This window comes from Pedobacter suwonensis (genome assembly GCF_044762335.1).
Classification (GTDB): domain Bacteria; phylum Bacteroidota; class Bacteroidia; order Sphingobacteriales; family Sphingobacteriaceae; genus Pedobacter.
Window position 1 is genome coordinate 24849 of sequence record NZ_JBIWEB010000004.1, and the last position, 57671, is coordinate 82519.

A 57671-nucleotide genomic window follows, 5' to 3' on the forward strand; every position below is an offset into this window, starting at 1 on the left:
ACCTCCGGAAGCAGTTACAGAAGCCGAACCATTGCTTGCGCCGTTGCAGGCCACGTTGGTCTGCGAGGTAGTTGCCGTAATGGCCGTTGGCTGGGTAATGGTAAAGGTTTTAATGATCTGGCAATTGTTGGCATCCGTGATGGTACAGGTATAAGTTCCGGCAGACAATCCCGTTGCCGTAGCAGCAGTTCCCCCTGAAGGAGACCATGAATAAGTATAGCCACCTGCACCTCCGGAAGCAGTTACCGAAGCCGAACCATTGCTTGCGCCGTTGCAGGCCACGTTGGTCTGCGAAGTAGTTGCCGTAATGGCCGTTGGCTGGGCAATGGTAAAGGTTTTAATGATCTGGCAATTGTTGGCATCCGTGATGGTACAGGTATAAGTTCCGGCAGACAATCCCGTTGCCGTAGCAGCAGTTCCACCTGAAGGTGACCAGGAATAAGTATATCCGCCCGCACCTCCGGAAGCAGTTACTGAAGCCGAACCATTGGTTGCGCCATTGCAGGCCACGTTGGTCTGCGAAGTAGTTGCCGTAATGGCCGTTGGCTGGGTAATGGTAAAGGTTTTGATGATCTGGCAATTGTTGGCATCAGTAATGGTACAGGTATAAGTTCCGGCAGACAATCCAGTTGCCGTAGCAGCAGTTCCCCCTGAAGGAGACCATGAATAAGTATATCCACCTGCCCCTCCGGAAACAGTTACCGAAGCCGAACCATTGGTTGCGCCATTGCAGGCCACGTTGGTCTGCGAGGTAGTTGCAGTAATGGCCGTTGGCTGGGTTATGGTAACATTTTGAGTTTTTGTTAAACCATTAGCATCCGTGATGGTACAGGTATAAGTTCCGGCAGACAATCCCGTTGCCGTAGCAGCCGTACCTCCGGAAGGTGACCAGGAATAAGTGTAGCCTGGAGTACCTCCCGAAACGGAAATAGTAGCTGATCCATTAGAACCACCATTACAAGCCACATTAGTTTGAGAGATAACAGACGATGTTAAGGCGGGCTGAGTGCTAACCGTTACATTTTTGGTCGCCGTATTGCTATTTGAGATACCATCGTTTACCCTAAAACTTATCGTTCGGGTTGCGGTATTTGGCGTAGATGCGGAATTGGCGTAAGTAATCGCTCTTAAAGCTGACTGCCATTGCGCAACCGTTGCGGTAGCCCCACCGGAGGTTAAGGTTAAGGTGCCGTTGTTGCTGTCAAAACTGCCAATAATATTTCCGTAAGTAGCACTGCTGGTATTGGTAAAAGCTAAAACATCCTGCCCGGTTTGGAAATTCCCGGTAATGGTTACAGTGGCACTGGTAAGTGTTGTATTATCAGCATCTGTAACCGTTAGCCCGGCATCTATGGCAACTACCGGACCAGAAAATGCTGTTGAACCGCCGGTTGTAGTAAGGACAGGAACAACATTCGAAGGCAGTGCTGTAAGTGTATAAGTTGCTGAGGCTGCATTACCATTACCTGCTGCATCCTGTGCCACGTTAGCTGCAATATTGATCGTAACAGCGCCACTTGCAGTTGGCGTTGCGTTGAAAGTATAAGTGGTTCCACTTCCCGAAAATCCACTGATCGTGGCATTGCCTACACTTAAATCGCCAGCTACAAAGCCCGTTACGGATTCTGAGAAGGTAATGGTGAATGGAATTGGTGAAGTGCTGGTCGAGCCACCCGATGCACCAGCCGTACTGCTGATCACCACTGTCGGTGCCACATTATCAACTGTGAAAATATTGGTATTGCTGTTTGCACTTACCGCATTACCAACAACCTGTGCATTTGCATAAACCGTATGGGAACCTTGTGCCAATGCGGTAGGCTGCGTAAGTGACCAGTTTCCGCCAGTTGCCGTAGTGGTGCCCACAGATGTTCCGTCTACGTAAACCGTAACGGTTGATCCCGCTGTTGCGGTACCAGAATATCCTGGAGTGGCGGTACTCACTAAGCTACCATTGGCAGGACTAACCACTACCGGAGCGGCGGTTACGGCCTGTGTATAGGTAATGGAAAACTGACTGGCGGCTGTATTGCCGTTGCCCGCGGCATCCTGTGCCACGTTAGCTAACACACTGATCGTAACTGCGCCGTTTGCTGTTGGCGTTGCATTAAAAGTATAGGTGGTTCCACTTCCCGAAAATCCACTGATCGTAGCATTCCCTACAGTTAAATCTCCCGCTATAAAACCCGTTATCGATTCTGAGAAGGTAACGGTGAAAGGAATTGGTGAAGTGCCTGTCGAGCCACCCGATGCACCAGCCGTACTGCTGATCACCACTGTAGGTGCAACTCCATCTACAAGTACATTGGCTGTTGAGGCAACATTGTTTAAGGTTAAGGTAGCATTATTATCTGACGCATCCTTAATTGTGCCTCCGTTTAAACCTAAAGTACCAATCGAAATACCGTCAGCATCCAGATCGCCGCTTGCAACCGTATAACTAAATGTTAATGAAGAAGTACCTGAACCACTGACATAATTAGCTGATTTGCTCGCAGCACCTAACGTAATGTCTAATTGAGGAGTACCTGTTACCGTCACATTGCCCGAAAAATTTACGGTAAAAGACATGGCTTGTCCTATTCCATAGGTAGTGTTAGCAGGAACCGATACGCTGGTTACGGTTGGCGCCTGCACTCCACTCGTTATGCTAAATTCAGTTAAGTTAGTACTACCAAAACCTAAAGCGAAGTTAAAGGGGTTACCAGCTGATCTGCTCGTCCAGTTACCCCTATCAGTAATATTGGCCAACCAATTGGCTTGTGTTCCGCTTGATATGTTTGGCACATAGCTTACGTTTGGATAACGAGTATCGCCGCTATTCGTTACAAAACCCAAAGTATAGATAGAATTTGCAAGCTGAGAAGGCAACTCGCTGTAGAGAATACTCGTTTTTTGCGTATATAAACTACCTGTAACTCCGTTCGGGTCAACAAACCATCCTCCGGAACTATTATTTGTTCCTGTGGTTCTAATATTATTAAAAGCGAAAATGAAAGATGGGTTACTGTCTGTTCCCTGATAAATCAATAACTGATCGCCACTGGCATTATTCCAGGGTAGTGATGTAACCACAGAATTGATCCAGCCTGAAATCGACAGATCCGCACCCGGAATTGCCGAACCATCTCCTTTAGTTGCAGAAATCGTTTTACTTGTTGAAGAGGCCATATTCAGTTTGAATATGATTATCGTACCCGGTGTTATAACTGACGATGGTGTCCATTGGATAGTTCCATCTAGAGTTGTGTTTGTTGTAAAATTTCCGGGAGAACCATTAATCCAGCCTCTATCCGTGATATAGATCGTCTCGTTAGCAGCAATTGTATTTAAAGCCACAACCGCAAAACTACGCACAGTAGTAGATGGATCGACATCACCATTCATCCCAATAACGGCAAGATCACCTTTAGATAAAGAAGCCCTAGCATGCAATACGCCAATTAAAAGCAGCGGGATAATTAATAAAAAACGATATATCTTTTTTAAAGTGTAAAATTTCCTCATATAACAACTTTTCTAAATCTTCAATACGGTATCTTGCAATAAGTAAAAGAGTATAACCGGGATTGAAGAACACCGGTTATACCCATAAAATAATTATACTGTGCTTTGACTTTTAATCTCTCGTCGGGAATATCCCCTCAAGGCAAATTACATAATTAAGAGCCAGCCCAGGCTGCCTGTTCTCGTGTGTTGCGGAAGGTGCTGCGACACCAGTTGATTGAACAACAAGGCCAGTTAGCTGAGGGCCACTTACACTATTTACCTTGAGTGTGCCCGCACCCATAGCTACAGGTTGCTTTGGGGGAACAAGATTATTATATAGCATCTCTGAAACACCCGAAGGTGCGCCTAAAAGATTACCCGAAGGGCTGGGTTCACCGCTTTGGTCTGCAGATGCCTTTATGGTTATGGTTGCAGATCCAGCCTGTACATAGTTTGCCAAATGCGTATGCATTGGAATTTGAGAAAGTTGAATTGAAGCATTTTCAACCCCTGCAGTATTGCCAATATTGTAAGCTGTAAGTCCTGCGCCCTGGCCTGCACCTACAATAGCACGTCCTTGTAAGTCTGGCAGCTTAAATGTGTTGGTTCCATCACCGCCATAATATGTCCCAAGTATTGCATAAAGTGCCGTATAACTTCGTATGGATAATGTTTGGCCGGCACAAAAAGCCCATGTATACGGTGCAAAATTTCCGGCAAACATTCTTATTTCGCCTATAGTTCCTTCCATTGTTGATAAAATTTAGTATGAATTAATCAATTATTAATCTCTAGATGGGAATAAACCCTGCACACAAATTACATAGTTTACAGCAAGTACGGGCTGAACATTAATATGTGGAAGACTTGCGCCCGCTATGCCTATAGTCACCGTAGGCCGGGGTGGCGCCAGATTAGCAACTTGTAAAGCTTGGCTATTGAGGCTCACCAGGTTTGGTGAAGTAGCTGGATTAGCGTAAATACTATCATTTCCGGATGAATCCTGTGCGAGAAAATTACCTTGAGGCTTAGATAATACACCATCAGCAGCAACGCCGTTTAATGAAATATCAACAGCTGCCTGAGTTGAAGTATTTGTTGGCGTAGTTGCATGCGTATGCAGAGGCATTTCTGCTTGAAGCAAGGTATGACCTTCCTCGCCAGTGGTCTGACCTAAAACGTAGGACCTAAGACCCGGCCCCTGGCCGGTTCCTACCACAATTCGGCTGCCAGTATTTGGCAAATTAAACGTACTAACCCCATCGCCGCCATAAGTGGTGCCAACTATCGAGTAAAGTGCGGTATATTGAGCAATAGATAGTGATTGCCCATGACAAAACATCCAGGTTTGTGGTGCAAAACTACCTGCGAAAGCGCGGATTTCGCCAATTGTTCCTTCCATATTTTTTTTATTTAAAGGTTTCGTGATTAATTTCTTGAGGGAAAAATGCCTCGTAAACAAATGATATAATTTAATGCGATACTTGGCATAATATTATTATGGGCAAGATTACCCCCAGCATTTTGAAGACTCACGGTTGGAGCGGGTATATTCAAATTGGTTACCTCAACTGATGCGGGGCTTAAAGGTGTCAGTGTGCTGCCATCGTTCGTATAACATGCAACCTGCCCGGTTCCATCTTCACTAACGTATGCATTTAAACCATTTGCCTGATCACCAATATCAGGGCTGGCAAAAAATGTCGCGGTGGCAGGAGAGTTTGTGCTCTGACTTACGGTTGCTGCGTGCGTGTGTGCAGGCATCTGACTTAAATTAAGTGTTACATTTTCTACCCCCACTTTCTGCCCCAGTGTGTACGTTGATAAACCAGCACCACTACCCGCACCGATTACGATTCTGCTGCGAAGATCAGGTAATCCGAATGTTGATGTCCCGTCACCACCGTAAGTCGTACCTAACAGCGCAAATAATGCCTGGTTCGTGCTTAAATTTAACAATTGACCCGAGCAAAAAGCCCAGGTTTTGGGCGAAAAGTTACCGGCAAAAATCCGGACTTCAGCTAGTGTTCCTTCCATTGTGTTTTAATTTAGGTTTATAAATTTTTCTCCTGATTGTATGCCCATGTGAAAAAGCTTAGATCCAGAGAAATAGCCTTCACGCATGTGTACGGTGTTGATCTTTAAAAAACGGTTTTCAATGCATGCTACAATCAATCCATAAAGTGCATCCGCGTAAACGATAGTGCCAGGCTCGGGTCTAAACTCGTCCTGTAACTGGATTTCAGCAGGTGAAACTTCCAGTATACGTAATTCGGTATTTTTAATGCAAGCTGTTGCACCGTCATATTTAGGGTTAGCCGCATTTACCAGCCATTCTATCTCATCTGCAGACTGCAGCTTCCAATTGATCGTCAAATCGTTATGATCGGGTTTCTTATCAAAAAGTGCCGCAACTGCATTACTTTTATCCAGAGCAGATGGTAAATCAGCTTTATTTAGCAGCTCAGGTATTGCTTCAGTAGCCATAAACCCTAAGCGCTGGCAAAGCAGCCCATAATTTTCACCTTTTATAATCTGCAGCTGCTTTTTACACAAAACGGGGCCAGCATCAATATCTGCCGTCATTTGATGTATGGTTAGCGTTGCAACGTCTTCGTTATTTTTAAGTTGCCAGAATATGGGGTCGGCACCGCGGTATTTTGGCAGTTCGCCAAAGTGAAAATTGATAAAATGCCACGGTACGGCCTGCAACAAATGGTCAGGTATCATCCAGGGGAAGCCAAATACCCAAACGGCCTCGCTACCGGTAGCTACCAGCGACTGCTGTAACTGATGCTGCCATGTTCCTTTATTTAACCGAAGCACATTTTCTTTGGCTATTCCAATAGCCAATAAAGGTCCGAGTAATAACTTTTCACTCCGCTCAAGAATAGCCACAGTGCCCAAAATCCCCTGGGCATGCAGCGCCTGGATGGTAGGGAATGCCAGCGAATCTGAATTGCAAACAACCGTTATTTTCATATTAAATACCGAGATAAGGGTTCATCCAGCACGAAGCCACCTGTTTGTTTATCCGCGTCACATCGGCATGTGCAGTATCAATCGTTTCTAGCTCAGCCACCAGCTGACGCGCTATTTCGCCTGTAACACCGTTGAACGTATTTTTAATCAAATAAACCCTGCTTTGCACCACATTTAATCGGGGTTCAACTTCAATCCTGCCCCGTTCTGTTTCAATCGCTGCTTCGGCAATGGCTTTTTGTAATGATTTTCCGCCCTGGCCTTTAACTGCCTGCGCAATCAACAAACCGGTTTCAAAACCGAACTGTGTAAAGGGGTTTGCCATCACCTTACTTACTTCATCAAGCTGCTCTTGTTTTAACTCCCGGTTCAATGAAAGTGTGGTATAAACCTCAACCGGCTCAGCTGCGCTAAATGGCTCAAGCAAAAAAGGCAAACCAAGCAGTGGAGTGGTTTTATGGAACCCCTGCTCTACATATTGTTTCAGAAACATCTCGGCCTCTTTCCCACAAAATGTAGCCAGAATAAAATCAGGCTGATATTGGTGGATATGCTCAAAAACAGCAGCAATATCGCCTGTTTCTTTAGGGTTTGGTGTCGGTGCAATAGCAAATGGCATAGATACACCGCTTGACACCGATTCCATGCCGGCACTTAACATGCTCTGAAATGAATAACCACAGTCGTACAAACCAGAGACATACATTCCTTTTTTACCAAAATTCTTCACTCCCCAATGACCGATAGACCACAATTGCTGCCAGGTATGGATAGAATTAAGAAACATGTAATCGTTAAACTGTCCGGGATCGGGCAAGTGCTCGTCAATATTATTGATGATGAACGGCCGTTTAACATTTGCAATTTTATCTGAAAGATCGACTCCTACTTTGTTGGAAACAATACCAGTAATGATATCTGCATCGTCAAACCCAACCAGTTTGGTGATCGCATTCTCAGCCAGTTCCCGCGATCCCTGCCCGATAAACTCGGGTACAATCTCCAATTCAACCTCTTGGCTTAATGCCTTTAATCCATCTTTAAGCCCTGAGCTAAAGTGTTTAGCCATAGGAATGATACTGGAGTTTGAAAGCAAAACGCCTATCGTTAATTTCTTAGTTTTCATTCAATTTAATTAGTTTGCCCACATCCGCAACAGGTTACTGTAATGCTGTTGCAATAAGAGATATTCTTCCTCAATTACTGCTTTGCTCCGAAGATTTTCAGTAATCTGAAAAATTTCAAATAACATTTTTCGGTGCGCAGTTTCTTTAACCAGTGATTGTATCCAGCTGACCGCAACGTTTCTTTCCCCACCGGTAACTTCCCTTACCCGGTGAACCTGGGTGCAGGGGTAGCAGATGGCATCGCCTTTATTTAACTTATATAACACATTTCCATTTGCAGTCTGGAGTTCCAGCTCGCCCCCTTCATAAGCCTCCGGATCATTCAGAAAAATGGTTAGCGCCACATCCGTACGGATCATATTACCCATAACCGGACTATCCACATGCCAGCCGTAGTGCATGCCAGGCTTATAATTGCTGATGATAAAGGGATGAATGCTTTGCGGCAGCACCGCGTTTCTGAAGACAGTATTCCGGTTAAGCGCTGCCAGAATGATTTGCTGGATCGCCGTATGTTCCTGCGTTTGGTGATCGAGCTGTAAGTTGCTTTTTACTTCTTTTGCCGCACTATGAGCCGTTAATCTTCCATCATCGAATTTCCCAGATTTGAAAAGAGAATGAATTCCCTGAACTTCCCTATCGGTTAGTAATTCAGGTATATGCAGATATGTACAATTTGAAATACAAATATTTTTTACATCTGGGTTTAGAATTTGAGAGCTCATTAGAATATATTAGGTTAGATTATTGTAAATCTATTAATAATTTTCGATTGTACATATAGTCAACAATAAAATAAGTTGATAAAAATCAACAAATATTATGATAAGGCTATCTACTTTAAAATACAAATGAATTAAATACTTTAGATCATTTCAAAATTCTTTATATGTTTATAGTATAATTTCTACCAAATAGCTATATACAACACTAATGGACACCTATATCCTTGGAACGGGCTTATCACATGATGGATCGACGGCTTTACTAAAAAACGGCAAAATACTGGTTGCTATCGAGAAAGAGCGGCTTAGCAGAATCAAACATGACGGAGGTAACGATTTTGATACGGTTCAATACTGCCTCGATTTTGCAGGGATTGACACCAATGATTTAACATTAATTGTGCAGGCTTCTAATTTTGAAAACAACATTTTACCTAACCAGTATGCCGGGCGCCGGTACTTTGATAAGCATGTTCAGACGCCCGTAATTACCCTGTCTCATCATCTGGCCCACGCCTGGAGTGCAGTCGGAATGTCTCCCTTTACATCATGTAACGTAATGGTTGTTGACGGTGCCGGTAGCCCTCAAAGTCATTGCCTTGATCTAGATAATACAACAATCCCATCCTATTCTTTTAGCAATGGATTGTATTGTGAAAAAGACAGTTTTTACTATTTCGACGGAACGAGTTTAACGCCTTTATACAAAGATTTTTCGGAAGTAAAGTTATTTGAGCAAAATTCCGCTATAAAATTACCAACCAACTATCATTCCATAGGAGGGCTTTATCATGCAGCAAGTCAATATTGCTTTGGTAATCTGAATGATGTTGGCAAACTAATGGGCTTGGCGCCCTATGGTATCCTGAATGGAAAACCACCACTATTTAAATTGGAAAATGGTATCATCGAAGTGCTTTACGAAAACATTAACCGCTATTTCACCAAACCTTCATCCGGATATGACGCCTTTAATAACGATTTTACACATTATGCAGACATGGCCCGCTGGGTACAGGATGAAACCGAAAAAGCCATTATTTATCTCTTTCAGGAACGTGCTAAACTGCAGCCGCACGCTAATTTTGCTTATGCGGGGGGCGTAGCATTAAATGCTGTGGCAAATTATAAATTACGCCGTTCGGGTATCGTAAAAAATCTATATACCCAACCCGCAGCGGGCGACAACGGACTGGCGATTGGCTGTGCCTATTATGGCTGGCATAAGATCTTGGGGCAGCCGAAAGGGAGCGTTCCTGATCACATTTTCTTCGGGCGTCAATATTCCGATGATGATATAACACAAGCCATAACTAATGCCGGCATTACCAACAATGCTGCATTTTCCATCAAAGAAACGCCAGATTTCATAACACTTACAGCTCTCGAACTTGCCCGAGGCAAAGTGGTGGGCTGGTTTCAGGGCGGAGCCGAATTCGGGCCAAGGGCACTGGGCCATCGGAGCATATTAGCTGATCCGCGAATCAGGGACATCAAAAACCACATTAACAGCAACATTAAATTCAGGGAAGATTTCAGGCCCTTTGCTCCATCGGTAAGAATTGATGATGTCCATAAATACTTTGTTCATGGATGGGAAAGCCCCTATATGATATTGATTGATGAGATAAAAGCGGAATGGAAAGATCAGTTGAGCGGTATCGTTCATCAAGATGGCACCTGCCGTGTACAAACGGTGACAAGTGCTTTCAATCCGGAATTTTATCAGCTTATTGGTGAGTTTGAAACAGCAACGGGAATAGGCGTTTTACTGAACACGTCACTCAATCGAAAAGGAATGCCCATAGTAGAAACACCGGCAGAGGCTTTATCACTTTTTTTATCTGGTGCAATAGATGTATTGGTATTAAATAATTTTATAATTTGTAAACAATCATGATCTGCTTCTCTAAATTAAACCTCAACTTCAATATCCATTCGATACAAAAAGAATTAAATGAGCTGTTGAACGGTAATAAATGGATGCCCCATTATAATACCAGGGACTATATAGGCAACTGGCATGTTTTGCCTCTGCGTAGCCCGGGCGGGAACTGCGAGAATCCCTTTGCCGACCTCTTTAGCGACCAGCAATTTGAAAATACAATTTTATTAAATAGGTTACCTCAAACCAGTAGGCTTTTGGAAGAGCTCAATTGCGAAAAACTTTCCGCAAGGTTGCTGAATCTGCGTGCCGGATCCATTATTAAACCACACCGGGACATGGAACTTGCCTTTGAGCAGGGAGAGGCACGCCTGCATATTCCAATATTTACCAATCCCGATGTTGAATTTTATGTGGACGAGGATCGCGTAGTGATGAACGAAGGAGACTGTTGGTACATCAATGCAAATATTAATCACCGAGTTGCCAACAATGGCACCACAGATCGCATACACCTCGTTATCGATTGTAAAGTGAACGAATGGTTAACTAAAGTGATTCTGGAAGGCAAGAAAAAAACAATCTTTTTACAGAAAGATCCCATTGCAGTACAACAAACTATTAGAAACATTAAAATGTCAAACTCAAATTATTCAGACGAATTAGCAGAACGCATGGAAAAAGAATTAATTGAAAATCAACTAATTGCTAAATTCCTTAGTTTTATTTCTGAGATCGGGTTACAATACCAACTGGAACCTATTGCTGACGAAACATTTTTACCGGGGCTTAAACTTAGAGACGGAACATTAATTGTCGACACCGAAAAGTTATTATATCCGGGCGATATTTTACACGAAGCGGGGCATCTGGCCTGTATGCCGGCTGAGATACGCATGGGGATGAATGATTCGCTACCAAACAATGATCTTAACAATGGTGGCGAAATGATGGCTATTGCCTGGTCGTACGCAGCATGCATACATTTGGATATCGATCCCCATATCGTTTTCCATGATAACGGATACAAAGGCGGAGGCCAGAATCTTATTGATAACTTTAAGAAAGGTAATTATTTCGGTGTGCCGTTGTTACAATGGAATGGGATGACTTATCCTTCAGGACAGGAAAACAACCTGTCCTTTCCACAAATGATCAGTTGGACCTGTAAACAAAATATGTACATCAACCATACTGCAGAAAAATAAAAAATGACATCAGATTTTATTTTACCACCATCAACAGAAACCAGCGCTTTAGGCCTGATGCATCTAAAACGGTTTTGGAAAAAGATCATGCTCAAAAGATCGGGTGAGTTTGATGAAGAACATTGGAAAAACGAATGGCAGCTGGATAAAACCCTGCTAAGCGTATTGGGGCTTGGCCTTGAACAAACACTGCAATATGTTTTCCAGTTTGCTCCTGCATTTGAAGAGTTTGAACAATGGATTGCGAATATCGCTGGTATTCCTACAGGCGAACAGGTTGATAAATTTAACAGCATGTTTAATGAAATGCCAGATATGGGTAAACCCATACCTTCAGTTCTAAGTGCTGAGGAGCTGGCATTTTGGGAAGAAAATGGCTACCTGATTCTTAAAAATGCTGTTCCCAGAGAAGATTGTAAAGCCACTGTTGATATGATGTGTAAATTTTTGAACATCAAACTCGACGATACTGATACCTGGTATTTTGACCATACGGCAAGACAGGGTATTATGGTGCAGCTTTTTCAACACCCATTATTGCAAAAAAACCGGCAAACAGCGCGTATCAGGATGGCTTATGAGCAACTATGGAAACGTACCGATCTTTGGGTAACGACTGACCGCGTTGGTTTTAATCCCCCTGAAACGGAAACATGGAAATTTCCGGGGCCTGACCTACATTGGGATTGCAGCCTTGAGCTGCCTATTCCATTTAATCTGCAAGGCTTACTTTACCTTGCCGATACGGCACCAAATCAGGGAGCCTTTACGTTGGTTCCAGGATTCCATAACCGCATTTCAGCATGGCTTCATTCCCTTCCTAATGGCACAAATCCCCGAACAGAGAACTTGCACATGCTGGGCAGTTTACCTATTGCTGCCCAGGCTGGAGATTTTATCATCTGGCATCAGGCTTTGCCGCATGGCAGCAGCCCCAATACCTCATCAATGCCGCGCTTTGTACAATATATCAACTATCAGCCCGCAGATTTTACTGCTCAGAAGAAATGGATGTAGGTCATGATCACCTGTTGTAAAACTTTATCAGCTGTAAAAATTTTTGATTAAACTTTCAGATAATTTTATGCTTCAGTTTGCTGATTAATAAAAAGGAAAAAGCTATATTTGAGATAACCTGTTTATAAACAATGTGATAACATCATTTAGCAGTTAAAAAACAGGCCGTTAATGCCCTCATCAATCTCAATTTAACCACGGTCATCAGTGGGTTATCATGAATGCATTGACATATAGATAGTGAAGTTAAAAACTAATTATATCTACATATGGCAATTTTCAATTCTGCATTTAAAATTACAATGGGTAACGAAGGCGGTTATGCCAATAACCCAGATGACAGCGGTGGTGAAACCTACGCCGGTATCGCAAGAAATTTCTGGCCTGACTGGGGTGGTTGGCCCGCGGTAGACCAGGCTGTTTCAACGCATCCTCAAAACATAAATGCCACACTTGCTGCCGATAGTGCAGTACAGGCGGAAGTACAATCATTTTACAAACAGAATTTCTGGGATGTGATCAGTCTGGACAACTTAAACAGCCAACAGCTAGCCAACCAGCTGTTTGATACGGCTGTAAATATGGGTACTGGTATCGCTTCGCGTTTTTTGCAGCAGGCCATAAATAATATTAGACCTGGCAAACTTGTAGTAGATGGCATAGTTGGGCCACAAACCATTGCGGCTGCCAACAGTATACCGCTGGAAGCGCTGTATAACCAGGTTATTGCGCTTCGGAAACAGCGATATTTAAACATTATTAAACAAAACCCTTCGCAGGCGCAGTTTCAGAACTCCTGGTTCAGTCGTTTAACGCCATTTAATCCATCATTACCATAAACTCATCCATTATGAAAAAGAGCAATTTAATAATGATGTTAGCATTAGTTTTTACAGGGATTGCAACAGGATGCAAAGGAAACGCACAAACTTATGATCTTCATAAAACATTGGCACTGGTTATAATCATAGGTATTATCACCGCTTTTTTTGCTTTGGCCATGTTCACCAACATGCTTCGTGATGATGTAAATGATCCGGATGCGTTTAATGCCAGTGCCGCGAAAATAAAACAGCAGAAACGGCTGCTGATGTTTAAAAGTAACAATCCCTTTAGCCTGTCTCGTGTTCAATTAGGGGTTTGGACAGTGGTAATCTCCTGCAGTTATATTTATTTGCAACTTTGTATGGCCAACTGTAACGACACAGGATTAAATGAAACCGCGTTGGTGTTAATGGGAATAAGCGCCGGTGTAACTGCAGGTGGCGCCATAATTGATAAACGGGAAATACAAGATGGCCGTTTTCGCCATCAGAATAGCCCTTCTGAAGGCTTTTTTGTAGATATTCTTTCTGATGATAATGGCATCAGCGTACATCGTTTTCAAAAAGTTGTGTGGACTTGCATTGCTGTTATTATTTTTCTCAATAAAGTATACAGCATTAAAACAGGATGTGCCTTACCTGAACTTAGCCAGACACTTTTATGGCTTACCGGCATAAGCAGCGCTGCCTATTTGGTTTTAAAAACCCAGGAAAACGCTCCCTCAATTGATTCTGCTGCAGCAAATAATTCATCACCAGGTATTTTGCCAGGACAACAGCAGGCTGCTCCTTCCATTTCACAGGTAAATCCGGCGGTAACTAATCCCATACCGCAGCCAACAAACACGCCTCCTGCAAACGATACATCATCGTATCAAAACCCGGGAGCGGCATCGGAGGACACAAATCCATCATCGTAAAATGATCGTAATAAACCCTATTCTCAGCAAGTTTAATTTTAAAAGCGCCGGCAGAAAGTATATCTGCCGGTATTTAAATCTTTAAATGGTATAGGTAAAGCCAGGATGATCAGACATGATGTATTCAAATTTCACGGCTGTACCCTCATATTGGTTTTCTAATTTACATACAGCTAATGGCATGGTTAAGCTACAGTTGTAGGTAGTTAGCACCTCTTCGCCAAATACGGTTATTTCCGTAAATAAATCAAGTCGGTTATGGGTTTCAGAGGCAGGTATCTGTACAACCACCGGCTGTGGAAGTTTAAACTGACGGCTGGCACAATACACCAATCCTGCCTTTATCCTTTTAGGTTGATAAACAGGGGTTGTAAAATAGCGATATTCTTCTTCCCACCGCGTTAATACGGCCTCAACAGAAATTTTTTCCGGAATAAATATAGCTTCTGGACGCATTTGTGGGATTAAATTGTTCATAATGGCCAATTGTGGCTCCTTACGCAACGCATTTAACATGGTCTCAGAAATCACCATATCAATATGGATGGCATCAGGAAATGTGTAAATAGTTGCATCAGCGCAAACATAATCGATTACGTAATCAGACAGGCCTAATTGCTCGTAAAGCACTTTTGCAGCATCCAACGAATCTGTATTGATGTCCAGTAAAATGAAGTTGATCTGCGCCGAGGTAAATCTTGAGGTTAAAGGTGTAAGCAACGTGGCATAAGGGCCGCAACCGGCATATAATATGTTTATGGTTTGCCCGGGCATTGCATCTAATAAATGGTTAACTGCCTGATGAATGCCCCTTATAAATTTAAGGGTACGTTCTAATTCTTTAAGGCAATGCGCAGCTTTAATGGTTGAAACAGCAGTGCCATAGGTTAATTTTATATCCTGATCTGTAATGTTTCCTGCCTTTACTCCGGTTACGCCGGCAAACAGCAAATGGAGTTGTTCAATTGCATTTTTAATATGCAGATAGTCATTATCGAAAAGTAAGCTATGCGTAGCTGCCGAAAGGCTTTCATTGCGCTTTTGAGTCATTAATTCCATGTTTATTTCTGATATCTAGTGCTGAAAAATTGATGCGAAACTAAAAGTATAAAGTTAGTTGGTATGATGATCTGATCATCAATCTATTTAGATCTGTAGTAATGAGGTTTTTAATTAATGATATAATCTTCAAATTTGGTATAGTGTTTATTGCCAAAAAAATCGACCATACAAAACCCTACCTGATAATTTCCTTTTGGCATGGTTGAAAGTTTGACGTCTAAAGCTAAAGGATCAGCAATAAGCAGTTTACCCAATGTGATACTCATTGATCCACCAATACTATCCTGACCCAGAAAAGTAATTTCATCATAAGCCTGCAGGTTCTTAATTTTATCTGTAATCCCTTCAGCAGAAATCTCCCGATATCCGGTTACTTTAGCCAGATTCTTTCTTTCAACATTAAAATACTTTATTACCAGCTCTGCTTGTTTTCCATTCAAAAGTACAGGCACATTATATGATATCCCCGATTGGTTGGAGAGTCCCATAAATGCACAGACATTGATATCGTTGATACTGATCCACCTGGCGTCCCATTTTTTATTCCCGCCATACAGCGTGATGTATCCGCGGTCATCTACATTAATATCGTAAGCATCCAATCCGTACGACACCAACGTACTATCTCCTGTTAACCTTCTGATATTTAAATAAATTTTATTGGTATTAACCAACATGGCTGCATTTAGCTTTCTTCCGGAATCTTTAACAAAAACGCTATCCACATCTCCTCCAATCAGTTCGGCTACATAATTTTCGATAAATTTTTCAAATTCTATATTGAATGGCGTTAGCAGATAATCTTTTAGTTGACTGGCGGTTTTTCTGTTATAGTAGGGAAAATATACCGAGAGACCTGAAATGGCGTCTTTATCTAAGTTTTTTGAATAAACATTGCATACAACTGCATCTTTCAACTTTTTCTCAAAATCGCCAAACAATGTGTCAGTGCTTTTCGCTGCTATTTTAAAAAAGCTAGAAATATCAATCATATCTTCAGCCGCGAACGAAAAAGAAGGTAATCCGAATGATTTGGACCTGGCCCTGTAATTGGATTTCTGTTTAAAAGCTTCTTTAGCCGGGTACGTTGAATTTAGATTTGCAGAAATTTTACTGATCAGGTTTCCTACACTTGCATTTAAAGCACCTACTTTATCAAGCGCGATTACTGATAAGGTTGCTTGCAAATAAGGTTGAGACGAATAGGCATCAATATATGATTTTGCAATTCCCTCCAGAAGATCAACCGTTTTTAGGTGTGGTTGAGTAGATAAGGCGTTGATGATATATTCATAATTCCAGCCATTGCCTGGTTCAAGTTCCTGAGAAGCTATCATATAATCAGCATAAGGTGCAAATACAGTGGCGGTTTCGATAGTTGCCATTAAACAGGCATCAAAACCTATAAAATCCAGATCCAAATCATTTTGGCTACGTTTCAAATCTGCGAAAGCCTCTCCCATTTCATGCAGGGAAAGGGAAATATCTTCAGGAAATAATTCATCATAACCAAAACCATGCACACTGCCTCTTCCGTGATTCCAAAAAATCAGCCCATATCTTTCTGCCGGGAAGTTCTCTTTACTAAAAGAAATAAAATCAACCAGGGTTGATGGATCTCCTATACTTTTGTTTGCTGTTACTTTTACTTTTTCAAACCCCTCTTTGGTCACCTTACTATAAGTAAGGCTATCGCCGGAGATCTGTTCAGAAAAATGCCACTTTTTAGTCCCACCATGCAAAATCACCGTTGCAAAATTATCCTCGGTATTTTTATAGGAACGGATAATCTCATTAATGTCTTCACTTGCCAATTCATGCTTGCTTTCCAGGTCTGAACCATTCATATAGATCAGCAGTACAAAACTGCGTTTAGGCTCCAGGTTTTGGGCATGGCTGGTAACACCGTAAAATATCAGTCCAGCCAGTATGAACAGTATGCGGACATTTGTTTTAATGAAGCCCATTATCTTCTCGGGTTAACTTGTGGAGGGTTTCTGAATTGATAAATTGCTGCGGCAACAGATTCTTTAAATTCCTCGCTATATTCATTCATATTATCCGGAAAGGTTTTTTTCAGCAATTCTGACAATCCATCTGCATAATTCTCATTGGCCTGATCGATATCAAAATCGTTATTGGCCTTAAATGATCTTTTAACCTCGTTATTATCTTCAATTACATTCTCCATTCTTGAAAACAAAGAGCGCTTTTCGCTCCTCAAACTTCTTGCAACTGTTTTCTGATTATTGATATCCCTAACAAGATCCAGAAGATCGGTCATCTGCTGGTCCATTTCATTAGAAATGTTGGCTCTAACCTGGTTTTCCCGTACCAATGTAATCACCTCATCCAATGAATTTACAAACTCATCGTCAAAGGCTTCCACGCACTGGCGCTGAATCACGTCATTTTTGAGTTTTACTTCTTCCATTTCGCATATGTTTTGTTGCCAGTCGTCGGGTTGTTTTTCATACTCGGTCAGGTATTTCTTATTCGATTCGACCAGAAAATCCGCTATCATTTCATGAAATTCCAGTAAGTCGTAATAGTCCTTTTTATTTTGGGCAATGCTTTGCAGCTTAGGTGTTAACATATGATAATCCGTTTCTGAACTTAAAGTTCTAAAAATGCCGTTATTGATATTTGAGGTCACTTCTTTCGTTTTAGCAGATAGTTTATCCTTCACAAAACCGGTAATCAAAGCTCCCATATCGTTCATTGCTTTATCGATATCTAACGAGCCTTTTAACGTGATATCATTTCCAAAAACGGTCAATTCAAGTTCAGCTTCTATTTTTTTGGCATCAGGGCCAAATTCCATACCCAATACAAAAGATCTGATCCAAAATAACCTGGTAATGGCGCCTAAAATATTAGCTACCGCCTCCAAAGCTCCCGATGCAATTTTACCCCCAAGCGTTAAAGCTGCTTTAGCTATCTCCAAAGCGCCATACGCTACTCCGATAGCCACATTTACACCTACTTTTAGGGTTTCATAGTATAAAATCTGGGCTGAATAATAAATTTTTTCATCCACCCGCCACCAAGAAGCATCTGCTCTTCTATTACCATAATCTCTGATGTAATTGTTATACTCATTGATTGTGTTATTCAGATTTAAGATCTGCTGTTGCGCTTCAGTCAATTTTCGGTTTGCATTTTCTATAGAATTTTGCACGGTCCGGGCTGCATCCCGCACTGCATTCTGTGCTTCTTCCAAAAGCTTGATAAATCCACTGGTATCGAACACCACATGCGCATTAAATCCACTGCTCGAAAAATTGGCATAGTTTCCTTCTAAATGAAAAAGGATTTTAAAACCAACATATTGCAGTTCCAGATCAATAAATACCATCCTGTCTTTAAGGAGAATCAGGGTATCCAACTGAAAAATATTTAAGATATTGACATAAGCACTCAAATAAAATTCGAGTTTTTTTGTTGCCCTGTTAACATTTAAATACAATACCGGACCTTGAGCATCTGCTTTTATCAGCGCGCCCGCCAGCCCACCCTTTACAGGTTCCATAGGCATTGTTTTTCGGGACCTCGTCAATTCAAATATCCCTTTAATTTCAATCTTTGAAATTTCGATCAATGCCAAAATAGCGTTGCCAGGCTCGATCAGGAAAAGTCCTCTTGCCTTTACATTAAAAATTTCGATTGTACCGCAGAGAAAAAAGCCCACATTCATCTGGTAATTTCCAATTACGGTAGGCTGAGTACATATAAACAGCTGGCAGTTTAGAGATATGGCTCCCGAGGTATCAACCCGGTAATGGCGCATGGTTGAGGTATCGGTAACGATGCATTGGTGGTTGCCTCCTAAATCAGAAACCTGAAGATTTTCAACGGCAGGTATGGCAAGTTCGGTTGGCAGGCTTGAATTGAAGTTCCTTAAAATCTCCGCTTTATCGGTATTATCCGGATGAGAAGGGTAGGTCCATTGGGACATTTTAGCGTTATTGATTTCAAAATCAGCCAAGGCTACCACATCTAGAAATTCTATTCCAGGAAAATCAACTTCCGCAATATCAACAATAATATCCTTTAGGGAAGTCCTGCCCTTGGTAGAGGTAATTGCCGCGGTAATTAATCCAATATTAGCCTGGCTCACAATAAACCCAGCAAAAATGGATATATTATTGGTTGTTACCCTACCAGTCATGCCGAAAGTAACACCAGTTGCCCCAACACCAATCATCAAACCTAAATCGCTCAGGCTAATCTTATTGTTTATCGGTATTTTATAGCTTGAAGAGGCAGACAGGTTAAAGGAAGAAACGGACAGGCTTCCGGCAAGAACAAAGGTTAACACATCTTCTTTCAATGGAAAATTGAGCTTCCCTCCTGCCGCTAAGTAGATTCCATTATGCTGTTTAATGCCGAAATACAAATTTTCAATTTCATAACCTTCTTTTCTGATATCGGCACTGATCAGCATTGCTTCAAAAGCTGAAGCGTTTAACGCCGTTCCTATAATCAGATCAATATGATCCAGACCTGTTAATTGATAAAGTCCCTTTCCAAATGCACTATCACTATTTTTCAAATCAAACAATGCGTTAGCAACCAACTGCTGGTTAAAGCGGTCTGACATGACCATATCGGGAAAATGACCTGATGCGGTTCGCTTCAAATACTGGTTAATTGCATTGGAGGTTTTGTTCCTGACGATTAGCGCTACTTTTTTTATACTAAAGAAAGTCATTGTATCATAAATGAACTGCTCCAATGCATTGCCATTCCGAAAAAAACCGGTATCTATGCTTAAAGCCAACTGTTTAGCATCGCTTAGCACCACCACGTTGGCATAAAGAGAAGCTTTATCACCCGCAACCTCTTTATCGTAATGAATCACCACAGACCAGATACCTGCAGCTTTCAGCACCTGTGCTTTAAAGGTCCCGGATAAGCTATTAAATAACGTAAATTGGCCAGCCAGCCCATAAACACCTAACTCATTGTTATTCAACAAATCTTTGATTTTAGCGTGACTGGTATCAAGCTCTCCAAAAATCAATTTTTCATTGTTATTTACCATGATGGTTACTGAGGCATCTAACTCAAAAATCTTCGCGGTAGCCGAAAAAGCGATGTTGGTTTGGTTACTCATTATGAACTAAAATTTATGCTGCCCGGGGCTGTAACTAACAGATAATAGCTCGCCCTCCCTAATGCCTATTCCTACGAATTTATTATATCCGGCTATCCTGCTTCAGTTACTTTTTTTTCAGGTGCATCGAGTTTCTTAACTAAATTCTCAATGGTATCTAAATTTAACTGCTTCAATACGACATTCCTTTTCGTATTCCAGATTTTAAAAGCCAACTTCTCAATTGTTACGAATCCTAAATCAGGAACGGCACCTTCACAATCTACCTCAATGGCAAAAGCATATTCCTTGACACTACCTTTCACATAAATATAAGCGGTTTTCAAGCTAAATTTAAGCTTATTCAAGTCAAAGTTGGCATTTGCCCTTTCGCCAGAATTTAATCCGTTTAGATCGCTTTTTATTTTATCCGTATTCACCTCACTGCCAAAGGCAGCTGTTAAATCTTGTATCATTTCTTCTAAGGTAGCGCTACCTACCTCCTCCAAATTTGTTGGTATCAAAAGAAAAGAAGAATCGTTCCCGGCTTTTTCATAAACTGCTACTAATTTGGTTTTAAGTAATTGGAACTGTACGCCCAACTGAAGATTCATGTCACTCATTTTTTTAAGTTCTTATTTTTCCTACTCCTCTGGCTTTTCGGATGATGCCCCGTTTGCTTGGTGGTCTCTGGACTCCACTTAGTTTTTATAAGATGATTAGCCAATCGAATCCAGATTGCTCAGCAATCTGGATTCGATTGGCAATGGTTTCAAAAATCGACTTCGTTAAAAACAGTGATATGAGCCTACACAAGCTGGCTTATTATTTGATTTGTCTTTGGCATTTTTTGCCAAAGCCCACATTAAGGCTATTATTGTTTGCATATCAACTATATTTGGTCGTTAAATCCATTTTTAGGCACAAAAAATATCAGCCCATTTTATGCCGAATAAAAAATTGGCCTTGTGCAATACAGTTGCAACGAGAAAGAGTTGTGATCTGAGAGCGTTGCGTATCCGGATTGTTCCTTCAAAATTACCGTTAGATAATTCTGAACAGTTATTGCATCTTGCAGATAACTGCTTTACGAATATAATATTTTTATTATTTTAAGTAAAACTCTATGAAGAAAAAATATTAAAATGGTCTCCGGAGTAGAAGATGGCAATAAAAGCCCTAATATGCGTGGAAATTGTTCTTACTTAGTGATTTCTACAAGCGCATAAAAAAGAGGCCGTTAGTGAATTCACCGTATAAGATCTATGAAATGCTTTGCATCTTTTGAGATGGCTACTGCAATTCCTTTTAAATCAATCAGCGTGTTAAAATCCAGTCCTATTTAAAGCTAAAGCAGATTGTCATTGATCTAACCAGGCTTTAAATAGCGGTGCCCGTTCCCGGCTTACAAATGCTTCATATAGAGCATAATGACGAAAAGTAACTTTGAGTTTTGAATTGAAATGATTGTAGACCTTGTCAATGGCATTGACGTTTACGATAAACTGTCTGTTGAGCCTGAAAAAAAGTGATGGATCTAACTGCTCTTCCAGTTCTTCCAGATTTTGGGGTACAACTTCGTTCTTGCCATTGGGCAAATGTGCGTAAGTAACTTTATGTTCAGAATGAAAGAAGCTGACATCATTAGCGGCAAGAATTTTATAACCGTCTTTATGAGGGATTAGAAAGCGTGTTCTGATCTTTTTGTTCTCTAGTGAATCAATTACGCCCTGCAACCGGTCGGTTATCATTGCAGATACATTTTCAGTCCGTTGACCAACTTTCTCAAGCGCTGCAGCAAGTTCCTCCTGCTCTATTGGTTTAAGCAGATAATCCACGCTGTTAAACTTGAATGCCCGTACAGCATACTCATCGTAAGCTGTTGTAAAAATAATAGGGCTTTTTACTTCTACCTGATTAAAAATCTCAAAACTAATTCCATCGGCAAGTCTGATATCCATCAAGATCAAATCAGGAACAGGATTTGATTTTAGCCAGTCAACACTGCCGGCAACGGTATCCAATACATCCAAAATCACCGCTTGCGGTTTTATGGCCAGCACTAACCTTTTGAGTCGTTCGGCATTAGGCTGTTCATCTTCTATAATTAATATATTGATCATTTTAGTAAGGGTAAAAGTACCGTAAAATGCTTGTCCGTCTTGGTTATTATGATTTCAGGCACATTGAGCAGGCGATAACGATCCCTGACATTACCCAGGCCAATTCCGGTTCCATCCAGATGGGTCAACAATGGTTTTAGTTCATTACGGACTAAAATTTCGTCGCTCTTTGACGATTTAATTTCGATCAGCAAAGGATCTGATTTCACAGTACGGTTATGCTTGATGGCATTTTCTACCAAAAGCTGCAGTGACATTGGTGGTATCATGGCATCTTTACTGATGTGCGCAAGATCTATGTTAAAGGAGATCCCTGATCCAATCCTTACCCTGGTCAAAAACAAATATGATTCTAAAAACCTAAGTTCTTCAGCAACCGAAATTTTATCCTTTTTTGAATTGACCAGCAAATAGCGGTACACCTTGGCGAAGTTTTCTGCATATTCAAAGCCCTTTTGCTGATCCTGTAAAATCTGCTCTGCCAGAACACTCAGGTTGTTGAAAACAAAATGCGGATCGATCTGCAGCCTTAAAGCATAGAGCTCGGCCTCACTGGCAGCCTGTTTATGCTGGGCTGCATTTACCTCGAGTTCAAGCGCCAATGTGGCTGTTTTCTTCCAGTTGGTCAGGAAATAATAACCAATATTACCCGCCATGATCAATAAAGAAAGAATAACTGCTGAGGTTAGAAATTGCGAGAAAAGCCTGAGTTCCTCTCTTGAATAATTAGGTTCTTTCTCTAAAAAAACAGCAACATAGGCCAGGTCCATAAGGTGAACAGAGATAATGGCTATAATGGTCTGCAGAAGTGTCTGGACAAGTAGCCGTATGCCCGATTTTTTTTCCCAGGTTAACCAGCGATCGAGTTTACGATCTACCCAAAAACTGATCACCGTGAGCAGCAAAACATATATGTAAGTGTACAGGGTATCGCGAAAAGCAATCCAGCCCGGGCTAATATAATGCTCTTTCCAATAGGGGTCGTATGGATCTACCAGATAAGAAAGCATGGTAAGAATCACCAGCGCGGCTAAACTTACTATAATTACATGGCGTACAGGGATTTTCTCCCTTATATAGTTTGTTTTTCCCATAGTGTAAAAATAAGCTTTGCCAGCATCAGTAGCAAAGCTATTCATATCATTGCAATCCTCCGCCCAGGCTACGGTACAAATCAACAGCAGCCTGAAGTTTTTCCAAACGTATATTGGCGCCTTCAAGTTCGGTCTGCAGTAAATTATTTTGCGCTGTGATGATTTCCTGGTAGGTTGCCATCCCGTTCTGGTAAAGTAACGAAGCATCTTTCGTTGCTTTTTTTAGGGCCACTACCTTCTCGTCAACCAATACCAGCCGTTCTGCAGCACGTTTCTGTTTTTCCAGTGCATCGCTCACCTCTCCCACGGCAGTCAGCACGCTCTGCTTAAACTGAAGTACAGCCTTTTCCTGCTCCAAAGAGGCTCGCTCATAAGCTGTTTTAAGTGTTCTCTTCTGAAATATCGGCTGGGTGAGATTAATTGCCAGGTTTTTAGCCAGCGACCCAGGCAAATTAAACCAGGAGTTCAGTTTAAATGAATTGGCGCCAATAGATGGTGTTAGGCTGAACGAAGGATACATGGCCACTTTTGCCAGCCCTAATTTGGCCTGTGCATTCATTACAACCCATTCTGCGGCTTTAACATCCGGCCTTCTGCTTAGCAACCTTACCGGCAATTCACTACCAAAACCCTGGTTAAGTGCAGCCAGACTAAAATCTTGTTCTCTGTCAATAGAAGCTGGAAATTCACCACACAATATGCTCAATGCATTTTCCTGTATCGCGATGTTTTGTTTTACAAGCGGAACCAGTAATTCGGCCGTTTTCAATTGTGCTTTAGCCTGTTGAACAGCCAATGAATTTACCTGTCCGGCGTTGTACTGCAAAGCCGTCATCTTCAACGTACTGTCGCTTAAAACCTGATTTCGTTCCGCAATTCTGAATTGTTCATCAAGAGACAGCAAATTATAATATGCCTGGGCTACCTGGGCAATAATTCTGGTTTGCAAAGCCCTCGCACTTTCCTTATTCGCCATTAAATCTGCATAAGCACCGTCTTGCTGCAGGGCGGCTTTCCCCCAGATATCGGCTTCCCATGATACCCTGAACTGTGCATTGTAATCATCTATATAGCTCGTTTTCGTAAACTGCTCGCTCAATGAACCGTTTAATGAGTTTTTAGACATCCAGTTTCTGGCCGCCGTTACATTCAGATCAAGGGTTGGCAGGAGCGCCTGTTTGGCCTCCCTTAATCCAGCCTCCAGCTGCTTTATAGTAAGTTTGGCTGCCGCCAGATCATTATTTCGTTTTAAGGACATGGAGATCAGATGCTGTAGTTTTTCACCACCGAAAAAAAATTTCCAGGGAAGGCTTAGGGAATCGCCGGTAAGTGATGAAGATTCCCTATAGCTTTTGGGCATTTGCATGGAGGGTTTAACCTGAGGCTTCTTCAACAAACAAGCTGAATAAAACATGATGCAAAACGCCAATAATATCAAATTTTGTATCCGAATCATTTTATCTAAACTTTAATTTTTTTGAACAGAAATTTTTTCGTGCAGATATTGAAACATTATAAATAGCAGAGGAATAACAATTACGCCTAGCACTATACCTGAAAGCATGCCCATGGCAGAGCTTACACTGATGGAACGGTTACCTACTGCGGTACCCCCGGTGGCCGTCATGAGCGGAATCATTCCAACGATAAAGGCAAGAGAGGTCATGATGATTGGCCTCAGCCTTGAACGGGCGCCTTCAATAGCTGCATCTACAATAGTTAAACCAGCCTGGCGTTTCTGAATGGCAAATTCTACAATCAGGATCGCATTTTTGGCTAGCAAACCCACCAGCATGATGAGGCCGATCTGCACGTAAATGTTATTGTCCAATCCAACTGCCTTGATACCAATAAAAGCGCCTATCACACCTGTAGGAATGGAAAGCAGCACCGAAAGCGGTAAGAGATAACTTTCGTATTTTGCAGCAAGAATAAAAAATACGAATAGCAGACATAGCCCTAAAATTATAACTGTTTGGTTACCGCTGGCTTTTTCTTCCAGGCTTAAGCCCGTCCACTCATAACTATAATCAGCAGGCAGTTTTGATAGCGTTTCTTCAACACGTTGCATAACCACCCCATTGCTTACACCAGGCGCCCCGGTAACGTTGATATTTAAAGAGTTGTATAGATTGTACCGCCCTACCGATTCTGGCCCGTATACTTTGTGCAGGGTTACCAGCGTAGATGCCGGAACCATTTGTCCGTCTTCACTTTTTACATAGATTTCCTGAAAAGCATGGGCATCCATTCTGAATATTCCTTCCGCCTTGATATTTACCCGGTAAAATTTACCAAACCTGGAGAAGTTCAGCGACTGGTCTCCGGAAAAATAATTTTGTACAACACCCAGCAGGTTACTGACACCAACCCCCATTTGTTTTGCCTTATCTTCGTTCACTTGCAGTTCAAGCTGAGGATAATCGGCCCTGAAAGTGGTATATGCCATGGCTATTCCCGGCTTCTTTGAAAGTTCCCCGATAATCTGATCGGCCTTTTGTTTAAGCTGTTGTGGATTACGTCCCATACGATCCTGCAAGGCAAATTCAGCACCACCCGTAACACCATAACCCTCTACAGGCGGCATCCGAAAAGCCATTACAGTTCCACCCTTAACAGTAGTAATGGCCTGGTTAACCTGGTTCATGATCTGATTGATATCTTTTACTTTACCCCGCTCCCTGATAGGTTTTACGGTAACAAAACCCATTGCATAGGATGGTCCTGCTGCATTACTCAATAAATTAAAACCGGTAATGGAGGTATTTTCTCCCACAGCTTCGATTTTGGCAAGTTTGTCGCCAATTTCTTTGGTTACCTGGGTAGTGCTATTGAGCCCTGTCCCCGGCGGCATGGATAGCGCAAACATGAACATTCCATCATCTTCCTCTGGTACAAAACTTTTCGGGGTGGTGATCATCAACCAGGCCGCCACCCCAATCGTTAATGCGATAAGCCATGCTGAAATCCATTTTTTTGAAATTAAAAACCGCAGCCCAATGATGTATCTATTCGTTAAATGATTAAAGCCAGCATTAAAGGCGTTAAAAAAGCGATCCTTAAGTCCAGTCGGCTTACGGTGTGCTGTAGCTTTACCACCCTGGTGATTGTTTTTTAACAGGATTGCACACAAAGCAGGCGTAAGCGTAAGCGCATTAACAGCTGATATGACAATAGCGATGGCCAGGGTATAGGCAAACTGTTTGTAAAAAAGTCCGGCTGATCCGGACATAAATCCAATTGGAATAAACACCGCTGCCATTACAAGGGTTATCGATATTACGGCCGCGGTAATCTCACTCATTGCAGCTTTTGTGGCTGCACGACCGCTTAAATCTGAAGTTTCCATCTTGCTATGAACCGCTTCAACCACGACAATGGCATCATCCACAACAATTCCAATGGCCAGCACCAGAGCAAAGAGTGTAAGCACATTTATAGTAAATCCTAAAACTAACAAAAAGAAAAAAGTTCCAATAATGGCCACCGGTACTGCTATAGCAGGGATGATGGTTGATCTGATGTCCTGAAGAAACAGGAAAACAACAATAAATACCAGGATAAATGCTTCAATCAAGGTAGTTTTAACCTGGTCGATCGAGAGATCGAGTTTTTCTTTTGTACTTAAAATCTTAGAAAAATGAATTCCCGGCGGAAAAGTTTTTTCCAGCTTTTTAATTTCAACATCAACGCCCTTTTCAATTTCATTTGCATTCGATCCGGTTGTTTGGTTAATCGCAATAGTTACCGCATTACGGTTATTCGATTTATTGGCTCCAGAATAACTAGTTGATCCAAATTCCACTCTAGCCACATCCTTCAGACGGATGACACTTCCGCCATTTCGTTTAACCACCATGCGTTCGTAATCCTGAACCAGGTTTTTCTTTCCTTTATAACGAATTACATATTCAAGGGCAGCATCAGAGTCCTCACCAAGTTTTCCCGGGGCAGCCTCAAGGCTTTGGTCTGCAATAGCATTAGAAACATCTGCAGGTACAAGTCCCAACGAAGCCATTTTACGTGGATTGAGCCAAATACGCATGGAATAATCTTTCGTACCAAATACCTGTGCCTGGCCTACGCCCGGAACACGTTTGATCTGTGGAATTAAATTGATATTGGCATAGTTTTGCAGAAAAAGCTCATCATATTTTTTATTGTTGTCAGTATACAGATTAAAAATCATGATCATACTATTCTGCTGCTTTGAAGTGGTTAGCCCATTACGGACCACTTCCTGCGGAAGAATTGGTGTGGCCTGTTGTACCCGGTTCTGCACATTAACCGCAGCCTGGTCTGCATTTACACCCTGCTTAAAAATGATGGATATGGAAAACGAACCATCATTTGATGCTGTTGATTTGATGTACTGCATGTCTTCAACACCATTAATCTGTTCTTCCAGCGGAGTAACTACCGAACGGATAACAGATTCACTGTTTCCTCCGGGATAGGCACCAGAAACCATTACCGTAGGCGGAGAAATATCCGGAAACCGGGTTAGCGACAGGCGTGTTAAACCGATTACACCCAAAATCACGATGACAATGGAAATAACGGTTGCAAATACCGGCCTATCTATTATTTTTTGTAACATAAATTTCAATGAAAAAATTTTAAGATTTTACTTTGATCTTTGGTTTTACCTGAACGCCATCATAAAGCACATCCATACGGTTGATGGCAACCTTTTCCCCATTTTTTACACCCGATCTGATAATATAGTCATCACCACTTTCGGCTTTTATTTCAATAGGAATCATTCTCACCATATTGTTATCAGCCAGGCGATAAACAAAAAACTTATCCTGTATATCTTTAACTGCTGCTTTAGGAACTAATAGCACATTCGATATAGATTCTTCTATTACCACATTGGCCGAGCCTCCAGAACGCAAAATTCTTTTTGGATTATTGAATACCGCTTTCATGCTTACTGTTCCGGTTATCCGGTCAACGTTTCCACTGGCAATCTGCAGCTTACCATTTTCGGGATAATACAGCCCGTCGGCTGTAACCAGGCCAATTTTCGTTTTGGCAGTGCGATCGGGATTTCCGGAATGCAGGCGCATAAATTCTGCCTCACTAACCGAGAAATAAACATATACTGTACTGATATCTGAAAGGGTGGTTAGTGGAGTAGCATCAGTTGCTGAGATCAGGTTGCCAACCCGATTCGGAATCCTGCCTATATAGCCACTTACGGGTGCTTTGATCAGTGCAAAACCAGCGTTTATTTTAGATGTTCCAACATTGGCTTTCGCCTGGGCTACCTGTGCATTCGCTGCCTGCAGGTTAGCTTCAGCCGTCTTCAATTGTATTGGCGACACCACGCTTCCGCCAACAAGTGATTTCATTTTTTCTACTTCGATCCGCGCGTTAACCTGTGCTGCAATTGCAGCCTGCAAGGCGGCCAGACTGTTGCTAACCTGTTCCTGAAAAACATCTGACTTGATTTTAAAAAGCGACTGTCCTTTCAGTACATAATCACCTTCTTTAACAAATATTTTTTCCAGGTAACCGCTCACCTGTGCTTTGATATCAACATTCACGAGCCCTTCTATATTGCCTGGGTACGTTTGTTTAACTGTTGCGATGCCAGGATTTAATGTAATAAAATCAGTCTCCCAAGCCTGCGACTGTACTGTAGAAGCATTTTGTGGCCCTTGGCTACACCCTACCCATAATAAAGAGATACAGAACCAGCTCAAGGTTTTTTTTGTTATGCCCATTTTCATGATAATCTTGAAAGTAGAAACAGGTCCTATTACCTGTTCGGCTACAAAATAAAGCCCCATGAGGAAAACCCTTATTTAAAATGATACTCAGGTGTTGAAAATAGCAGCTCAAACGTAATATATACGCCCTGAAGCGAACACCCTTAAGGCCTTTTATACTGAGAAATAGCCAATACACATCCATTATACTTTGGTATCCGATTAAAACAGAGATTGAACGGAACATGAACTGGCAGGACTAATTTTAATATTTTCCTCTTAATTGAAATGAATCAAGTATCGCCTTGAGCAAAATCAATAGAATAGCAGTTTGTAAAGGAGAATTTAGTGCATAGACTTTATTAGTTAACAGCATGCGATAGCTAAACCACTCCATAACTTTCTAATAAGTTATTGATCGTTTTATCTGTTTAGGGCATAAACAAGCTAAGCGTGCTGTGCTAAGCATCAAAAAAACCGGAAATGGAAATATTAGAAATTAAGCTTTTTTTGAAAATGTTCCTGCCATTAATCGATAGAACTAAAAGCCGAGCAGCACTAAGATGCCTGTTTAGGCATACCACAGCGTTAAACATACGTAAAGGAGAAACGCTCTTTCCGAAAAACACCTTCAGCACCGCTGGCCAGATTATTGTGGTATGCAGTGGCCTGGTTAACAGTTTTTTGCAGGATGACGAATTTGGCAAGATAAACGTATGGCTGGGACAGGAAGGTAGCATCTATATTTGTCAAGGTCAGAACAGTTCCAGGCCAGAAAATCTAAATTTAGAGGCCATAGAGGATGCCATCGTTTTTCTAATAGATTATGAAGACCTTGAAACCTGCTATAAATCACATCCCGAGTTAGCTGAATTATTCTATTCCCACCTTCTTCCCTGTGCCATGAACGATGTTAGCGAAAGAAATATAATTTTTCGTTTACCTGATGCAGGCTGCAGAATTACGCGTTTTCGAACATTTTATCCGGGACTGTACGAACGCCTGCCAAAAGAACTACTTCTTTCTTACGCTTTATGTGGATAATCGCCGAAATTGCCAGAATCAGTCCTTTTAATTGTATCCAAATGAGCAAGATAAAGAGAATCGGTACGGTGAAAACACAATAGAGAACCAATCAGCAGAATAGCTGCTCCAGCTTTGTCTGGCGTTTTTGCCTGCATTAGTCATATACATTTTTTAAACGTTCAACTTTTTTTAAAATAATATCGTTTCCATCCTTTTCAATAAGGCCTTCTTTTGTAAAATCGCCGAGGATTCTGCTAAGGGTTTCTGATGCAATTCCAATAACATTCGCAAGGTCGGTTCTGGGAAGTGTAAGCCGGGTGTTATCAGATACATTACTTTCCTTTTTCGCCAATTTAACAATGGATCTGGATACCCGTTCCCTTACCGTGGCATGAGCGAGTTCTAATGTCTGTTCATCCCTTTCGTGTACCATTTTCGCTAGTTTTTTAGCCAGAAAATTTGTCACTTCCGGGTGCTCCTGAATCAACTCGTTAATAATCCCTAAAGGAATAACCACTACCTGTGCATCATCAACAACCATTGCAGTATTTGACATGCGTGACCCGGCAGTAAAATCCTGAAAACCAAAATAATCACCTGCGTAATATAATGCCGTAATCAGTACGCGGCCTGAAGAATCTGCTATAAAAGTTTTTATTTTTCCTGAGAGTAAGTAATAAATCCCCGTACAAGGTTCGCCTTTATAAAAAATTATCTGTTTTTTTTTAAAAATTCTTGGTACTAATGTTTGTCGCTTGGCATTCAACCAGAAAAGACCATTATCCATGCCCGTAGGACTTTTTTGCTGAAACTGCTGTTGGAGAAAAAACTCATACTGAAGTCGTCTTTTTCTCAACCTTGCCTCCACCTGGTTAAATAACTCCGCATCGTCAAAGTCGCCAATGAGAAAGCCATCGGCACCAATTTCCATCAATCTTCTTATCGCATACTGATCATCTCCCTTTACAATCATCACTACAGATATGCTCACCGTATCAATAAACTTGTTTACCATCCGCAGTACACCAAACCCATCAATCCCGTTTAACTCCATGCCGCAAATAATCAGATCTATGGGGAGGTTTCTGATCAGCTCCATAGCCTTTTTCCCATTATCTGTAAACTCAACCAGGTATTTACCTGTGACCAATATATCGGAAATCTTCGCCCTGAGCTTGGCGTCCTTTAATATAATCAATATCTTAGAGCCTTCCATTTGCATGTAATTTTTCCAACAGAAAACCATTTGCCCCTGTTAGGTATCGAAGTTTGTTAATTGTTCCTTATCCGGCTGTTACAGAAAAAAGCATTACCTAGCCAAAGCATTTAATCGCTTTGAAAATGGGTATAACAGGGAATTCCTAGTAAAAGCATATCATCCCAAAAGGGCTATCTCATTACCTTAGGTCAATAATCAATCATTAAAGCCACCAAACTGTGTGCATTTTGATAGCAATTTTGTATTAGAAGGAAAAACATAAAACAAAGGCCTGAAAAGCACCTGATAATTAAACGTATCGATTGAGACATTAAAAATCCATATCCGTTACATTTTTTTTTCTTTGTGATCGCGTTTATGGTAATCACATTTATTTCAAAAGGTTTGCATTGCATTAATGTTAAAGACTTAGGGTAGATATTCTCAAAGGTTGTTAAAAAAATAAAAAAACCTCTTGATCATCATCAACTAATGGGTTGAAAAAAATCAAACAGAAATATAAGCATAATACAATTTATTTTAATAAATCGTTTTTATTCGCGTATTTTTTCAGTTCTTTAAATTTTTTGCTGATTCAAAAGTTGAGCCCTGTAGAGATCAAATCCTTAGCTTTCAACGGGAATAACAAATCACATATAACTGAAAATGAATATATTATGAAAAAAAAACCTTAAAAAAATAAATCTTCTTATTTCAGAAAATGATTAAAGGTAAAGACTAAAAAGCCTGATCTGGATGATTTTGGTTGTTGGGAAGGTTAGAGATTAAAAACCATCATCCTGAATAGCTTGACCGTAAAGCATACGCGATACTAAATTTAGGGTTTATAAGATCCCTAATGTACCTGCTACCCGAGCGATCCAAAATGTGGAAACTGAAGCTATTCCAACCGTATGGAACCGTTTTGATGACCTTATCGAAAGATTTGTAAGGATATTTTTAAAACATATGATCATTGGTTACACCCGACACAGGTTAAGTCAACGAGGCAACTTTTTAAAAATTATCTTATACAAATAAAAACCCCAAAAGCTAAACTAAAGCCTTTGGGGTTTACTATTTTTGGAACAGCCTGTTTTCATTTCGTTATTGAAAACCGGCATATACTATTGCATTCAAATCTAACCATTATGGTGTATAAGTACCGCTGAATTCTGTTAAACCATCTTTACGCATGGCTTCGATAATTAAGCAGGTATAGGCAAAATCCCAGCTTGTTGTCACCTCTGAATTCTGATTAAGACCATAAGGCCAGTAATGCTGGCTATCGCCACTAAGCTGGGCAGTACTGTCATTTGTAATCAGCCTCAATATAGCCGTTACGCTAGGCGCCTGAAGTTTACCATTAACCAACGTATTCCACCACCATGAAGAAGTTCCTGTACCTAAAGTGTGCGAGCCTTCATGGAGCATTGTGCGGAGATTTTGATAGGAAGAATTGGTTCCAAAACGCATCCAACCCTGATTGTTTGCGTCAGCTGTTGGTACACCATCAACATAATTGAGATATACGTGTTTAGTAACAGAAGTATAGTTATTAAAATACCAGGCTGCACTATCAATAGCAACCTGCAGCCTGCTATACGCTGCGAGCTCTTCCGCTCCAGGATTTTGAGATTTGTTAAAGGTATAGGTGAAGTTACCTTTTGCAATGGTTTTAAAGATCACTTCACTACTGTAACTTACTCCTTTTGCATTAATGGCATAAGCCCGGGCGTAATAGGTGGTTTTTGGCGTCAGGTCTTTTAAACTCACCCTAAATTTACCAAGCCCTTTATTACTATGCTTCACTTTACTACTATTAATGGTAGGATTTGATGTGGAAGCATAAACAATTCCCCGTTCTGTTATGGCATCACCACCATCTGTTAACACTTCAATATCTGCTGCTGCCACAGTAGAACCTATAATATACATGGGAGAAAAACCAAAGGTAGCGCTGGCTATGCTAGCGGTAATGAGCTCGATTTCATTGCCATAAGCAACTCCTGCTTTATTCACAGCAAAGGCTCTAACATAATATTTAGTTGAAGCTGTAAGCCCTTTAATTTCGCTGGTAAACGTACCTGATCCACTCACACTCACTACTCCGGATTTATTGTTATCCACTGTTGGTTTTGGAGATGTACTCCAGCAAACCCCCTGGTCGGTAACAGGCGACCCGCCTTTGTCGGTTATCACTCCCCCACTCATGGCAGAAGTGGTGGTAATATTTGTAAAATTGCTAGTGGTAATTGTAGCAATGGAACCATTTGACTCCGTTTTAGGTGTTGTGGTTTCAGCTACTTTTTCAGTCTTTTTACATCCGCCGCATAAGGCGAGAATAAAACATGCCACAAGAAGATATTTTGATTGAGTGTTCATTAATAGGTATTATTAAAGATTAATAATTTAGACAGCCTTAACAGAATTAAATATATCCTGTTCAGCTTAAACTGACTAATATTAGTTGGTCAGACTGGAAGTTATTTTTATATAGCGTTAATAAGGAAGAATCGGTTAATAAATAATGAAAGCGTATCAAAAAAAGAAAAAATATTCCATATACTTAAGAGAGACATTAATCAACGATTAAAATAGCTAGCAGGCCCTATAAAAAGCCTGCTAGTCATTTTTTTTACAAATAAGCTTGTTTAATCAGTTTAACACTACCAACCTTAATGTATTGACCGGTATTTGCTATTGAAACGGCGAAACCTATAGATACAGTAGTTTGCTGTGCAAGTGTAAAGTCTAACTTACCATCTGAGATATTTGCAAAAGCTATAGATGCTGAAGAAATATCACTAACGTTTGGAAGTGTATTTCCTGCAGCAACTGCAATGAATCTTGAACCTCCACTATTTTGATCTATTCCGCTCAAACGGAAGCTGTAAGTACCAGCCGGAAGCGTGATTGTCTGATAAATCAATCCGTTAGTAACCGGCGTAGTGATTCCCCAACCAGATTCGAATGATAATACGCCGACACCTCCACGGTACTCATAACCACCGTAACGATTACTGTTGATATTCTTAGCGCCAGAGCTACTAATCCAGTCAGCTAGTGTACCCCATCGTGAACCATCCCAGGTATCTCTATTAAATGGCCCGGTATTTTTAAGATAAGTTGAAGTCAAATCCTGTTCTACGTATCGTGGGACATAACGGTCAGCAAAGTCCGTTTTAAAGGTATCTACGCAAGTGGTATCAGGTAGGAATAATGTTCTATATTTAATACTAGAACTTGTTTTAAAGTTTGTTAACGTAGTACTGGTCGCATCAATAGGGGCCTTTATGGTTACTGTTTGGTTACTGTTATTCGTATATTGTACTTCTGTAGCAAATACTCCTGTTAACCTATCCATTCCGAGCCAGTCAATTTTTGTTACCCCGTCCGAACCAGTTTGTGCTAAACTTATGCCTCTGTTACTTAGGGATGCTTTGTACCGATCTCCATAAGACATACCGGTTTTGTTTACAGGAATCGAACGATTTCCATCCTTATCATAAGTATAAATGGTAAAACTTTGCAAGCCCTCTGCTACATTAGGAACAAAGATAGTCAAGCTGTCTACTGTATTCTTCTTAACTACCGGAATAGATAGCGAGTCCTTGAAATTATTCCAAAAAACTTTACACAAAACTACTTTTGGATCAGCAAGAAATAATGCCTTAAGTTGTACCCGATTATTTCCAGAGCTAATTTTAACAGAATCAATTTTCCCGGGATATGAAATTTCCCCGCCAGCGACATATTTTTTATAATCGTCAGCCTTAGTACAGGCTGCGAAAATGCTTACAACCGCAAAAAGGGCCGTAAGTCTCATCAGTTTTATTTTGTTAAACATATTTATAGTTTTATTGATGAATTTAACCTTACCTCGGATCTCCGTAACATTGTAATTCTGCAATACTCATAAATGTAGTACCTTGCCAATTACTGATGGACTTAATACGGATATAGCGAACCTTCTTCGTGTTACCTGCGGGGAATGTATAACTGATACCCGCATTAGCGAAGGCATAATCTTCTGCTGTTTGCACACCATATGCACTTCCAGAAGGTTTTGTAGAATCGAAAGTCCCTAAAAGGGTCCAGTTATTGTAACTACCATCACTTGGTGGGTTATCACTTCCCCAAACTTCAAACTTCTTAAGATTTCCCCCATAATAATATGTTCTTCCAGCATTCAAATATTCAGGATAATTCCAGATCACAATACGACTCATTATTGCAGACTGACCCAAATCGAAAGTTACCCATTGGGAAGTTAATGTACCGGTACTGGTCAATGAAATATTTGGCCAGTTGATGATATCACCATCCCACATTTTGGATAATCCGGTTGATGAGTACTGTTGACCAACATCAGTAGGTAGGTTAACTGCCCTATATAAATTCTTGGCTAAAAGTGATTCGTACAATGGCTTTAAAGTTGTATACAAAGTATCTGTATAATTCAACCATCTATCTCTTACCGTAACTGCAAATTTCTGGGACGTTGTATCCAAACCCCTGATCGACTTATCGATATCAATTGCAGAGGTATAAATGTTGTTTTTTGGATCACCAACGTACTTACCGTCTTTAAATCTCAACACTTCAATGGAAAGATCTGCTTTCGCAGGATTTGTTGCTTTAAAATTCAAACCAGCGAAATCAGGAAGAACTTTTAAACTTCTAAAAACTCCCCAAATTGGATTTTCTAAAGGTTTGATTTTAACTACTACAGGCTCTGAAGCAATCTCACTTCTATTTACTGCATATAATTTGATCTCATGTAAATCTGTATCTCCAAAACCCTCAACCAGCAAAGAATTGTTATAGTACGAAGACTTTACTTCCATTTGTTGACCATTCTTAAGACTATATATTGCTTTTACATAAAGCAGATCTTTGTCTGAAGGCAGTTTATACGATAACTTGGCATTACCAGGTCCACTTTCTACAGTTACACTACTTACCTGACCTGGAGGCGTTGTGTTATTTTCAAGTGGTGTTAATTCATCCTGCTTGCAAGAATACATTAAGGAGATACCACTAATAAAAACAAATAGTAATTTATTTAATGCTTTCATTTTTATAATTTTAATTATCATTTACTACCATCCTGGATTTTGAACCAATTTTCTATTCACTGTTAAATCATACGTTTGTATAGGCCATAAATAATCTCTAGGCGATATAAAATTTTGATTAAAGATTGTTCGCACACGATAATATTCTTCTGAAGTTGGTTGATAAATACTCCAGCCTGTAATGGCCTGATTAAATAGTTCAGCCGCCCTCTTCCAACGTTTAATATCCCAGTAGCGGCTTCCCTCAAAAGCCATTTCGATCATTCGTTCTTGTTGAATGATTTGACGCATACCATCTTTTGTAGTATATTTCGTTGGACTGGTTGAGTAGCTTGACCACGATACCTCTACAGATTGTAAACCTGCTCTGGAACGGATTCTGTTGATATAATCATAAACTTCCTGAGAAGGAACACCTAAGCTTTCATTTAAGGCTTCGGCATACATCAAATACAGATCTGCCAATCTAAGTTCAGGCCATGCATAGGATCTGTAGGTTACATTATTTTCAGAATGTGCCATATTCCAATCCACAACCTTCTTAACAAAATAGCCCGTTTCATTATACCAACCAAAGTTATTAGCTCCTGATATTTGATTAGATTTCGCTTCTACGGTATATGTGCCTTCATCGGTATTACCTGGACTATCATATTTAAAAAAGGTACTGCCATCAAAGGCCAAATCAGCATAAAAACGCGGTTCTCTGTCGAAATTCAGCCTTGCAGTAGTATAACCCTCTTTGATATAAAATCTTTCAGCTTTAACAGCCTTTCTCAACGAATAGCGGTTGGTAAAATCAAGGGTTTTATCTTCATTTAATGGAACACCATTTTTAGTGTAAAACATCTCAGCTATTTTAATCGGAGGAGCCAATTGCTGTCTGGCCTGGCCAACCGGAACAGGATTTGCGCTATTTAAACGTGGCATTGCAACAGTTTGCAAGAATCCTGTTGTACTATTCGGATTACCCCATACCGTCTCAGAGTTAAGCCCAAAACGCTCTGTAACCGCCCCTTTTATAGTTAACTGTCTTTTAGTAGAGTCTGAAATTTTCAATGCTGTTGTACCCGGGAACGTATAAAGTTTGAAGCCCGCAGCTTCTGAGGCATCAATGGCAGCCTTTGCCGCATCAGCGGCTTTTTTCCACTTGTTTGCATCATAAACAGTATTAAATAATGCTACGCCATCGTTATCTTTAAAACCTACATAATCTGAATTACCATTAAACAACGGACTAGCTGCTGTTAATAGCAATTTCGCTTTTATGGCTAACGCAATCGGTTGTGTAATACGACCCAGCTCGAGCGTTTTATCTCTTATACGTTGAGGTAAATCCGGGGTAGCCTCATCTAACAAGCCAACAACATAATTAACGCAATCATCAAAGGGCATGCGCTTAACCTTTACCTCATCTTCAGAAGCACTGATTGGAAGATTTTTATCTACAATAGGTATTGGACCATACATCCTCATCAGCAGAAAATTATAATAGGCTTTCAAGAACTTAACTTCAGCAATCCACCGTTTACGTTCATCTAATTGTAAATCCGGAATCTTTGTTTCATCTGATACGTTTTCCAGAAAGATATTACAATTTCTAATGGCCTGCCAGTAATTTTTCCATAACCCTCTGTCACCCTCACTCCATGAATTGAATAACGGAGAAGCAGCATTTTGATTCCCCCGGGCTATTCTCCACCCTGCTGAAATAAATTCACGTTCATCCAAAAAATGTCCATATTTCATCACCAGTCATGTACCCCATATTGGCCAGGGGATTTCCATTTGACGGCATAAAGGAATAGCAGGTAAACAAATATTTTTCTGCCTCATTTCTTAGACTAAAAGCATTGTCTAGTGTCGCTACGTTATCTGGAACAATATCCAAATATTTCTTACATGATACTAAAGATAAAGCAAGCAAAAAAACAATAGCACTAGTTCTAATAACACTTGTTTTTTTACTGGTTTGAATCAAAATATTTTTATTTTTCATAATTCTACAAATCATCCTAAAATTTCAAATTTAGACCTACGTTATAAACTACCTGCAACGGATAACCTATTCCATTACCTCCCATCTCCGGATCCCATAATTTATAAGCGCTTAAAACTGCCAGGTTGGTGGCGTTCAAATACAGTCTTGTTGTTTTTATACCCCATTTCTGTTGTAGCTTGTTTGGAAGATTATAGCCTATCTCTGCACTTTTCAATCTTAAAAAGCTACCGTTTCGCATCCACCATGTAGATGTAGGTAAATTATTTTGTACATATGTGCTGCTTAAACGTGGCCAAAACGCATAGCTATCTCGATTTTGTTCAGACCAATGGCTATCTGCAATTACTTTTAGCAAACCGGTTTGTATTGCATTGGCGTTATCAGTAAATTGATTATTTATCATTTCACGCCCTAATACAAATGGGGCAATATTATATGGATTAATGAAGAATGATGAACGAGCAGATCCCTGAAAAAATAATGAAAAATCGAATCCTTTATACCCAACGGTACCGCCAAAACCATAGATAATTTCTGGCGCAGTTGGTAACCCTATAGGCACCCTGTCAGCATCGGTTATTAAACCATCGCCGTTCACATCCCTATATTTGATGTCTCCACCACCATAAGTTAATCCGGGTACTCCACCCAGCTGAACAGGCGAATTTTTCGCTTCCTGATCATCTATAAACAATCTCTCTGCAATTAAACCGAATGATTGCGAAGCAGAGTTACCGGCAACATAGCGGTATGCTTCATTACTATTGTAACTAGGTTCATCAGCAATTAGAACCTTACTTGCAGCATAGGTAAAGTTTCCTCTCAATTGTAAAGATATTCCATTGCTAAATGTTTTGTTATAATTGGTGTTGAAATCCACACCTCTACTCTCCATTTTGTTGGTATTGGCGCGAATATTAGCCTGTAATCCCATCGTACTTGGGATAAATGTACGTGAGGTTAAGATGTTGGATCGGGTTTGCTTATAAACCTCAACAGTAAAGTTCAGGTCCCTGAATAAGGTCAAATCCATTGCAAGATTTAGCTGTTTGGAACGCTCCCAGGTAATTAAGTTATTTGGATATCTTGAAACCGAGATACCTGGTCTGTAATATCCCCCATCTTCACCAAATTGTGCGCCATAGCTGCCATTTTCCATTTGCACTGAAGAAAGATAAAAGAATCTATCAGTAGATGTTCCTATTATATCATTACCAGAAAATCCATATGTACCTCTGATTTTTGCTGACGTGATTACCTTTTGAAGCGGTTTAAAAAACTCAGCATTTGAAATGAAATAACCTAAACCAAACGAAGGAAAAAATCCAAAACGGTTGTTTGGTGCGAAACGTTCGGTTCCATTATAACCGAAGTTAAATTCTGCAAGATATTTACTATCGTATGTATAGTTAGCACGGCCGGCTACACCTTGATTACGAGATGGCAAAGATGATTGCAAGTCTCCTGCATTACCTGATAAAAAGTTTCTCATGGTCGTAATTACCATGGCACTCACATCATGCTTTCCAAATGTCCTCGCATAATTTGTTGCTAGTTCAGCATAAAATATAGAATTCAAATCCTTTGAACCTTGTGAATAATCAAGATATTCGGTTCCAAGAGGCCTAACCAATGAAGTATTTCCACCGTTTAATAAACTTAGTGAGACACTACCGTCAGGTTGTGCGGTTGAAGAATAGTAAAAAGGATTATATCTTCTTGAAACATCAAAATAAGAGTACCTGCGTGCATAAGTCATAAAGCGAACGTTCAAGCCGGGAGTAAGATCTTTTAAATCTTGCTTTATTTCGATCTGTGTCTGTAATGTAGAAGAATTCCGGTCCTGATAACCTCTTACCATTTCAGCGTAAGGGTTCATGTAAAGATTTCCATTAGGCGAAATTACGTTACCAAATAACGGATGTTTAGCGTAAGGCTGATAACTAGATGGGTAAACAGCCGGAAAGGCCACAGGATTAGACCATAAAGCCCTGTTAAACGCCAGTCCTCCACCACCCACTGGCCCGGTATAATCATCAAATTGACCAGATACCAATACGTCGGCCGTAGTAGTGTTAGTTAAATTAATAGTTACATTAGAACGAACAGCATAATTTTTCAATTTAATATTACTGTTAAAATTATTTACGTCATCTACCTTTAACACACCATTATCAATATTGTATGTACCAGATAGATAATAAACAACTTTAGAGCCACCGCCTGTGATGTTTAAATTAAATCTTTGATTAAGTGTATATTTTTTAATTAGTTGATCTATCCAATTATTATTTGGGTATAAAAGCTCATTTTCGCCGGCAGCAGTAGCATCTATTTTATTGCGTTGATATGGCAATTGAGACAGCCTATTACGTGTTAATGCACCTTCATTTGCCAGGTTCATATAAGTCACGTTATCCGCAAATTGGAAATTTCTGGTGTTACTTGAAACAGAGTTCTCTGCCCGGAAGCTAAACTGGGTTTCTCCGGCCTGACCTCTTTTAGTTGTGATTAACAACACTCCGTTTGCACCCCTAGCGCCATATACAGCTGAAGCCGCAGCATCTTTCAGCACACTGAACGTAGCCACATCATCCGGTTGTAAACGGGCCAAGTCGTTTTGAGTTGATTCCGCACCGTCAATCAAAATTAAAGGGTCTTGTTTTCCTGCACCGAATGTGCCCAAGCCTCTAATGAAAAAGGAAGCATTATCTGATCCTGGTTCTCCGCTTCTTTGGAAAGCAACCATACCTGCTACCCTACCAGCTAACATGGTAGTTAAGTTACTGGTTGGCCCTTTTAATTCTTTCGGATTGATTGTCGTAATAGAACTTATTAAACTCGCCTTTTTCTGCGTCCCATAGCCTACTATTGCGACATCCTCAAGTGAGTTGGCATCTGATTTAAGCGTAATATTAATCACATACGTCCCATCAGCTGATTTCTCATAATCTGCAACTGTTTTTGTTTGTGGTTTGTAACCCACCAGGCTAAAAAGCAATTTACCTGACCTTGGTAATTTAATAGTATACCGCCCCTGATCATCTGTGGATATTCCACGAACTGTTCCAGATACCTTAACGTTTACCCCAGGTAAACCGCCTACGGTATCCTTAACTACCCCTTTAACGGTAACCTCATTTTGTGCAGAGGCGGTAAAACAAAAGCCCATGAACATCAGTATGCCCACAAGCGTTCGGAATACGCCTCCACGGAAAAACAGGCAGCCCGAAATTTGAGCTTTCTTTTTGTAGATTTTTCTCATTTTTTGATTTTAGTTTGAAATTGTTTGTTTATTAGTTTATTCATGAGCGTACCAACCATCATACAGTAAACCGTACAATGACAGATATTCTTACTTTGCAAAACTCGCCCGAAAGCTTTTCCTAGTTAAAAAAAAGCTTGATGATAATTTGGCAGCAATTACCTCAATAGAGATAATTGTAAGCAGAGGTTTAGTTGAATGTTCTTGATAGTCTGGTTTTCTTCATATGTTCAATAGTATATTTGGTTGTAACAAATTAACCACTAAAATTGGCATATGAGTGAGGGGCAATATGGTAATTTTTAGGGGCCAAATTAATAAGATAGCTGTTGAAGTACCTAAAAAACCCGTATTATCGAATTATAACGATAATGTTAAACTAATTTGTCTTAAACATTATCACTAGCAGGTTTTGTTTATAGCGCACGTAAATCCGTTCCGTTTACGGCTGTTGAACACTGGCATCTTCCGGTTTGTAGTATCCATGATGATTTTATATGATACTATCGGACGCATGGTAAATATGGGCAAATAAACGATAGTCCCTGAGATGGTTGAGATCAATTCCGGTATACTCATTTTTTACCGTAGGGCAGAAAATTTTTCGATCTAATTTGTCAAACACCGTATACTTCAGTCCATCGTGAAAAGTTACGATATACTTTGTAAACCATTTTGTAATGGTCTTGTTGTTTCTATCTTTGTAACCGGCCTCGCACTGCCGCTTTTGCAAACCGAATAATTTTCAGAAATAAAATTTCTGCTTATAAAAATTCGTTTTGGAAATAATAGTGCCTTTAAAAAAAGCTAAATACAAAAAATCAACATGTCTGACGAGAAAATAATATTTTCAATGGCAGGGGTAAACAAAATCTACCCGCCACAAAAACAGGTTTTAAAAAATATTTACCTTTCTTTCTTTTACGGCGCCAAAATCGGAGTAATCGGTTTAAATGGCTCTGGTAAGTCATCTCTTCTAAAAATTATTGCCGGCCTGGATAAATCTTACCAGGGCGAAGTTGTTTTTTCTCCCGGTTATTCGGTTGGTTATCTGGCTCAAGAGCCGATCCTTGATCCGGAAAAAACCGTTCGCGAGGTAGTTGAAGAAGGTGTAGCAGAAGTTACGGCCATCTTAAAAGAATATGAAGAAGTGAATGAGGCCTTCGGTTTGGAGGAAAACTATTCTGATCCGGATAAAATGGATAAGTTAATGGCCAGACAGGGCGAACTGCAGGATAAAATCGATTCTTTAGGTGCCTGGGAAATTGATTCAAAACTGGAAAGGGCCATGGATGCTTTACGTTGCCCTGATCCGGATACTAAAATTAGTGTGTTATCTGGTGGGGAACGCCGCCGTGTGGCTATGTGCCGTTTATTGCTGCAACACCCTGATGTATTGTTATTAGATGAGCCTACCAACCACTTAGATGCCGAAAGTATCGATTGGTTAGAGCAATTCCTGCAAAATTACGAAGGAACGGTAATTGCCGTTACCCACGACAGGTATTTCCTGGATAACGTGGCCGGATGGATTTTAGAGTTAGACCGTGGCGAAGGTATTCCATGGAAAGGGAACTACAGCAGCTGGTTAGATCAGAAAGCAAAACGTTTGGCACAGGAAGAGAAAACCGAAAGCAAACGTCAGAAAACTTTAGAGCGAGAGCTCGAATGGGTACGTATGGCACCTAAGGCACGTCATGCAAAATCGAAAGCACGTATTGCCAACTATGATAAATTAGCTTCGGAAGATGGCAGGGAAAGAGAAGAGAAATTGGAACTCTTCATCCCTCCGGGTCCACGGTTGGGTAACGTGGTTATTGAAGCCACGAATGTTAGCAAAGCTTATGGCGATAAGGTGCTGTTCGACAATTTGAACTTTTCCCTTCCTCCGGCAGGTATTGTTGGTATTATCGGGCCCAATGGTGCAGGTAAAACCACCTTATTCCGTTTAATTACCGGACAGGAAGAGGCAGATGCCGGTACTTTCCGCGTAGGTGAAACGGTTGAGTTGGGTTATGTAGATCAGATGCACAATGATTTAGATGCCGAGAAAACCGTTTACGAAAACATTACTGATGGCTTAGACAATATACAATTAGGTACCAAAGCCGTTAACGGCCGTGCCTACGTTTCAAAGTTTAACTTTAATGGTGGTGATCAGCAGAAAAAAGTCGGCATTTTATCAGGTGGTGAACGTAACCGCGTGCATTTAGCCATTACCTTAAAAAAAGGAGCCAATGTATTGCTGCTGGATGAGCCAACCAACGATATTGATGTAAATACTTTACGTGCGCTGGAAGAAGCTTTAGAAAACTTTGGCGGCTGTGCAGTGGTAATCAGTCACGACAGGTGGTTTTTGGACAGGATCTGTACACATATCCTGGCTTTCGAAGGGAACTCTGAAGTTTATTTCTTTGAGGGGAACTATTCTGATTATGAGGAAAACCGTAAAAAACGTTTGGGCGATGTAACTCCAAAACGCATCAGGTATAAAAAATTAGATTAATAAAAAGTCCCGACGAAATCGGGACTTTGTTGTGATGCGTAATTTTGAAAGCTTTCTATATCTGTCATGTTGAGCCTGTCGAAACGCCTTTTATACCTTAAAAAGATTCTTCGACAGGCTCAGGATGACAATTTTGCTTACAATTTATGCAGGTTGAAAAGGATTTGGTCTTTGGTTTTCTTTCGCTTTGCGTTTGCCCCTGAAAAAGAAATACAGGTTTATGAACAGCATCATCCCTAAGTAAATGGCAAAACCACCAATTTTAGCACTCAGAGTCTCAATTAAATTAAAATATCTAAGTCCAAAGGTTATACGCATTGTTTCGGCTTTATTAACGATTACTCATTGCGTTGAGAATGACATAAAAGAATTTGATCTTTAATCTACGACGCGCAATTTTTCGAATCATCAGCCAATGAACTAATGCCCCAATGATCTTTCTAGTGCCAGTTTTTGAAAGCCCTTTTTACCGCAGCGTCGGTTACCTCTTCCATTATTTTATAACCTGCAAGGTTAGGATGAACACCATCTACCGTTAGCTCAGCGCGCTGACCTTTTCTTTCATCCACCAAAGGTGTCCAATAATCCAGAACAGTGTAATTCCGCTCTTTGCCATAGGCTTCAATTTGTTCATTTAGCTTCACAATACTATCGGCTGCTTTAATGCGCTTGTTCCATGGATATTCGTAAACCGGAAGATATTTACAAAGTATAACCTTAATATGATGCAGCCTTGCCAGTTCTGCCATAGATTTAATATTATCCATAATCTTATCTATGGTAACATGGCCAGTGTTTCCTGCAATGTCATTACTACCCGCCAAAATAATCACCGCTTTTGGCTTCAGGTTAATTACATCCTGCCGGAAACGGATCAGCAATTGTGGCGAAAGCTGGCCACTTATTCCCCTATCCACATAATTATTCCTGTTAAAATATTCAGGATCTTTCTGTTTCCAGAATTCGAAAATAGAACTTCCCAAAAACACTACTCTTTTTTCTCTTTTGGCTGGTAGCGGTAAAATTTCATTTTCTTTCTGATACTTCGTTAAAGCAGCCCAATCATCGCTAAAATTTTCTTTTTCAGCTTTGGTGTTTAATGAGTCTGCTTGCTGATTTTGGGCAAACGCAACATGACCGGAAAGCAATAAAACAAAAAAGAGGAATTTATTCATAAGGTAAAATTGGATAAATGTAATCAAACCTTAAAACTAAATAATCTGGATTTAAGTATTTATTCTTCAGCATTAATGTTACTGTTTAACCTGCTGTTTTTATTACCAAAATGCCTCAGGTTATAACTTAATGTTGCCTGTATAAAGCGGCTGATGAACCTCGTCCTGTTCTCTGAAATGGAATTATTGGTAATACTGGTACTAAACAGCGCTCCCTGGTTAAACAAATCATTCGCCTGAACAGAAAATAACAGCCTATTGTCTTTCAGAAAAGAAGTATTCAATCCCAAATTTACCAATAATGGATTCCCGGCATATAAACTATATCCAAAATTTAAACTTTTAGACGCTGATGCATTTAGCCTGAAGTATTTACCGGGAATCCAGCTTGCACTTCCGCTTAGCGCCACAACCTGCACATTTTTAATGTTCTGGTTCATTACCGAATAAGTATTGGAACTGAAACTGTAAGATGCACTTGTATTAAAATTATATTTTTTCTGGTTAAGGTTAAATTTTAGTGCATTGGAAACATTGATACCTTTGCTACGGTTCAGCACATTATCGGTATAAAAAACATTGTGGTTGTAGGCAACATTACCATCGATAGATAAGGAAAGTCTGTTATCCAACAACCTTTTATTAAAAGCATAATTTACGCCAATATTGTAAATACCGTTTACATTTTCATAGGTAGTCTGCTGTTTTAGGCTGTTTAGTGTATCCCTGAGAAAAACCGTATTGCTCACCACATTGTTAATGGCAAAAGTACCTGATAAATTAGCCATCATGCTCAAACCAGATTTAAGTCCAAATTTATTATAACTTAAATCAGCCGTGTGGCTTGAGGTTGCCTTAAGATCAGGATTACCAATAATTAGGTTCTGTACATCATTATTGTTTCTGATGGGTTGCAGTTTATTAAAATCGGGTGAACTGGTATAGCCGAGGTAGTCAAAACTTAAACTTTCATTGTCTTTGATCTGGTAACTTAAATTCGCCAAAGGCGAAAAATTTAACTGATAGTTTTTAAGTTTCTGCCCCGTGTCCCGGTACTGACCAATAATGATACTTGGTGAAAAATTAATCCCAAAATTATAACTAAGCTGGTTTTTGTTGGCATTATAGCCAATGCTGATATTCTGATTGATGAAACTCGAAACGTAATCCTGCCCAAGCGAATCGACTACAAAACTGTTTCCCAATGGATGGTTAACCGTAGTTGTTTGCTGGTTACGGCTCCTGCTCACCATAAACCGATAAGATACATTGATGAAATTGTATCCGGTACTATCAGTCGCTTTTTTTAAGGAATTTGAAAACTGAATATTACCGCCAAAATTGGAACTTGAAGCATTATGTTCCACCAACCGGTTTAAAATTGAATCTTTAAGCAATATATTGGTCGTTTCATTATAATACCGGATCATATCGTTAATGCTGCTGACGGTTTTCCCACCATTGGTACCAAAGTTAATGCCCATGGATAATGAGCGTTTATTATTGGATAGCCGTCGCGACCAGTTGATGCTTCCATTAAGATTGGGATTGTTGTTCCTTGATCCTGAATTAGAACTGAGGTCCTGCCTGATTATTCCGCTTTTATTTGAAGTGGAAGATGCTTCATTCCGGGTATCAGCCAACGCGCCAGCAAGTGAAACATTGAAGTAGTTTTTTGCAGTTGAGCCGTTTAAACCAAGGTTAATGTCATTTGTTAATGAATTGGAATGGTTAACGCTTTCTCTTAAATCATAAATGGTTCCTTGCGGATTAAATGTTTCCAGGTAATTACTCTGAACAGATCTGTTGGTTCCATTGCTGAAATCGTAACTGCCATGAATACTAAATTCTTTCGAAATTTTGTCTCTGATATTGCCATTTAAAGCACCATTGTTCAACGTAGAAAATTCATTATTGGTCATACCATACCGGCCACCAAAACCTATTTGCTTGTTGTTTTTCCATACGTTTCCCTTAGCGCCCAAATTATGTGCATTACTCGTTGCAGAATTTAGATCCACGCCACCAAAAATACCTTTGCCGAGTCCTGGCTTGGTAACCAGATTTAACATTTTTTGTGGTGTACCTGTTTTAATACCGGTAAAATTGGCTTCATCACCATAATCTTCAATAACCTGCACCTTCGCAATGATATCTGCAGGCAATTGCCTGATGTAATCTTCTACGTTATTGGTAAAAAAATCTTCGCCGTTTACCCGAAGTTTGATCATTTTTTTCCCCATAGCGGTAACGGCCCCTTTCGTGTCAATCTCAATACCCTGCAGTTGCCTGAGCAGATCTTCTACCTTATCATTTTCTCTAACCGTATATGCTCCTGCATTATATTCAATGGTATCTTTCTTGATTTTGATGGGATCTACTTTTACTTTAACCTGCACATCCTCCAAACGAATTGTTTCCGTCTGGAGCATTATCGGGTCTAAAACAGCATTTTTTTTTAACGATTCAATTTCGTAAATAGAATTAAAGGGCTTATAGCCCAATGCAGTAACGGAAAGGTAAAATTTTGTTTTAGGTGTTTTTACAAATGAAAAGTACCCCTTCTCGTCAGAATTTGTACGGAGGGTGTCTTGATCAGTAATCAATCTAATGCTTACACCTTCAACAGGCTTTTTCAAAGAATCGATTACATGGCCACTTATTTTAAACTGAGACTGTGCGAGAGCGTTAAAGGAAAATATGATCAGTATAAAAAACAATAAAAAGCATAAATTATTGCTTTTTTTCATCCCTGGGACCTCTTTTGTAAATGACAAGACCATTTAAAAAATTACGCAAAATCTGATCGCCGCAGGGTTTAAAATTCTCGTGATCTTCATTTCTGAAAATATCGCCCAGCTCCGCCTTGGTTACCTTAAATCCAACAAGGTCACAAATAGTGATAATATCATCTGTTTTAAGTGATAAGGCTACCCTTAGTTTTTTTAATATATCGTTGTTGCTCATGCAGTTTGATTTATTGAATGATTGCTAACCGGAATGTTAATGTTAGAACGTTTTAAAATTGAAATGTTGCAAAGTTGGAAAAATTTTAATTAAGAAAATGAAATTTGACATAACGTCTGTCCAATGAGCCAATCACCAATTAACTAATGAACCAATAACTAATTAACCAATGATCAATGACCAACCAACAAACAGACTATTAAATCAAAAACCTCAACTCGCTATTTCTAATTTAAGCTTCTTACCTTTTATTTTTTCGCCATTTAGTTTTTTTAACAATTGAGTAACCTTGCTCCTTTTTACCGCAACATAGCTGGTGGTATCTTTTACTTCAATCAACGCTAAATCATCTTTTCCTAGATCCCCCTTTTGTAGAAACAGGCCTACAATGTCAATTTTATTAATTTTATCTTTTTTTCCGTGTGCCAGGTATAAGGTTACCCAGTCACTTGCCTCAGGTAGTGCATAATGATCGTCTAAAACCTCCTCTTCCACGTCGTCAGGCAGATACTTATAGTTTTCTTCAGTGGTTAAAATAGCGTATGCAGTTCCTTTGGCATACATACGGGCCGTGCGGCCATTGCGGTGAATATAGGCATCTTCGGTATAGGGCAATTGATAATGTACAATGTATTCTACTTCGGGGATATCCAGGCCACGGGCGGCCAGATCTGTCGTAATTAAAATCCGATGGCTGCCATTTCTGAATTTCAGCAATGCCTTTTCGCGATCCAACTGCTCCATTCCACCATGAAAAACATCATGTCCTAATCCATTCTCGAACAGTAAATCACTAATCCGGTCTACCGTTTCCCTGTGGTTGCAAAAAACCAATGTGTTTTTATTGCCGATTTTACTGAGTAACCTAAACAGATAGTCTAGTTTATCGGCTGCTGGTACTACTACTTTTTTGAGTTTTAAATCGGGTTTTGCTTTGGTATTTTTTGAAAAATCAACCTCAACAGGAGCATTTAACTTTACAAAAACCGGAATTTCTTCCATTTTGGTAGCGGAAGTGAGTATGCGCTGTTTTAGTGATAGCAGTGTACCAATAATGTACGACATATCATTTTCAAAGCCAAATTCCAGCGATTTATCAAATTCATCTAAAACCAAGGTTTCAATAAAAGATTCGTCAAAGTTCTGATGTTCCAAATGGTAAGCAATCCTGCCTGGTGTTCCAATCAAAACAGACGGTGGATGTGCAAGGTTATTTTTCTCTACCCTTACCGCATGACCGCCGTAACAGCAATTTACTTTAAACTTTGTACCCATTTGTTTAAAAACCTGCTCAATCTGTAGGGCAAGCTCTCTTGACGGGACTAAAACCAAAGCCTGTACGCCATTTACACCGGTTTTTAAATTGAAAAGCAATGGTAATAAAAAAGCCAACGTTTTCCCTGAACCCGTTGGCGCTATTAATATTACATCTTTTCCAGTCTTAGCTGCTTTTAAAGAAGCTTCCTGCATCTCGTTAAGTGCAGAAATATTCAGTTTTTTTAAGGCATTTTCCATCATTGCGCCATAAAGGTAATCATTTCTCCTCAGGGCAAAAATTGCCTGCCTGGTTAGGCTCTTAAAAATTTTCTTCGCAGCTTACGAAGCGTAGAAAAATTAAGTCTCTTATCCAGCAACATTAACATTCTGCCGCGTTTAGACATTGAAGACAATACCTTTTCATTAACGGCATCAACTGAAGATAGAATTCTGTCAGTAAGTTCATCTACAAATTTATTCGCTCTGCTATTTTGCAATAACTGGAGCTCTTGAATTAATTCTGCTCTCATAATCAACAAATTTAAATGAATGTATAAATAATTAACGGACCGGATAATGATTTGTTTCGATAATTTAGATTTGATGTGGATTATTATCACTAACTTGTTGATAACTAACTTTTTGTTAGCAAATAAACAACCATCACTTAACACTTATTTAATTTATAGCACTTATTTTTATAAAAACCTGATTACCATTTGTTAACCTCAAAAAAACCAGTATATGACGTGGAAAAAATTTAGTGGTGAAATCATTCAGTCTTCAATCCTGGAAGAAATAGAAAATGCGATTATCAGAGAAAGTGAAAAAGGTTATAAACTTAAAGTTTGTATCGGTACCGATTCGCAGGTTAAGGGCGCAATAACCGATTTCGCAACCGTAATTGTACTTTTAAGAGAACATCATGGCGGATTTATGTACATCCACCAGGAAAAAAGTACGCAGCAGGTGAGTATTAAGGAAAGAATGCTGATGGAAGTACAAAAATCTATAGAAACGGCATATTCCATTTGCGATTTACTTGATATCTACGATGTGGCGCTTGAAGTACATGCTGACATCAATACCAACCCATCATTTAAATCAAACAAAGCATTAAATGATGCTATGGGCTATATTTTAAGCATGGGTTTTATTTTTAAAGCTAAGCCTGAGGCATTTGCCAGTTCTACCTGTGCTGATAAAATGGTGCACTGATAGGGAATGGGTGTGATGGAAAAGGGATACTAAGTTATTCCGGAAGTCCGGGGCCAGTGTGTTCCAAAGTTTAGGATTATCCGTTAAGGGTTATGGGAACTTATCGCTGCGGGTGATTTGAATATATCATTATTTCTAAGGTAAGAAGCGCTCAAAACGCTCATCTTTGCGACTCACTTTGCTAACTTTGCGGTTGATATCAACAAAATCGACACTTTGTTGTTGTGCTTTAAAATAAAAGAAATTGAAGACGTACAGACTAGAATTCACACAAAAACTGCCTATCAACCTGGATACAGCATGGGACTTTTTTTCTTCGCCAATGAATTTGGCCGAAATCACTCCACAGAACATGGCCTTTGACGTTACTTCGCCAAATATGGCCAGCACCAAAATGTATCCAGGGCTAATTATAACCTATAAAGTTTCTCCTTTGTTAGGCATTAAATTGAGTTGGGTAACCGAAATTACACATGTTAAGGACAAAGAATATTTTATAGACGAACAGCGTTTTGGTCCGTTTGCTTTTTGGCACCATCAGCATCATTTTGAAAAAATAGATGGCGGGGTATTGATGCGCGATGTTTTACATTACAGCATCGGCTGGGGACCAATCGGTGTGATTGCAAATGCCATGATCGTAAAAAACAGAATCAACGAAATTTTTAAGTTCCGTTATCAAAAGGTCGAGGACTTATTTGGGAGGTTTTAGCTTTAATTACCACTTTTTGGTTGAGATCGTTTCCGCTTTATTTTTGGTTTTCTCCATCCTATTGGTAGCTAAGTATTTTTTAAATTCATCACCGAATTTTTCGACTTTATTATAAGTACTGTTTAAAATGTCTTTCCAGGCGCCAGCACCAAGTTTACCTGGTGTACGCTCTAAAGGTACGCCGATTGTTGTGGTTGGCACAAAATTACCATACCGATCTCTTTGATAAGGAATAAACAGCATATCGGTTAACCAAAACCGGTATTTACCCTGGCGCACTTCAAAAACGAAGTTGTAACTGATCTCCCCGCTGGGGTGACCGGCAACCAGAATAGTTTTATCAATTACCATATTTCCCTTGGCTAAAACAGAAGAATCTGTGCTGCTTTCCAGTTTCATTGATTTTTTATATGCAAAATCAACAAAAGACCTGGCCCGCTGAAGCAATATATTTTTGTCAATTAGTTGCGAATCTACCACTTGATAATAGATAAATTTACCGTTATCATTTTTAGAAAACTGTTTTTGCTGCGCCGATAATTTAACTGTAAAAATGGTAAGAAGACCAAAGATGATATATTTCATGGAAATAAATAAAAGGATAAAACTAAATATTAAAGATAAAAAAAGCCATCCTGATTTGCACCAGGACGGCTCCATATTTTTCAACTTTATGATTTAGAAAGCGTAAACTGCTGCAAGTGAAAACTGACCACCATTTGGCGCAGCCGCTCCACTCTTATTAAAGAAAGGTTTATCTTTATTATGGTCTAATCTGACTTCAGGAATAAAAGTTAAGCCACCAGATTTGATATTGGCTGTAAGTGTAACTGCGGTGAAGGCCGTTTCCGGAACTGCTCCTGCTGCTTTAAATTTAAAATATTCGCCCCTCAAACCTAAAGTTACAGCATCTGATACCGCATATTGAGGATACAGTGCTGCACCAGCATAACTTCCCGGTACCGCATTATCCTTAATATCGTAATTAGCTGCATTTAAAGCCAATTTAAACTTCTCTGTAATCTGGTAAGCAGTTGTTAAGTCGACAATGGTTCCGTAACCACCAAAGCCAGCACCAGATAAAGCATTTATATAAGCCGTCCAGCCCTCAACCGGGGCAACCATTAACTGTCCGCCAATGGCCGAAACACCTCGGGTAGCAGAATATACATTCCAATCGTTAAATAAGCCTGCCATTAAACTGGCCTTATCAGAGAATTTGTAAGTTGCTTTGATACCAGCATTCTGGAACGGACCATTTGTGAATAGATAAGAAGTGGAGTAGTTGAAATTTCCAACGGGTGAGATTACCTCATATCCGATAAATGTACCCATATAACCAGCGGTCATACTAAATTCATCAGTAAAATCGTAGTTAACGTACAAATTCTGAATATTAAAAGACGAACCGCCAGCCGCAGCATCAGGTATAGATTGCGATTGTCCTCTAGGGCCAAATGAAAGTTCACCTACAAATGAAGCTTTGCCTGTTTTTTTCTTCAGTGCAATATCGATCATTCCAAGGGAAACAGAATTGTGATCGGTTACAAAAGAGGTTTTGGAGTTTAGCGGATTTTTCGCAAAATCATACTTGAAATAGGTATCTACCGATCCTGAAATTTCAAGTGGAGATGATGTGGTCTCTTGAGCCAGGGCACACGTAGTGCTGGCCATTGCAAAAATAGCGGTTAAAAATTTCTTCATGTTTGAGCTTGATTTGAGTTTAGATATATTAAATCTTTAAGAAATTGGTTCTGTTATTGGACTGTTTCTTTCGATATAGATGGCGCGTTCTTCTACCAGTAAAGTGCCTTGAGAGTATTTCTCATCATGTTGAGAAGCATCTAAACCAAGTTCTTCTTCTTCTTCAGAAACCCTGATCGGATTAATAAGATTTACCAGCTTAAAGATTACAAAGGACACGATAAAACTGAATGCGATTACAATTACAGCGCCTTTTAACTGGGTGATAAAAAAAGCAGGGTTTCCGTAAAACAAACCATCAGCGCCGGCAGCATTTACGGTTTTGGTTGCAAAAACACCAGTTAACAGCATACCTACAATACCACCAACACCATGGCAAGGAAAAACATCTAATGTATCATCTAGGCTGGTTTTTTGTTTCCATGAAACTACAAGATTGGAGATAACAGCGGCAATAGCACCGATAAATACACTGGATGAAATACTTACAAAACCTGCACCTGGAGTAATGGCTACCAAGCCAACAACTGCTCCGATACAGAAACCCAATACAGATGGTTTTTTGCCTCTTGCAACATCAAAAAACATCCACGATAAACCTGCAGCGCCCGCAGCGGTATTTGTCGTTAAAAATGCAGAAACAGCTAAACTACCTGCACTTAATGCCGAGCCCGCATTAAAACCGAACCAACCAAACCATAATAAGCCAGTACCGATTAATACGTAAGGAATGTTAGCAGGCGGAACTTCCTTGTGTTCTAAATGCGATTTTCTACGCTTAAGCACCAATGCGCCTGCTAAAGCAGCCATACCGGCAGATATGTGCACTACCGTACCACCTGCAAAATCCAGTACCCCCATCTTTAACAAGAAACCTTGAGGATGCCATGTCCAGTGTGCTAATGGAGAATAAACAAATATGGCAAATAAAACAATAAACAAAATATAAGAAGTAAAGCGTATACGCTCCGCAACTGCTCCAACAACCAAACCTGGTGTAATGATGGCGAACATTAACTGAAACACAGCAAATAAAGAAAGCGGAATAGTTAAGTCTGCTCCCCCCTGAAGATGTGGTGCTCCGGAATTTACACCTTTAAAGAACAAAAACGTGGATGGATTTCCGATAAAACCGCCAATGGTATCTCCGAAGGCTAAGCTAAAACCTACTACCGTCCATAAAACGGTAATAACGCCTGCTGCCACTACACTTTTAATCATGGTAGACAATACATTTTTACGATGAACCATTCCACCATAAAAAAATGCAAGGCCCGGAGTCATTAAAAAGACCAGCGCTGCTGCGATTAATATAAACGCAATGTCTGGTCCACTATACTTGCCCTCATCAAAATTTGGAAGAAGCGGGATAAATAGAGCGAAAATTGCGACAATCATCAATATCGCAAAAGGCGCATACTGTTTAAAGGATAATTTACTCATAGTTTTTAGGTTAATTTGTTTGTGATGTTTTAAATATTTTAAATATGCTTGATTTATTTCTATAAAAATACAACATATTGCATTTTTTAAGCCATTTAGTTTAATTTTTTTAATAAAAAATAGAAATTTTTATAAAACAACACAAAAAGAAACGTTTAAAATAAAAATAACGAAAAATACATCTATTTTTAACATACGTTTTTAATAAAAATAAAATCGAATATTAACCTAACCTGACATTATTTTAGCTAAAATACATCAAAAACAAACTAAAAAATTCAACTAAAACAGAAAAACCCATGAAAATTCATGGGTTTTAATAAAAAATCATCTACAAAATATTAATTTCACAAACAATAAGCAGAGCCCTGAACAACCCCTCTTTTTTCGATTTCTTTGTCCATATAAGTCTGAATTGCTGATTTATTAAGCCCCCAGTTGGGTGCAATTAATAAATCCCAATCTGAAATGCCAAACAGGCGTTGAATCACAATATCCGGACGCAATAAGGGGATTAACTCACAAAGTAAATCAGTATACTCTTCTAGCGAAAACAATTTGAAGGGTTCTTTCTTATACTTAGCGCCCATTATAGAACCTTCTACAACATGAAGATGGTGGAACTTTACAAACTTAATCTGGGGAAAACGGTTAATTTCGTGAATATAACCATACATCTGTTCTCTCGTCTCCCATGGGAAACCGAAAATGGTATGTACGCACAGATCGAGTTTACTGTCTTTTAAAAGTTCTACCGCAGCCACGAATTCACCATGACTGCAGCCCCTGTTGATCTGATCCAGGGTTTCATCATAGATAGATTCCATACCCATTTCTAAGTCTACATCGAAACGATCGGTATAACTTTCCAACAGTGCCACTTTTTCGGCATCGATACAATCAGGACGGGTACCTACTGCAAACCCCACAATATCTTCGGTATTAACGGATAACGCCTCATCATACATCATCTTCAGATAATGCACCGGCGCGTAGGTGTTGGTATTCGGCTGAAAATAAACAATGTATTTATCTGCCTTATAAGAAGTTTTAGCCCTTAACATCCCTTCGGCCAGCTGATCTTTAATATTTGGATTTTGACGCGAAGGCTCTGGTGTAAAAGAATCTACATTACAATATGTGCACCCCCCAAAGCCTTTACTCCCATCCCGGTTTGGGCAGGTAAAGCCACCATCAACGATCACCTTAAATACGCGCTGCCCCTTATACTTTTCACGCAGATAAGTCCCGTAATTTTTATAACCCTTTATCCCTGAATCTACTAGTGTTCCCATTGTTTACAAAAATACGCTTTTTGCTTGAGACGTGGAGTGAGTTTTGAGATATGAGATGTGAGATTTGAGATGTGAGAGCGGTTAGGGGCTCAACAGCTTTGCAGGCGGTTGTGTTGTGATCGTCGAACAGATCATATTTATTTTCAACTCGTATTCAGACCGGCGTGTAAATGCAACTTATCTTAAATAGCTTAGGATTAGCAAAATACATCACCTCCAAAGCTTGTCAATGTTTGTTCATCAGTTTTCAAAACGTCGTTTAAATTCTTCTTTCGGCATAATGTAGGTAGATCTCTTATCAACATTTACTAAACTATTCTGGATGGCACAAAAAACTCATCTCCAGTAGGCAATTATTGATCTCCAAAACGTTTTTGAAATTCTTCTTTCGGCATAATGTAGGTTAGATACTGCTCTACATTATATTTAAATTGTTTATCGGTAATATCAACATTCCAACCATTTTCTTGTCCTCTTTTTTTACTAACTGAATCCGGCAAATTCTCCCTTACTTTAAAAACAGGTATAGGATTTTCTTTGGTTCCATATTCGGGGTTATTTAAATCATCCTCATTAACAGTCATTAAGGTCTCTTTATCTCTCAAAGCAGAAGGAAAAGCCATGCCTTTCTCTTCAGGATAATTAAAAAATGTTATTTCAATATACTTATCAGTAGACTCATCTTTGAAAAAAATTTTATAGATCTTTTGAGGAGGAGACATTAATGAGGTTCTATATTGAGTATCCCTAAATTCCAATTTATCTGGAAATTGAATTTTAAATTCTTTACATTTTTCAATATAGCGCGGAATAGCCTTCTTTGAATTATTTTCCTTCTTTTTAAAAAGGTAGTTAATGCCAAAAATAATTATTGGAAACGCGATCAAAACTCCAATGAGCCATCCGAAGGCTTGTGATATTTGTTTATTCATTATGATGGATTATCTGCAACTACATTAATATTTTTAGTATCATCATTAAAATTAGCCATTCGAGAGGCTATTGCCGAATCATTAGCCTTCGCAGCTTCATAACTATCAGATCCTCTATCGATCAAATAATTTGCAATAGCACCAGCAATCCCTTTTACTAAGCCTTTAAAAAAATCCTTTCCCACTAGTGATGAACTTGTTGAAGGATAAGATCTAGATGCAATATCGGCCGCTAATCTGGAATTGGCAGCACCAGCCGCGTCACCAGCTGCTTCTCTCATCGCGGCCTGGGTATTAAATTCCATCATCTCGCGGGTAATTTGTTGATTGGTACGTGTTAAGTTTACTCCATTTTCGACAACAGCGCCAACAGCCCCTATAGGCTGATTGAATAAGCCCTCTGTTTTTGCACTTTCGCCTACATCACTCCATCTCCAGATGGGCAGATTTTTTTTTGCCGCTTCTTCCTTACTATTTTCGCCATCTACATAACCATACACGGCAATAGGTGCTGCCACCAATAAGCCTATGGGTGTAAAAGCTGTAGCAGCAGTAATTACACCGATTATTGCCTGAGAAGTAAAATGGGCGGCAACTTCAGCATTATTGTTACTGG

43 protein-coding genes (1 of these 43 only partly in view) are annotated in these 57671 nt (G+C 39.9%); 9 read left to right on the forward strand and 34 right to left on the reverse strand.

Going from position 1 to position 57671, the window contains the following annotated elements; all coding sequences use genetic code 11:
- The 7 genes from ACIQXP_RS07915 to ACIQXP_RS07945 all read right to left on the reverse strand — a co-directional run.
- Positions 1-3507, reverse strand: a 3507-nt coding sequence (locus ACIQXP_RS07915; protein WP_402759906.1) for a beta strand repeat-containing protein, incomplete at its 3' end; no start/stop codon positions are given.
- 112 nt (positions 3508-3619) lie between these two features.
- Entirely contained in the window at positions 3620-4240 is a 621-nt protein-coding gene (locus ACIQXP_RS07920; RefSeq protein WP_387505150.1) for a phage tail protein, read from the reverse strand.
- 33 nt (positions 4241-4273) lie between these two features.
- Positions 4274-4891 (reverse strand): phage tail protein, encoded by a 618-nt coding sequence (locus ACIQXP_RS07925; RefSeq protein ID WP_387505151.1) that lies wholly within the window; start codon positions 4889-4891, stop codon positions 4274-4276.
- Positions 4892-4917: 26 nt separating this feature from the next.
- Entirely contained in the window at positions 4918-5526 is a 609-nt protein-coding gene (locus tag ACIQXP_RS07930; RefSeq protein ID WP_387505152.1) for a phage tail protein, read from the reverse strand.
- Between the two features lie 6 nt (positions 5527-5532).
- Complete coding sequence (locus ACIQXP_RS07935; RefSeq protein ID WP_387505153.1) at positions 5533-6471, reverse strand: formyltransferase family protein; 939 nt, start codon at positions 6469-6471, stop codon at positions 5533-5535.
- A gap of 1 nt (position 6472) precedes the next feature.
- Positions 6473-7597: an ABC transporter substrate-binding protein gene (locus ACIQXP_RS07940; protein WP_387505154.1), complete on the reverse strand. Its 1125-nt coding sequence runs from the start codon at positions 7595-7597 to the stop codon at positions 6473-6475.
- A gap of 9 nt (positions 7598-7606) precedes the next feature.
- Positions 7607-8323 (reverse strand): Fe2+-dependent dioxygenase, encoded by a 717-nt coding sequence (locus ACIQXP_RS07945; protein WP_387505155.1) that lies wholly within the window; start codon positions 8321-8323, stop codon positions 7607-7609.
- Between the two features lie 208 nt (positions 8324-8531).
- Here ACIQXP_RS07945 and ACIQXP_RS07950 point away from each other — a divergent pair, with 208 nt between their 5' ends.
- From ACIQXP_RS07950 to ACIQXP_RS07970, 5 genes are all read left to right on the forward strand, one after another.
- On the forward strand, positions 8532-10223 hold the full coding sequence (locus ACIQXP_RS07950; RefSeq protein ID WP_387505156.1) for a carbamoyltransferase family protein: 1692 nt from the start codon (positions 8532-8534) through the stop codon (positions 10221-10223).
- Complete coding sequence (locus tag ACIQXP_RS07955) at positions 10220-11416, forward strand: aspartyl/asparaginyl beta-hydroxylase domain-containing protein (protein ID WP_387505157.1); 1197 nt, start codon at positions 10220-10222, stop codon at positions 11414-11416. The genes ACIQXP_RS07950 and ACIQXP_RS07955 overlap by 4 nt, the downstream gene beginning before the upstream one ends.
- 3 nt (positions 11417-11419) lie before the next feature.
- Positions 11420-12433, forward strand: coding sequence for a phytanoyl-CoA dioxygenase family protein (locus tag ACIQXP_RS07960; protein WP_387505158.1), 1014 nt, complete (start codon positions 11420-11422; stop codon positions 12431-12433).
- A gap of 269 nt (positions 12434-12702) precedes the next feature.
- Complete coding sequence (locus ACIQXP_RS07965) at positions 12703-13272, forward strand: glycoside hydrolase family 108 protein (RefSeq protein WP_387505159.1); 570 nt, start codon at positions 12703-12705, stop codon at positions 13270-13272.
- Between the two features lie 32 nt (positions 13273-13304).
- Entirely contained in the window at positions 13305-14177 is an 873-nt protein-coding gene (locus ACIQXP_RS07970; RefSeq protein WP_293744392.1) for a hypothetical protein, read from the forward strand.
- 81 nt (positions 14178-14258) lie between these two features.
- Here the strand turns inward: ACIQXP_RS07970 and ACIQXP_RS07975 are convergent, their stop codons facing one another.
- The 9 genes from ACIQXP_RS07975 to ACIQXP_RS08015 form a co-directional block, all read right to left on the reverse strand.
- Positions 14259-15227: a methyltransferase domain-containing protein gene (locus ACIQXP_RS07975; RefSeq protein ID WP_293744391.1), complete on the reverse strand. Its 969-nt coding sequence runs from the start codon at positions 15225-15227 to the stop codon at positions 14259-14261.
- A 119-nt stretch (positions 15228-15346) separates the two neighbouring features.
- Entirely contained in the window at positions 15347-17206 is a 1860-nt protein-coding gene (locus ACIQXP_RS07980) for a clostripain-related cysteine peptidase (protein WP_387505160.1), read from the reverse strand.
- Positions 17206-20358 (reverse strand): hypothetical protein, encoded by a 3153-nt coding sequence (locus tag ACIQXP_RS07985; RefSeq protein WP_387505161.1) that lies wholly within the window; start codon positions 20356-20358, stop codon positions 17206-17208. The genes ACIQXP_RS07980 and ACIQXP_RS07985 overlap by 1 nt, the downstream gene beginning before the upstream one ends.
- Before the next feature lie 92 nt (positions 20359-20450).
- Entirely contained in the window at positions 20451-20960 is a 510-nt protein-coding gene (locus ACIQXP_RS07990) for a hypothetical protein (protein ID WP_293744388.1), read from the reverse strand.
- Between the two features lie 738 nt (positions 20961-21698).
- Positions 21699-22460: a LytR/AlgR family response regulator transcription factor gene (locus ACIQXP_RS07995; protein WP_293744387.1), complete on the reverse strand. Its 762-nt coding sequence runs from the start codon at positions 22458-22460 to the stop codon at positions 21699-21701.
- Entirely contained in the window at positions 22457-23554 is a 1098-nt protein-coding gene (locus tag ACIQXP_RS08000) for a sensor histidine kinase (RefSeq protein WP_387505162.1), read from the reverse strand. The genes ACIQXP_RS07995 and ACIQXP_RS08000 overlap by 4 nt, the downstream gene beginning before the upstream one ends.
- Before the next feature lie 46 nt (positions 23555-23600).
- Entirely contained in the window at positions 23601-25010 is a 1410-nt protein-coding gene (locus ACIQXP_RS08005; protein ID WP_387505163.1) for an efflux transporter outer membrane subunit, read from the reverse strand.
- Positions 25011-25022: 12 nt separating this feature from the next.
- Positions 25023-28154 carry an efflux RND transporter permease subunit gene (locus ACIQXP_RS08010; protein ID WP_387505164.1) on the reverse strand — a complete coding sequence of 1044 codons (3132 nt, stop codon included), beginning with the start codon at positions 28152-28154 and terminating at the stop codon, positions 25023-25025.
- Between the two features lie 19 nt (positions 28155-28173).
- The gene (locus tag ACIQXP_RS08015) at positions 28174-29355 is read right to left on the reverse strand and encodes an efflux RND transporter periplasmic adaptor subunit (protein ID WP_293744384.1); all 1182 of its coding nucleotides are present in this window, start codon (positions 29353-29355) and stop codon (positions 28174-28176) included.
- A gap of 402 nt (positions 29356-29757) precedes the next feature.
- Between ACIQXP_RS08015 and ACIQXP_RS08020 the strand changes: the two genes are divergently transcribed.
- On the forward strand, positions 29758-30318 hold the full coding sequence (locus ACIQXP_RS08020) for a cyclic nucleotide-binding domain-containing protein (RefSeq protein ID WP_293744383.1): 561 nt from the start codon (positions 29758-29760) through the stop codon (positions 30316-30318).
- 136 nt (positions 30319-30454) lie between these two features.
- On the opposite strand, the gene ACIQXP_RS08025 is transcribed toward ACIQXP_RS08020, so the two are convergent.
- The 7 genes from ACIQXP_RS08025 to ACIQXP_RS08055 form a co-directional block, all read right to left on the reverse strand.
- On the reverse strand, positions 30455-31516 hold the full coding sequence (locus tag ACIQXP_RS08025; protein WP_293744382.1) for a cyclic nucleotide-binding domain-containing protein: 1062 nt from the start codon (positions 31514-31516) through the stop codon (positions 30455-30457).
- 1131 nt (positions 31517-32647) lie between these two features.
- The gene (locus ACIQXP_RS08030; RefSeq protein ID WP_387505165.1) at positions 32648-33883 is read right to left on the reverse strand and encodes a hypothetical protein; all 1236 of its coding nucleotides are present in this window, start codon (positions 33881-33883) and stop codon (positions 32648-32650) included.
- A 253-nt stretch (positions 33884-34136) separates the two neighbouring features.
- A complete protein-coding gene (locus tag ACIQXP_RS08035; protein ID WP_293744380.1) occupies positions 34137-35348 on the reverse strand; it encodes a DUF4998 domain-containing protein in 1212 nt (403 codons plus the stop codon).
- Between the two features lie 28 nt (positions 35349-35376).
- Positions 35377-36579 carry a DUF5000 domain-containing lipoprotein gene (locus ACIQXP_RS08040; protein WP_293744379.1) on the reverse strand — a complete coding sequence of 401 codons (1203 nt, stop codon included), beginning with the start codon at positions 36577-36579 and terminating at the stop codon, positions 35377-35379.
- Between the two features lie 24 nt (positions 36580-36603).
- Positions 36604-38328 carry a RagB/SusD family nutrient uptake outer membrane protein gene (locus ACIQXP_RS08045; protein WP_387505166.1) on the reverse strand — a complete coding sequence of 575 codons (1725 nt, stop codon included), beginning with the start codon at positions 38326-38328 and terminating at the stop codon, positions 36604-36606.
- Entirely contained in the window at positions 38303-38578 is a 276-nt protein-coding gene (locus ACIQXP_RS08050) for a hypothetical protein (protein ID WP_387505167.1), read from the reverse strand. Before ACIQXP_RS08050 ends, ACIQXP_RS08045 begins: the two co-directional genes overlap by 26 nt.
- A 16-nt stretch (positions 38579-38594) precedes the next feature.
- Positions 38595-41846, reverse strand: coding sequence for a SusC/RagA family TonB-linked outer membrane protein (locus tag ACIQXP_RS08055; protein ID WP_387505168.1), 3252 nt, complete (start codon positions 41844-41846; stop codon positions 38595-38597).
- Positions 41847-42672: 826 nt separating this feature from the next.
- On the opposite strand from ACIQXP_RS08055, the gene ettA reads away from it, so the two are divergent.
- Positions 42673-44352, forward strand: coding sequence for an energy-dependent translational throttle protein EttA (gene ettA / locus ACIQXP_RS08060; protein ID WP_293744376.1), 1680 nt, complete (start codon positions 42673-42675; stop codon positions 44350-44352).
- Positions 44353-44792: 440 nt separating this feature from the next.
- On the opposite strand, the gene ACIQXP_RS08065 is transcribed toward ettA, so the two are convergent.
- The 5 genes from ACIQXP_RS08065 to ACIQXP_RS08085 form a co-directional block, all read right to left on the reverse strand.
- Entirely contained in the window at positions 44793-45527 is a 735-nt protein-coding gene (locus ACIQXP_RS08065; RefSeq protein ID WP_293744374.1) for a GDSL-type esterase/lipase family protein, read from the reverse strand.
- 59 nt (positions 45528-45586) lie between these two features.
- On the reverse strand, positions 45587-48277 hold the full coding sequence (locus ACIQXP_RS08070; RefSeq protein ID WP_387505169.1) for a TonB-dependent receptor: 2691 nt from the start codon (positions 48275-48277) through the stop codon (positions 45587-45589).
- Positions 48261-48494, reverse strand: a complete 234-nt coding sequence (locus ACIQXP_RS08075; protein WP_029287857.1) for a DUF1456 family protein — start codon at positions 48492-48494, stop codon at positions 48261-48263. Before ACIQXP_RS08075 ends, ACIQXP_RS08070 begins: the two co-directional genes overlap by 17 nt.
- A gap of 213 nt (positions 48495-48707) precedes the next feature.
- Complete coding sequence (locus ACIQXP_RS08080) at positions 48708-50012, reverse strand: DEAD/DEAH box helicase (RefSeq protein ID WP_387505170.1); 1305 nt, start codon at positions 50010-50012, stop codon at positions 48708-48710.
- Positions 50013-50062: 50 nt separating this feature from the next.
- On the reverse strand, positions 50063-50281 hold the full coding sequence (locus ACIQXP_RS08085) for a hypothetical protein (protein WP_387505171.1): 219 nt from the start codon (positions 50279-50281) through the stop codon (positions 50063-50065).
- 214 nt (positions 50282-50495) lie between these two features.
- On the opposite strand from ACIQXP_RS08085, the gene ACIQXP_RS08090 reads away from it, so the two are divergent.
- Both ACIQXP_RS08090 and ACIQXP_RS08095 read left to right on the forward strand, forming a co-directional pair.
- Positions 50496-50969, forward strand: a complete 474-nt coding sequence (locus ACIQXP_RS08090) for a ribonuclease H-like YkuK family protein (protein WP_090986015.1) — start codon at positions 50496-50498, stop codon at positions 50967-50969.
- A 244-nt stretch (positions 50970-51213) separates the two neighbouring features.
- Positions 51214-51681 carry an SRPBCC family protein gene (locus ACIQXP_RS08095; protein WP_293744370.1) on the forward strand — a complete coding sequence of 156 codons (468 nt, stop codon included), beginning with the start codon at positions 51214-51216 and terminating at the stop codon, positions 51679-51681.
- A gap of 6 nt (positions 51682-51687) precedes the next feature.
- On the opposite strand, the gene ACIQXP_RS08100 is transcribed toward ACIQXP_RS08095, so the two are convergent.
- The 6 genes from ACIQXP_RS08100 to ACIQXP_RS08125 all read right to left on the reverse strand — a co-directional run.
- Positions 51688-52266 carry a DUF4468 domain-containing protein gene (locus tag ACIQXP_RS08100; RefSeq protein WP_293744369.1) on the reverse strand — a complete coding sequence of 193 codons (579 nt, stop codon included), beginning with the start codon at positions 52264-52266 and terminating at the stop codon, positions 51688-51690.
- 93 nt (positions 52267-52359) lie between these two features.
- On the reverse strand, positions 52360-53385 hold the full coding sequence (locus tag ACIQXP_RS08105; protein ID WP_090986019.1) for a porin: 1026 nt from the start codon (positions 53383-53385) through the stop codon (positions 52360-52362).
- Positions 53386-53421: 36 nt separating this feature from the next.
- Positions 53422-54828, reverse strand: coding sequence for an ammonium transporter (locus ACIQXP_RS08110; protein WP_293744367.1), 1407 nt, complete (start codon positions 54826-54828; stop codon positions 53422-53424).
- A 347-nt stretch (positions 54829-55175) separates the two neighbouring features.
- Positions 55176-56123, reverse strand: coding sequence for a tRNA modification radical SAM protein MnmL/YtqA (mnmL, locus tag ACIQXP_RS08115; protein ID WP_387505172.1), 948 nt, complete (start codon positions 56121-56123; stop codon positions 55176-55178).
- A gap of 353 nt (positions 56124-56476) precedes the next feature.
- The gene (locus tag ACIQXP_RS08120; RefSeq protein ID WP_387505173.1) at positions 56477-57055 is read right to left on the reverse strand and encodes a DUF8188 family protein; all 579 of its coding nucleotides are present in this window, start codon (positions 57053-57055) and stop codon (positions 56477-56479) included.
- Positions 57055-57671, reverse strand: the 3' portion of a protein-coding gene (locus ACIQXP_RS08125) for a hypothetical protein (RefSeq protein WP_387505174.1). Its footprint extends 514 nt past the window's final position; only the last 617 of its 1131 coding nucleotides appear in the window; its start codon lies off the right edge, out of view; its stop codon occupies positions 57055-57057. The genes ACIQXP_RS08120 and ACIQXP_RS08125 overlap by 1 nt, the downstream gene beginning before the upstream one ends.

Excerpts from the sequence above, each read along its gene's own strand:
- ACIQXP_RS07920 (WP_387505150.1), bottom strand. The coding sequence starts at position 4,240 with ATGGAAGGAACTATAGGCGAAATAAGAATGTTTGCCGGAAATTTTGCA.
- ACIQXP_RS07925 (WP_387505151.1), bottom strand. The coding sequence starts at position 4,891 with ATGGAAGGAACAATTGGCGAAATCCGCGCTTTCGCAGGTAGTTTTGCA.
- ACIQXP_RS07930 (WP_387505152.1), bottom strand. The coding sequence starts at position 5,526 with ATGGAAGGAACACTAGCTGAAGTCCGGATTTTTGCCGGTAACTTTTCG.
- ACIQXP_RS07935 (WP_387505153.1), bottom strand. The coding sequence starts at position 6,471 with ATGAAAATAACGGTTGTTTGCAATTCAGATTCGCTGGCATTCCCTACC.
- ACIQXP_RS07940 (WP_387505154.1), bottom strand. The coding sequence starts at position 7,597 with ATGAAAACTAAGAAATTAACGATAGGCGTTTTGCTTTCAAACTCCAGT.
- ACIQXP_RS07945 (WP_387505155.1), bottom strand. The coding sequence starts at position 8,323 with ATGAGCTCTCAAATTCTAAACCCAGATGTAAAAAATATTTGTATTTCA.
- ACIQXP_RS07950 (WP_387505156.1), top strand. The coding sequence starts at position 8,532 with ATGGACACCTATATCCTTGGAACGGGCTTATCACATGATGGATCGACG.
- ACIQXP_RS07955 (WP_387505157.1), top strand. The coding sequence starts at position 10,220 with ATGATCTGCTTCTCTAAATTAAACCTCAACTTCAATATCCATTCGATA.
- ACIQXP_RS07960 (WP_387505158.1), top strand. The coding sequence starts at position 11,420 with ATGACATCAGATTTTATTTTACCACCATCAACAGAAACCAGCGCTTTA.
- ACIQXP_RS07965 (WP_387505159.1), top strand. The coding sequence starts at position 12,703 with ATGGCAATTTTCAATTCTGCATTTAAAATTACAATGGGTAACGAAGGC.
- ACIQXP_RS07970 (WP_293744392.1), top strand. The coding sequence starts at position 13,305 with ATGATGTTAGCATTAGTTTTTACAGGGATTGCAACAGGATGCAAAGGA.
- ACIQXP_RS07975 (WP_293744391.1), bottom strand. The coding sequence starts at position 15,227 with ATGACTCAAAAGCGCAATGAAAGCCTTTCGGCAGCTACGCATAGCTTA.
- ACIQXP_RS07980 (WP_387505160.1), bottom strand. The coding sequence starts at position 17,206 with ATGGGCTTCATTAAAACAAATGTCCGCATACTGTTCATACTGGCTGGA.
- ACIQXP_RS07985 (WP_387505161.1), bottom strand. The coding sequence starts at position 20,358 with ATGAGTAACCAAACCAACATCGCTTTTTCGGCTACCGCGAAGATTTTT.
- ACIQXP_RS07990 (WP_293744388.1), bottom strand. The coding sequence starts at position 20,960 with ATGAGTGACATGAATCTTCAGTTGGGCGTACAGTTCCAATTACTTAAA.
- ACIQXP_RS07995 (WP_293744387.1), bottom strand. The coding sequence starts at position 22,460 with ATGATCAATATATTAATTATAGAAGATGAACAGCCTAATGCCGAACGA.
- ACIQXP_RS08000 (WP_387505162.1), bottom strand. The coding sequence starts at position 23,554 with ATGGGAAAAACAAACTATATAAGGGAGAAAATCCCTGTACGCCATGTA.
- ACIQXP_RS08005 (WP_387505163.1), bottom strand. The coding sequence starts at position 25,010 with ATGATTCGGATACAAAATTTGATATTATTGGCGTTTTGCATCATGTTT.
- ACIQXP_RS08010 (WP_387505164.1), bottom strand. The coding sequence starts at position 28,154 with ATGTTACAAAAAATAATAGATAGGCCGGTATTTGCAACCGTTATTTCC.
- ACIQXP_RS08015 (WP_293744384.1), bottom strand. The coding sequence starts at position 29,355 with ATGGGGCTTTATTTTGTAGCCGAACAGGTAATAGGACCTGTTTCTACT.
- ACIQXP_RS08020 (WP_293744383.1), top strand. The coding sequence starts at position 29,758 with ATGGAAATATTAGAAATTAAGCTTTTTTTGAAAATGTTCCTGCCATTA.
- ACIQXP_RS08025 (WP_293744382.1), bottom strand. The coding sequence starts at position 31,516 with ATGGAAGGCTCTAAGATATTGATTATATTAAAGGACGCCAAGCTCAGG.
- ACIQXP_RS08030 (WP_387505165.1), bottom strand. The coding sequence starts at position 33,883 with ATGAACACTCAATCAAAATATCTTCTTGTGGCATGTTTTATTCTCGCC.
- ACIQXP_RS08035 (WP_293744380.1), bottom strand. The coding sequence starts at position 35,348 with ATGTTTAACAAAATAAAACTGATGAGACTTACGGCCCTTTTTGCGGTT.
- ACIQXP_RS08040 (WP_293744379.1), bottom strand. The coding sequence starts at position 36,579 with ATGAAAGCATTAAATAAATTACTATTTGTTTTTATTAGTGGTATCTCC.
- ACIQXP_RS08045 (WP_387505166.1), bottom strand. The coding sequence starts at position 38,328 with ATGAAATATGGACATTTTTTGGATGAACGTGAATTTATTTCAGCAGGG.
- ACIQXP_RS08050 (WP_387505167.1), bottom strand. The coding sequence starts at position 38,578 with ATGAAAAATAAAAATATTTTGATTCAAACCAGTAAAAAAACAAGTGTT.
- ACIQXP_RS08055 (WP_387505168.1), bottom strand. The coding sequence starts at position 41,846 with ATGAGAAAAATCTACAAAAAGAAAGCTCAAATTTCGGGCTGCCTGTTT.
- ettA (WP_293744376.1), top strand. The coding sequence starts at position 42,673 with ATGTCTGACGAGAAAATAATATTTTCAATGGCAGGGGTAAACAAAATC.
- ACIQXP_RS08065 (WP_293744374.1), bottom strand. The coding sequence starts at position 45,527 with ATGAATAAATTCCTCTTTTTTGTTTTATTGCTTTCCGGTCATGTTGCG.
- ACIQXP_RS08070 (WP_387505169.1), bottom strand. The coding sequence starts at position 48,277 with ATGAAAAAAAGCAATAATTTATGCTTTTTATTGTTTTTTATACTGATC.
- ACIQXP_RS08075 (WP_029287857.1), bottom strand. The coding sequence starts at position 48,494 with ATGAGCAACAACGATATATTAAAAAAACTAAGGGTAGCCTTATCACTT.
- ACIQXP_RS08080 (WP_387505170.1), bottom strand. The coding sequence starts at position 50,012 with ATGATGGAAAATGCCTTAAAAAAACTGAATATTTCTGCACTTAACGAG.
- ACIQXP_RS08085 (WP_387505171.1), bottom strand. The coding sequence starts at position 50,281 with ATGAGAGCAGAATTAATTCAAGAGCTCCAGTTATTGCAAAATAGCAGA.
- ACIQXP_RS08090 (WP_090986015.1), top strand. The coding sequence starts at position 50,496 with ATGACGTGGAAAAAATTTAGTGGTGAAATCATTCAGTCTTCAATCCTG.
- ACIQXP_RS08100 (WP_293744369.1), bottom strand. The coding sequence starts at position 52,266 with ATGAAATATATCATCTTTGGTCTTCTTACCATTTTTACAGTTAAATTA.
- ACIQXP_RS08105 (WP_090986019.1), bottom strand. The coding sequence starts at position 53,385 with ATGAAGAAATTTTTAACCGCTATTTTTGCAATGGCCAGCACTACGTGT.
- ACIQXP_RS08110 (WP_293744367.1), bottom strand. The coding sequence starts at position 54,828 with ATGAGTAAATTATCCTTTAAACAGTATGCGCCTTTTGCGATATTGATG.
- mnmL (WP_387505172.1), bottom strand. The coding sequence starts at position 56,123 with ATGGGAACACTAGTAGATTCAGGGATAAAGGGTTATAAAAATTACGGG.
- ACIQXP_RS08120 (WP_387505173.1), bottom strand. The coding sequence starts at position 57,055 with ATGAATAAACAAATATCACAAGCCTTCGGATGGCTCATTGGAGTTTTG.